Source organism: Pseudomonas paraversuta, assembly GCF_904067025.1.
Taxonomy (GTDB): Bacteria; Pseudomonadota; Gammaproteobacteria; order Pseudomonadales; family Pseudomonadaceae; genus Aquipseudomonas; species Aquipseudomonas paraversuta.
Window position 1 is genome coordinate 4,113,413 of sequence record NZ_CAJFDA010000001.1, and the last position, 46,588, is coordinate 4,160,000.

Below are 46,588 nucleotides of genomic sequence, written 5' to 3' on the forward strand. Positions count from 1 at the left end.
GCCCAGGGCATCGATCAACAACAGACGCCCTACCAGCGGCTCACCAAAGCCGGCCAGCAGTTTCAGGGCTTCGAGGGCCTGCAGACTGCCGACCAAGCCTACCAGCGGGCCTATGACTCCGGCTTCACTGCAGGTCAGTTCGTCTTCGCTGCCATGACCATACAAACAGTGGTAGCAAGGGCTCGCCGGCTGGCGGGAGTCAAACACCGACAACTGCCCCTCAAGGCGAATTGCCGCACCACTGACCAGTGGTTTGCGTTCCACGAAGCAGGCCGCGTTCACGGCTTCGCGGGTGCCGAAGTTGTCGCAGCAATCGAGTACCAGATCAACCTGCGACACGGCATCTGCCAACGTGTCGGCATCCAGTGCCGAACGGTGGGCAACAAGCTTGATTTGCGGGTTTATCGCGGCCAGACGCTGCATGGCCGAATCGACTTTGCTCTGGCCGATGCTGGCGCTGTCATGAATGATCTGGCGTTGCAGGTTGGTCAGGTCGACGCTGTCAAAATCGGCCAGGTGCAGCTCGCCAACCCCGGCAGCCGCCAGATAGAGCGCCACTGGCGAACCCAGCCCGCCCACACCGACGATCAGTACACGGCTGTTTTTCAGCTTGAGCTGACCTTCGATATCGACCTGTTGCAGCAGGATCTGTCGGCTGTAGCGCAACAGTTCCTCATCGCTCAGCACGGCAGGCGACCCAGGGTGATGCGTTCGTGGGTGCCCAGGTCCTTGCGGCTTTCGACCTGTGCAAAACCTGCACCCGATAACAGCTGGCGAACAGCGTCGGCCTGATCGTACCCGTGCTCGAGCATCAACCAGCCCCCTGGATTCAGGTGTTGTGGCGCGGCCTGGATAATTTCGCGAATGTCGTCCAGACCATCGACACCGGCGACCAATGCGCTTTCAGGCTCGAAACGCACATCGCCCTGGGCCAGGTGCACGTCGCCCGCGGCAATATAAGGCGGGTTGCTGATAATCATGTCGAAGCGCTGATCAGCCAACGCACTGAACCAGTGGCTGGTCAGTACATGGACGTTTTCAAGCTGTAGGCGCTGACGGTTACGCTCGGCCAGGGCTACGGCTTCAAGTACCCGATCGACCGCAGTGACGTGCCACGCAGGGCGTTCACTGGCCAGGGCCAGGGCAATTGCACCGCTGCCGGTACCTAAATCCAGAACCCTGGCGGGGCTGGCGGGTAGCAGATCCAGCGCAGTTTCGACCAGCAGTTCGGTATCAGGACGGGGAATAAGCGTGTGGGGCGCAACTTCAAGGTCCAGCTTCCAGAAGCCCTGCTGACCCAGAATGTAGGCAACAGGCTCACCGGCACGACGACGCAGCAGGTAGCCGGAAAAGGTCAAAGCCGATTCGCTGCTGACAATTTTTTCGGGCCATGTGTGCAGGTAACTGCGCGACTTGCCCAGGGCTGCGGCCAGTAACAGTTCCGCATCCAGGCGCGCCGTTGGCGAGTCTGGCAGTTCTGCGGCACGCAACAAGCTGGCAATAATGGTCATTTACTCACCCAGGGCCGTCAGTTGGTCAGCCTGAAATTCCGCTAATAACGGCTCAATAACGGCATCAACACCGCCAGCCAGTACATCATCCAGGGAATACAGGGTCAGATTGACACGGTGGTCGGTGACCCGCCCTTGTGCAAAATTGTAAGTCCGGATGCGCTCGGAGCGATCCCCCGAGCCCACCAGGGATTTTCGTTCGCTGGCAATCGCATTGGCAGCGGCGCTGGTTTGCTGGTCATTCAATTTAGCCGAAAGCCAGGACATCGCCCGCGCCCGGTTTTTATGCTGGGAACGCTCTTCCTGACACTCCACCACGATGCCCGATGGCAAGTGCGTGATGCGAATGGCCGAGTCGGTCTTGTTAACGTGCTGACCACCCGCGCCCGAAGAGCGATAGGTATCGACGCGCAAGTCGGACGGGTTGATCTCGATCGCTTCTTGCTCGTCCGGCTCCGGCAGTACCGCCACGGTGCACGCAGAAGTATGAATCCGCCCCTGGGATTCGGTCGCCGGTACCCGCTGTACGCGGTGTACCCCCGACTCGAACTTCAGCTTGCCGTAAACATTCTCGCCTTCAACCCGGGCAATGACTTCTTTGTAGCCGCCATGCTCGCCGCTGTTTTCCGACAGAATTTCCAGCTTCCAGCCACGACGCTCAGCGTAACGCGAGTACATGCGGAACAGGTCACCGGCAAAAATGGCCGCTTCATCGCCGCCGGTTCCGGCGCGAATCTCAAGGAATACGTTGCGCCCGTCGTTCGGGTCTTTTGGCAACAGCATGCGTTGCAGGTCTTGTTCCAGCTCGAGCAGCCGTTCTTTGGCTTCGCGGACTTCTTCAACCGCCATTTCGCGCATGTCCGGATCGTTATCCTTGAGCAACGCCTGGGCGCCCTCAAGGTCGGCCTGTACCTTGAGCCACTGCCCGTAGGTTGCAACAATGGGCTCTACTTCCGCGTATTCCTTGGAATAGGCACGGAATTTGGTCTGATCAGAGATGACTTCGCCATCGCCAAGCAACGCGGTCAGTTCTTCAAAACGGTCCTGGAGGATGTCCAGCTTATTCAGCAGTGACGCTTTCATTACTATTTTTTATCCGCAGAGCTATCCGATGAGCCCTCACCGAGGGCAAAAAGTTCTTGGGCCATGGCCAGCGCATCGAGGCGGCCTTCGGCGGAAAGCTTTTTCAGCTGCACGCTGGGTGCGTGCAGCAATTTATTGGTCAGGCCGCGTGCCAGTTGTACCAGCACGTCTTCGGGATTGCTGCCGTTGGCGAGCATCCGCTGGGCCTTTTGCAGTTCTTCATCACGCAGGCGCTCGCTTTGCTGGCGATAGGCTTTGAGCACATCCACTGCCGCCAGCTCACGCAAACGCACCATGAAGTCTTCAGCACCAATGCTGACCAGCGCTTCCGCTGCCTGGGCTGCGCCCTGGCGACTCTTGAGGTTTTCCGCGACCACTTCGTGCAAGTCATCGACGGTGTAGAGGTAAACGTCGTCCAACTCGCCGACTTCTGGCTCGATATCCCGGGGGACGGCGATATCCACCATGAAAATGGGTTTGTGCTTGCGCAGTTTCAAAGCGCTTTCCACCGCGCCTTTGCCCAGAATCGGCAATTGGCTGGCGGTGGAGCTGATCACGATATCGCTGTGCACCAGCTCCTGGGGAATGTCCGACAGCAACACCGCGTGCGCACCGAACTGTTCGGCCAGAGTACTGGCACGCTCCAGTGTACGGTTGGCCACGACTATGCGTTTTACCCCCAGCTCATGCAGGTGACGGGCGACCAGGGTAATGGTCTCGCCGGCGCCGATCAGCAGGGCCTGACTGCGCTGCAGGTCGCTGAAAATCTGCTTGGCCAGGCTCACGGCGGCAAACGCCACCGAAACCGGGTTTTCACCGATGGCGGTGTCAGTGCGCACTTGCTTGGCCGAGTTGAAGGTCGCTTGAAACAGCCGCCCCAACAAAGGCCCGACCGTGCCCGCCTCACGCGCCACGGCATAGGCCGATTTCATCTGGCCGAGAATTTGTGGCTCGCCCAACACCAGCGAGTCCAAGCCTGAAGCCACACGCATCATGTGACGAACGGCAGCATCGTCTTCATGGACATAGGCACAGGCACGTAATTCTTCGAGGCTCAGATGGTGATAGTCGGCCAGCCACTTCAGCACCGAGTCTGCCGAAAGGTGGTCCTGTTCTATATATAGCTCGCTGCGATTGCAGGTGGAGAGGATCGCAGCTTCGCGGCTGTCGGTGTGTCGGCAGAGTTGCTGCAAGGCCTCAACCAACTGCTCTGGAGTAAAAGCCACGCGCTCGCGGACGTCTACTGAAGCAGTCTTGTGGTTAATACCGAGTGCGAGGAAGGCCATTCAAGATCGCTGATGATGACGAGAAGCCGACAATTGTCCTACTTCGCCAGATTCAGAACAACCATTGCTGACTATTGTCTCTATAGTTAAGTTCTCTTGAAGCCCAATTATCAAACATCCATTGACCCAGATATTCGATAGTCGCACCTGTTAGGGTTTGCCCTGTCGCATGTGTCATGATGCCCGGACCGCAGGTAAGTCGCCCTTCTCCTATATGAATAGATCCTCCGCGTTGCTCCTCTCTCTCGTCCTTCTCAGTGGCTGCCAGGCTTTGGCCCCCACGTCACCGGATGATTCATCGCCGGCTGAAGAGGCTACTTCCACTCCGGAAAAACCCACGGTTTATGGCTCGTTCAGCGAAGAAACGCTGTACAGCCTGCTGAGCGCGGAGCTGGCCGGCCAACGTAATCGTCTGGATATCGCTCTCGACAACTACGTCACCCAGGCGATCAATACGCAAGATCCCGGCATTGCCGAGCGCGCCTTGCGAATTGCCGAGTACCTGGGCGCCGATCAGGCCGCTCTCGATACATCGCTGATCTGGGCTAAAAACGCGCCGGACGATCTTGAGGCACAACGTGCGGCTGCCATTCAGCTGGCGCGCAACGGTCGTTATGACGACGCCATGGTGTACATGGAGAAAGTCCTGCAGGCCAAAGGCGACACTCACTTCGACTTTTTGGCCCTGTCGGCTTCAGAAACAGATGCCGATACCCGTGCCGGCCTGCAGAAAAGCTTTGATCGCCTGCTGGTCAAGCACCCGGACAACGGCCAGCTGATTTTCGGCAAGGCCTTGCTGATGCAACAGGACGGTGACACTGAAGGCGCCCTCAAGTTGCTGGAAAAGAATCCGCCCCAGGATGGCGAAGTCGCCCCGGTGTTGCTGCGGGCCCGTTTGCTGCAAAGCCTCAATCGCGGTGATGAAGCCCTGCCGCTGCTGAAAAAAAGCATTCGCCAGTACCCCGATGACAAACGTTTGGGGCTGACATACGCGCGCACCCTGATTGAACAGAACCGCATGGCCGAGGCCAAAACGCAGTTCGCCAGCCTTGCAGAGCAGTACCCTGAAGACGATGAGCTGCGCTTCTCGCTGGCGCTGATTTCCCTCGAAGGTAAAAACTGGGATGAAGCCCAGGGCTATCTGGAAGAATTGATCGAGCGCGACAGTCATGTCGACTCTGCGCACTTGAACCTGGGTCGCATTGCCGAAGAGCGCAATGACCCACAGGGCGCTCTCGCCGAATATGCCCTGGTAGGTCCCGGCAATGACTATTTGCCCGCGCAACTGCGTCAGGCCGATATTCTTGTCAGCCACGGCCGCGCAGATGAAGCCTCGAAAAAACTGGCCGCCGCCCGCGATGCGCAGCCGGACTACGCCATCCAGCTGTACTTGATAGAAGCAGAGACCCTGGCCGCGAACAATCAGACCGATCGGGCCTGGAATGTCCTGCAGCAGGCACTCAAACAGTATCCCGATGATCTGAACCTGCTGTATTCACGCGCCATGCTGGCCGAGAAGCGCAACGATCTGCAACAGATGGAGCGCGATCTGCGCGCAATCATCCAGCGCGAACCCGACAATGCCATGGCATTGAACGCGCTGGGTTATACCCTTTCAGATCGAACCACCCGCTATGCCGAAGCCAAAGTGCTGATCCAGCAAGCTTACGACTTGAACCCGGACGACCCGGCCGTGCTCGATAGCCTGGGCTGGGTCAATTTCCGCCTGGGTAATCTGGATGAGGCGGAACGTTTGCTGCGCCAGGCCCTCGAACGCTTCCCGGACCAGGAAGTGGCTGCGCATCTGGGCGAAGTTCTGTGGGCCAATGGCAAACAGCGCGAGGCCAAGCAGATCTGGAGCAAGTTCCTTAAAGAAAATCCTGAAAGCCCAATCCTGCGCAAGACCGTGTTGCGCCTGACCGGATCGGAGAGTCTTTAAATCATGTTATTTCGTCATCTGCGTCACCTGATTGTCTTTGGCCTGATTGCCCTCCTCGCCGGCTGCGCGGGTTTTGGCGCCCGTGAATCGGTTGAGGGCCACGGCAGCCCGGCCCTGTGGTCAGAACATAAACAGCAACTGACCCAACTCGACGGCTGGCAAATCAACGGCAAGGTCGGAATTCGCGCACCAAAGGATTCAGGCAGCGCCACGCTGTTCTGGCTGCAACGTCAGGACTATTACGATATTCGCCTGTCGGGCCCGCTGGGCCGGGGCGCTGCCCGCCTGACCGGTCGTCCCGGAAAGGTCAGCCTGGAAGTCGCCAATCAGGGCCGCTATGAAGCGACTTCGCCCGAAGAATTGCTGGGCGAACAGTTGGGCTGGAGCCTGCCGGTATCACATCTGGTGTGGTGGGTGCGCGGCTTGCCAGCACCGGACAGCAAAAGTCGCGTGACCCTGAATGCCGATAGCCGCCTGGCGAATCTGGAGCAGGATGGCTGGAAAATCGAATATTTAAGCTACGTCGAACAGAACGGCTTCTGGCTGCCCGAGCGGGTCAAGCTGCATGGCCCGGATCTGGACGTCACCCTAGTGGTTAAAGATTGGCAACCCCGTCAGTTAGGTCAATGACATGCAAAAAGATGCTCTGGTTTTGCCCTCCCCGGCGAAACTGAATTTGATGCTGCACATTCTCGGCCGTCGCGAAGATGGCTATCACGAACTGCAAACGCTGTTTCAATTCCTCGACTACGGCGATGAAATGACGTTTTCAGTACGTGATGATGGCGTTATCTGCCTGCACACCGATTTTCCCGGAGTCCCGCACGATGCAAACCTGATCGTGAAGGCGGCAAAAAAACTTCAGGAACAATCCGGCTGCTCCCTGGGAATAGACATCCGGATCAAAAAAGTCTTGCCCATGGGCGGCGGCATCGGAGGCGGCAGTTCGAATGCGGCAACCACGTTGCTGGGACTCAATCATCTTTGGCAACTGAACTGGAGCCTCGATCGACTTGCAGCACTGGGCCTGAGCCTGGGGGCTGACGTCCCGGTTTTCGTACGCGGCCACGCCGCTTTCGCTGAAGGTGTTGGCGAAATTCTTACACCAGTTGATCCGGAAGAACCCTGGTATTTAGTACTTGTCCCGCAAGTATCTGTAAGTACTGCAGAAATATTTTCAGATCCTTTGTTGACACGTGACTCTTTGCCCATTAAAGTGCGCCCCGTTCCCAAGGGAAACAGCCGAAACGACTGCGAAGCAGTAGTTAAGGAGCGTTATCCAGAAGTACGTAACGCTTTGAATTTGTTAGGTAAATATACCGAAGCAAAATTAACTGGAACTGGAAGTTGTATATTTGGGGCCTTCCCAAACGAAGCAGATGCTGATAAAGTGCTGCACCTTCTGACAGACACCCTTACAGGGTTTGTAGCAAAAGGAAGCAACGTTTCGATGTTGCATCGCAAGCTACAAGATCTGGCAAAGGAAACGGGTACACGGTACTCGTAGCAACAGATACAGGGGCGTCGCCAAGCGGTAAGGCAGCAGGTTTTGATCCTGCCATGCGTTGGTTCGAATCCAGCCGCCCCTGCCATTTCTTATACTCATCCAGGTTACCCTCAGCCTTCAGGTACTGCGCGTGTCCAAGATGATGGTCTTTACGGGGAACGCTAACCCCGATCTGGCTCGGCGTGTCGTACGTCAGCTGCATATCCCACTCGGTGACATCTCTGTCGGAAAATTTTCTGACGGCGAAATTACCGCTGAGATTAATGAAAATGTCCGCGGTAAAGACGTTTTCATCATTCAGCCGACTTGTGCTCCGACCAACGATAACCTGATGGAACTCGTCGTGATGGCTGATGCCTTCCGCCGCTCCTCAGCTACTCGTATTACTGCTGTTATTCCTTACTTTGGTTATGCCCGTCAGGATCGCCGTCCGCGTTCCGCACGTGTGGCTATCAGCGCAAAAGTTGTCGCTGACATGCTTACCGTAGTCGGCATCGATCGTGTTCTCACGGTTGATTTGCATGCTGACCAGATTCAGGGTTTCTTCGATATTCCTGTAGATAACATCTATGGCTCCCCAGTTCTGGTGGATGACATCGAAGATCAGCGCTTTGAAAACCTTATGATTGTGTCCCCGGATATCGGCGGCGTCGTGCGTGCACGTGCTGTTGCCAAATCCCTGGGCGTCGATCTGGGTATCATCGACAAACGCCGTGAGAAAGCCAATCACTCGGAAGTGATGCATATCATTGGTGATGTCGAAGGGCGTACCTGTATTTTGGTTGATGACATGGTCGATACCGCCGGCACTCTGTGCCATGCGGCTAAAGCCTTGAAAGAGCATGGCGCTTCCAAAGTGTTCGCCTACTGCACACACCCTGTGCTGTCGGGTCGGGCAATTGAGAATATCGAAAATTCCATGCTGGATGAGCTGGTGGTGACTAACACCATTCCGCTGTCCGCTGCCGCACAAGCCTGTACGCGTATCCGTCAACTGGATATCGCACCGGTTGTGGCTGAAGCGGTTCGCCGCATCAGCAACGAAGAATCGATCAGTGCGATGTTCCGATAAGGGCCCTGCCCTTCTCTGACATCCCGCTGACGAAAAGCGCCCCGCCCCAGCAGCCTGTTGGGGCGGGGCTTTTTTGCCCATACCGTCCATAGCGCTGGTCGCAAACGCTAGGCCGGATGTGGTTATTTTGGAGATACAACATGAACGATTTTACTCTGAATGCTGAAGTGCGTTCCGACCTGGGGAAAGGTGCGAGCCGCCGCCTGCGTCGTCTCGCAAGCCTGGTTCCAGCTGTAGTTTACGGTGGCGAAAAAGCCCCTGAATCCATCAGCATGCTGGCTAAAGAAGTTGCCAAACTGCTCGAAAACGAAGCTGCTTACAGCCACGTTATCGAACTGACCGTTGGCGGCGTCAAGCAAAACGTAATCATCAAAGCTCTGCAGCGTCACCCGGCTAAAGGCCACGTGATGCACGCTGACTTCGTACGCGTTATTGCTGGTCAGAAGCTGACTGCAATCGTACCGGTTCACTTCATCGGTGAAGCTGCTCCGATCAAGAAAGGCGGCGAGATCTCGCACGTTGTTGCTGAAATCGAAGTTAGCTGCCTGCCAAAAGACCTGCCTGAATTCATCGAAGTTGACCTGGCTAACGCCGAAGTCGGCTCGATCATTCACCTGTCTGACATCACCGCCCCTAAAGGCGTTGAGTTCGTAGCTCTGGCTCACGGTAACGACCTGGCAGTAGCCAACGTTCACGCGCCACGCGTTGCACCAGAAGCAGACGCAGAGTAATTCATTACTCTGTCGTTGGAGTTATGAGAAACATCGCGAGCTAACACGCAGCGAGTAAAGCGGACAAGATCGCGAAGTTTACTCATGTAAACCCGCTTTTTTGTCCGCTTTCGCCGCTAACTGTCAGTGGCGATGTTATCCACAACTCCATAGAAGGGCCCTTGTCGTGACCGCCATAAAACTGATCGTTGGCCTGGGAAATCCAGGCACCGAATACGAACAGACCCGGCATAACGCAGGGGCCCTTTTTGTTGAGCGTCTCGCGTCGGCAAACGGGGTCAACCTCGTTGCGGACCGCAAGTATTTTGGCCTGACCGGGCGTTTCAGCCACCAGGGTCAGGATGTTCGTCTGTTGATTCCCACCACCTATATGAACCGAAGCGGCCAGGCCGTTGCGGCGCTTGCCGGTTTCTACCGCATTGCGCCTGAATCCATATTGGTGGCCCACGACGAACTCGATCTCCCACCCGGCGTTGCCAAGCTCAAACTGGGCGGCGGCCATGGAGGTCATAACGGACTGCGCGACATCATTGCGCAACTGGGAAACAACAATAATTTCTACCGTCTGCGGCTCGGCATTGGCCACCCAGGCGTCGCCAGCATGGTGTCCAATTTTGTTCTGGGTCGAGCGCCTCGCGCCGAACAGGAAAAACTGGACGCCAGCATCGATTTTGCCCTCGGCGTGCTGCCGGATATCCTCGCCGGGGAATGGAACCGTGCGATGAAAAACCTGCACAGCCAGAAGGCCTGACTCTTTATCCGAGGGGAAACACCATGGGATTTAACTGCGGCATCGTCGGCTTGCCTAACGTCGGCAAGTCCACCCTGTTCAACGCCCTGACCAAGTCTGGTATTGCGGCCGAGAACTTCCCCTTCTGCACGATCGAACCGAACACCGGTATCGTGCCGATGCCCGACCCACGCCTGGAGGCACTGGCTGCCATCGTCAAACCCCAGCGCGTACTGCCCACCACCATGGAGTTCGTTGATATCGCAGGCCTGGTGGCCGGCGCGTCGAAAGGCGAAGGGCTGGGCAACAAGTTTTTGGCCAACATCCGTGAAACCGATGCCATCGCTCACGTGGTCCGCTGTTTTGAAGACGAAAACGTGATCCACGTTTCCAACAGCGTTGACCCCAAGCGCGACATCGAAATCATCGACCTTGAGCTGATCTTCGCCGACCTCGACAGCTGCGAAAAGCAACTGCAGAAAGTCGCGCGCAACGCCAAAGGCGGTGACAAGGACGCAGTCGCTCAAAAAGCCCTGCTGGAGCAGCTGATTGCCCACTTCACCCTGGGCAAGCCGGCACGCAGCCTGATCAAGAACATGGACGCCGATGAGAAACAAATCATCAAAGGCTTCCACCTTCTGACCACCAAGCCGGTGATGTACATCGCCAACGTGGCTGAAGACGGCTTCGAAAACAACCCGTTGCTCGACGTAGTGCTGGCCATTGCCGAAGAAGAAGGCGCGATCGTGGTTCCGGTCTGCAACAAGATCGAAGCCGAGATTGCCGAGCTCGATGACGGCGAAGAAAAGGACATGTTCCTTGAAGCCCTGGGTCTTGAAGAGCCAGGCCTGAACCGCGTGATCCGTGCCGGTTACGAAATGCTTAACCTGCAAACCTACTTCACTGCCGGTGTACAGGAAGTACGCGCCTGGACCGTGAAAGTGGGCGCTACCGCTCCGCAGGCTGCCGGCGTGATCCATACCGACTTCGAAAAAGGCTTTATCCGTGCCGAAGTCATCGCCTACGACGACTTCATCAAGTTCAACGGTGAAGCCGGTGCGAAAGAAGCCGGTAAATGGCGTCTGGAAGGCAAGGAATACATCGTTAAAGACGGCGACGTATTGCACTTCCGCTTCAACGTGTAAAACACCACACGTATAAAAAAACCGCGCCCAGGCGCGGTTTTTTTTGGTCCCGGGTTTGTTCAGGCGCCCTCCCGCACTCTGCCGGGCAGTAAGGGTCTATGGTTAATGCCATCCTTCACCAAGATCGGGAGCATCGATGATCCCCAGTGCCAAATCCCTCAGTAACTATGCAGACTCCATTGCAGACAAAGTCAAAACACGTTGGGCCTCAGGTTGGCGCGACGCTCTGGCATCGGCCATCGCGGCTGCTCTGGCCTGGATTCTCGCCAAATATTTCTTTGGCCATGTACACCCGGTGTTTGCCGCCATCAGCGCCGTCGTCTGCCTGGCCCCCGGCCTGCCCAGCCATGGCAAGCAAGCCTTGGGTTTGATGCTGGGGGTAGCCACCGGGATTATCGTGGGCGAGGCCGCCTTGTGGCTGCCGGACTCCTACCCCTTGCTGCGAATCGGCTTTGCCACGTTCTTTGCTATCGCCATTGCAGCCCTTTACGGCCAGGGCCCCGTGGTGCCGATTCAAGCCGGGGTCTCTGCAGTATTGATGCTGGCCGTCGGCCCTGAAAGCGCAGGCTTTGTGCGCATGCTGGATGTGGTGGTCGGGGCGTCCGTGGGCTTGATCTTCAGCCAGATATTGCTTACGCCCAACCCCATCGGAATCATTGATAGCTCGGCAAAAGACCTGCTGGAAAAACTCGCCTCGGGCTTCAGCAAAAGTCTTCAGGCCCTCGAAGCAAAGGACGCGGCCAAGGCTCAAAGTGCGGTGCAGATCTTCTCTCGCGCTCACGACAGCCTGATTGCCCTGGAAAACGGTATCAGCATGGCTCGCAACACCGCGCGCTGGACGCTGCGCGGGCGCTTTGTATCCCGTGAGGTAAAGGACATTGCCGGGCGTTACGAACGTCACGCCGTGCGCCTGTACGCCAGCTCCCTGCTGTTCGCCGAAGCCTTTGCCGATGCCTTGCGCAAGGAGCAAGGGCCACCACCGGCCTCGCTGCATGAACGGCTGAGCAACGTCGCCGCAGGATGTGCATCCATCGCCAGGGATGATGAGCGGCCAGAGTTGGTGGCGGTGTCCAAAGATCAGCTGGCAGATGCGGTTTCCGCACCGTGGCAACTGTGCTTACAGCACATGAGCACCGTTGAAAGTGCCCTGCTGACGTTTGGCTTTACCACGCAAACAGACGAAAAAAGGGTCATCGAAAATACTCGATGACCCCTGGCTGCCGCTGATCAAACTTTTTTGGTTCGTGGCAACAGGATCGCCAGCACTCCGAACAACGGCAGGTATGAACACAGCGTGTAAACGTATTCGATGCCGTGAATGTCAGCCAGATGGCCGAGCAATGCAGCACCAATGCCGCCAAAGCCGAACATCAGGCCGAAGAAGATGCCGGCGATCATCCCCACGTTGCCCGGCACCAGTTCCTGCGCGTACACCACAATGGCTGAAAACGCCGAAGCCAGAATAAAGCCGATAATGACGCTCAGGACGCTGGTCCAGAACAGGTCGGCATAGGGCAGCAGCAAGGTGAACGGCGCCACACCCAGAATCGAGAACCAGATCACCGCCTTGCGGCCGATCTTGTCACCAATGGGGCCGCCAAAGAACGTACCCGCCGCAACCGCTCCGAGAAACAGGAACAAATACATCTGCGAGTTGGCAATCGATACGCCGAACTTTTCAATCAGGAAGAAGGTGTAATAGCTGGTCAGGCTCGCCATGTAGAAGTACTTGGAGAACACCAGCAGCCCCAATACCACCAGCGCACCGATGACACGCTGCTTTGACAGGCCGTGGGTGGCCTTCTGACCGGCTTTGAGCTTGAACAGGTTCAAGTGATTGCGGTACCAGCGACTGATGACGTACAGCAGCCCTACAGCGAACAGCGCAAACAGGCCGAACCAGGCCACATTGCCCTGACCAAAAGGAATGATGATCGCCGCCGCCAGCAGCGGACCGAAGGCAGAGCCGGCATTACCGCCGACCTGAAAAGTCGATTGCGCCAGACCATAACGCCCACCTGATGCCAGTCGCGCTACCCGGGAAGCTTCGGGGTGGAAGGTTGACGAACCGACACCCACCAAAGCCGCTGCGACCAGGATCAGCGGAAAACTGCCAACCTGGGACAGCATCAAAATCCCGATCAGGGTGCACACCATGCCCGCGGGCAACAGCAGCGGATTGGGATGACGGTCGGTGTAATAACCGACCCAGGGCTGCAACAGCGAAGCGGTGAGCTGGAACGTCAGGGTAATCAGACCGATCTGGGTAAATGTCAGGTCATATTTGGCCTTGAGCATCGGGTAGATCGACGGCAGTACCGCCTGGATCAGGTCATTGATCAGATGCGCCAGCGCCACGGCACCGATGATGCGCATGACTAAGGGGCTGGATTGCGGGACAGAGGGGGACTCGGTTGTTTTTGTTTGAGCGTTGCTAAGGGACATTTTAGTTTCCGGACAACAGGTGAATGTGCACTTGCAGGTGCGTCAATGTGCCATTTTTTTACAGAAGATTTCCATTCCAGGCATGAAATCCTTAAGCAATTGATAGCACAGAGAAAAATTTCAGATATTTGCTTGACACATGTCCAGTACGAGGGAATAATGCGCGCCATTGGCTACATAGCTCAGTTGGTTAGAGCATAGCATTCATAATGCTGGGGTCCGGGGTTCAAGTCCCTGTGTAGCCACCAAACACCGGTTCAGGCTCATCGCAAGATGAAATCGAACCAACAAGAAGCCCGCCTAGTGCGGGCTTTCTTGTGTCTGGGGTATTGGTTTTGCCCTCGCTCTTGCAAACCGGAAAACGCCACGCCTGCTCCCCTTTCGGCACAATCATCAACAGCACTGAAGTGGCTGGCCTGAAATTCCAGCATCAAGCCTCAGGCAAGACTTTGCCCGGGTTCATCAGGCCGAGCGGGTCCAGTGCCTGTTTGATCAGGCGCATGACACCGACTGCCGCTCCGTGCTCCAGGTCCATGTACTTGATCTTCCCCGAACCAATGCCGTGTTCACCGGTGCACGTACCCTCCAATGCAATGGCGCGCTCCACCACACGCTCATTGAGCGCTTCGGCCTCGGCCATTTCTGCCTCGTTATCCGGATCGACCACCAGCCCCAGGTGGAAGTTGCCATCCCCCACATGCCCCACCACTCCGACGAAAAAAGAGACCCTGGCGACATCTTCGGCGGTTTCGGTAATGCATCGGGTCAGCGCCGAAATCGGTACACACACGTCAGTACTCCAGATCCGGGCATTTGGCCGCATGGACTGCATCGCATAGTGCACATTGTGCCGGGCACGCCACAGGCTATTGCGCGCATCGGCATCCGCTGCTGCCTCAAACCCCAGCGCACCATTGCTTTGGACAATCTCGCGAGTCAGCTCTACCTGCTCCGCCACACTGGCCGGGGTGCCGGCGAACTCGAAAAACAGGGTCGGCGTTTCGGCCAGCGCCATCTTCGAAAAGCGATTGACCGCCTGCACCGTGCGCGCATCCAGCAGCTCAACGCGCGACACCGGGATGCCGTACTGAATGATGGAGACCACCGAACTCACCGCCGCCGCGATCGTGGGGAAGGTACAGACGGCCGCTGACGTCGTTTCCGGAATGCCGTAAAGCCGCAGAGTGACTTCGGTGATGATCCCCAGCGTGCCTTCCGAACCGACAAACAAGCGGGTGAGGTCGTAGCCTGCTGCCGACTTGCGCGCGCGGCCACCGGTCTTTATCACCTGGCCATCGGCGAGTACTACGGTGAGGTTCAATACGTTCTCGCGCATGGTGCCGTAGCGCACGGCATTGGTCCCTGATGCGCGGGTTGCCGCCATGCCGCCCAGGGTGCTTTCGCCTCCGGGGTCGACCGGAAAGAACAGCCCGGTGGTGCGCAGTTCGGCATTGAGCTGCATGCGCGTGACGCCCGCTTCGACGGTCACATCCAGATCATCAGGACGCACGGTAATGATCCGCTGCATGCGGCTCAGGTCTATGCAAACCCCGCCCCGGGTGGCGCCCACATGCCCTTCCAGTGAAGTACCGCCACCAAAGGCGATGATCGGCACCCGCTGCGCGGCACAAAGCTTGACGATGGCTGCGACCTCGGCTGTGGACTCGGCATAGCACACCGCGTCCGGCGGCAAGGTCGGGTGGTAAGACTCACCACGGCCGTGCTGCTCGCACTCGGCACGGCTGGTGCTTAAACGCTCACCGAGCAGCTCGCGCAAGGCATCGAACAAGGTGGGCAAAGAAGATGACTGAAGCGCTTGGGAAGTGGCCATTGAAACGTCCATATTATTGTTGGGGGACGAATCTAAGGTACAACAACTAGTATACAAGTTTAAAGCTGATGTTCCGTTATCATGATGCCCCACACAGCCTTGAGCCATGGCTCGGCGAACAAAACCTGCGTAGATCCGATGAGCAAATCCGTAGAAAAGTCCCTCGCCATGCGTCTGGCCAATGAGATCCGTGAAGCCATTGTCTCGGCGCGTTTCGACCTGGGCGAGGCGCTGTCCGAAGAAAGTCTGGCCGCCGCCTTCGAGGTCAGCCGCACGCCGGTTCGCGAAGCCCTGGCGCTGTTGCAGACCGAGGGCCTGGTGAACGTGGTGGCCAAATCCGGCAGCTACGTGTTCAGCCCGACCGAAGACGACATAGTCGAGCTCTGCGAGCACCGTGTGACCCTGGAGGTCGAAGCCTCGCGTCGCGCGCTTGAGCGTAACCCCGAGGCCACCCTGCAGGCACTGCGCGATGCCCTGGCACAGATGATCATGGCGCTGGAGCAGGATGACAGGCTGGCCTACGGCGCTGCCGACACCGAGTTCCACTTGAGTTTTTTCAAGTTCAGCGCCAACCGTTATCTGGTGGACGCCTACGAACGCAACCTGGGACGTGTCGCGGCCTTGCGCACGCATCTGGCCCGGCGCGCCCGGCATGAGCCGGACCGTTCGTTCAACGATCACCGGCAGATGATCGAGCTCGCCGAGGCGGGCAAGCATGGCGCGCTGGCGACCCTGCTCAGCCGCCATATCCTGCGAACCCGCGAGAGTTACATTGCAACCCTGCGCGAGCGCCAGGAGCTGGCGGGCCCTAACAGTGACCGGGTGGAAAGAATCCGTCGCAAGCTGCGTTTGTAGCGAGCGGGCCGAACCCGCTCTCAGCCTGCATCGCTAACCTTCAGGGTACAGCTCCCCTTCAACCATCCTCGCCACCACGCCGTGCAGGCGGTTAAGCAATGCCTTGATCGCCACTGCTGACTCAGGGTTCAAGGACTCACGCAGCAAGGCGATTTCACACTCATTGCATGCCGCCGCCAGATTGACCGCGCAGACCGTGGCAAATGAACCATTGATTCGATGCACATAACTGACCAGCGTCGCGCTATCGCCTTGCTGCAGCGCCAGCCCGGCCTGGGTCAGGTCCTCCTGCAGGGTGCTGATAAACAGGCGATGCATGGCCGGCGAAAGCGTAATCCAGCCTTCAAGGTCGTCTGCGGGTTCAGCCCTGGCGGCGGATTCCAGCACGGGCGCAGGGGCCTGCGTTGTCTGCGGGCAATAAGCGCACAGGGTCTGGCGCAAGGTGCTCAGGCTCAAGGGTTTGACCAGCCATGCATTCATCCCGACTTCCAGACAGTGTTCACCCTCCTCACGCATGGCATTGGCGGTCACACCGATAATCGGTACAGCCGGATCAAGCTCACGCAAGCGCCGGGTCAACTGATAACCGTCGAGCCTGGGCATGTTCACATCGGTGATCACCAGATCGAACGAGCCTTCGCTCCAGCGCACCAAGGCTTGCTCGCCATCCTCTGCCAATGTCACTCGAACACCCAGGGCTTCAAGCTGCTCCTTGAGGATTTCGCGGTTGACCGGATTGTCCTCGGCCACCAACACATTCAACTCCAGACTTGCCTGCGGCTGCGGCACAGTGGCGCTCAACTGCGGTGCAATTCCCTGCGCCACCTGCATCAAGGTTCTGGCAATCGCCCGGATGTCATACGCATTGACCTCCCACCCCCGAGCCGTCCTTTGCGCCTGGCTGCGGCCCGACACAGTCGCAATGACGCGCTCACCCGCAGCTTGTTGCGATTGCGTGGAACCCGTGACGATATCCAGCAGGATCGCATCCCGGTCTTCAGCTTCCGAGACCGGCAATAACTGCGCCCGCGCGCCCCAGGCACACAACCAGTCAACCAGGCTCTGGCCGATATCCTTGAGCGGCGCACGGACATGGATATTCACATTGCGCAGATCAATGTCTGCACTGTTGACCAGCGCGCCGGCAATGACGGGCAAGGACATCTGTAATGAGAAGCTGCTGCCAAGTCCCGGCTCACTGACCACCCGCAAGTTGGCGCCCATCATTTCACTCAACCGCGAGCAGATGGACAAACCCAGCCCTGCCCCGCCTGCCCGCTCGCTGCCACCGACCTGGGAAAAAGGCTTGAACAGGCGGGTCAGTTGCTGCTCGCTGATACCGATACCGGTATCAGAAACCTGCCACTGCAGCGACACATGGTCCGGTTCAATGGCGGTCACTTTGAGCCTGAGAACAACCCGGCCTGAATCGGTGAACTTGATCGCGTTACTCAGCAAGTTATTAATGATTTGCCGGATACGCACTGCATCCCCGCATACCAGTGGCGGCAAGTTTGCGTCCGCACAGGCGAACAGCTTCAAGCCTTTATTGCTCGCTGCCGCCGAGTAACTGCGCACGCAATCTTCAAGTAAATCCAGTGGGCAAAAGGCTTGGGCTTGTACCGCCATTTGCCCCGACTCGATCTTGGATACATCCAGTACATCGCTGATCAACTGAAACAGAACGGCGGATGAACGTTGAATGGTTTTCAGGTACTCGTGCTGGCGCTCATTAAGAGGCGTGAGCTCCAGTAGCTCCAGATTGCCCAGCACCCCGTACAGAGGGGTGCGGATTTCATGGCTCATGGTGGCCAGAAACAGGGTCTTGGCCTTGCTGGCTTCATCGGCCGCGAGCCTTGCCTGCTCCATCAGATTGGCGTCATCCACATGCCGGGTGATGTCATTGAAACCGCACAGCACCACATCCCTGCCCTTGTAGCGGGCGAATGCGAAACAGGCCTGCAGATAACGCCCGGCCACTTCAAGCTGGACCTCACCCGGCTCGCGTTCGGCATAATCACGCTTCAACAAGGCAATCAGTTCAGGTGTGCCCTGCCACTGCTGCGCGCGCTGGTTCTCCAGCAATATGACGCCGGTTGCACGCTCTACCACGCACAGGCCAACGGGCGCGTTATCGAGCATGACCCGATTGAACTCTTCACTTTCAGCCAGGGACTGGCTGGAGCGCTGAGCAGGCTCGATGATCCGCACCCGATACCAGCGGTTGACGCGCCAGCCAATCAGGACGAACAACCCAAACAGGCCCGCCGCGCCCATCAAGGGCCATTTCGCATAGCCAAAGAAGTTCTGATACGTGATGGCATACAGGCCGATCCAGGGGTCGGCCCCGCCTGAGGTCAATTTGAAGCGCAGACCGTCACGGGTAAAACTCAGCCCGGGCGCCAGCTCTTCGACATTCCGAGCATCACCCAACAACACGTCGCCAGCAGGGGAGATCAGGGTCAGGCGACTGTTGGTGGGGCGCATCAACAAGCGTTCAAGGTCACTCACATCGCTGACATCAAGCAAGGCGCTGAGAATCACCGAACTCCCCTCGTTAGCCGCCTGCATAAAGCGCTGGGGAAGATTGACCTTGATAGCGCCCACTATGTATTTGCGCTTCTGAATGAGCTCGAGCGGAGCTTTCATCCACAACACTTGATCACTGTTGAGCGCCTGACGCCGGGGCAAAAACGCGTCGTACAAACGCTTGGTCACTGCAAAGAAATTATCCTTGAACAACAGCGGGTACTGGCGGGTGCCATCAATACCGGGGACGGCAATGGAAAACTGGGCGGTGGGTGAAAAGACAAACACTTGCGGTGCCGAATAATAAGAATCGGACCAGTAAGCCGTGAACAGATCGGTCAACTGTACGCCAAACGAATAAACCCCCTGCATATCATCCAGGCTGAACGTGTCGCGCTGACTGACGGTAAACGGCAGGGACTTGGCCGTGTCCCGGTTTTGAAATAAAACTTCGTTGTCCTGACGCATCAATTCAATGTGCGAGCGCGGCTTGTTGTCCATCGAAAAGTTGCCACTGGCGTGGTCATAACTTTCAGCGCCAATGCGTAAAAAGTCTTCGTGTTCATGAATACTTTCAATCAACCGTGCGAAGTGGAATTCGGTCTTTTCGCGTTCCTCCATCAACAAACGGTTAACGGCCCAATAACTCATGCCCACCAGCAACAGGGCAAGTCCGGTCAGCAGGAGCAACAGCTTGTTCAGTCGCAATGAACTCAATGCCAGTGCACCGAGACGTACCTTTGCTTGCTTCATTATTCAGCGCCGTCATTCAGCTGGATGGAGCCTGGCAAGCCCACTAGCTGCCAAGGTATCTACGCACTTTGAGAGTTACAAAAAACAGCACTTTGCCCGCCCTGGACCACGCTTGAAACGACGAACAGGAATCGTCTGATGGGGCTATTCCACGTTCAGCTGCATCCTGTGCAACACCTGCTGCGGCACGCCGCTGTCAGGCTGACACTTAAAATGAATATCACACTTCATCTGTTTGTAAAGGACGTCTCCCATGTTTCAAAAAATAGGCAAATACACGGCACTTTGTGGTTCTTCGATGCTGATCGTCATGGCAGCGGCGACTGCTCAAGCGGCTGACGGCCAGGTTGAATTCACCGGCGTCATCAACGACAACCCATGCACCATCAACAGCGAAAGCGTGAAGAAATCCGTTGATATGGGCCAGGTTCGTATCGCTGACTTCGCCAGCACTGTTGGCTCTACAGCCGGCGCCACTCCGTTCTCCATCTCTCTGGAGAACTGCAGCGGCCCAACCCTGAAAAACGCCTCCATCAAGTTCAGCGGCCAACAAGCCGTTACTGATGCAACCGTACTGGGCATGACCGGTGAGAACCAGATCACTGGCGTCGGCATTCAGATCAACGATGCACGCACCGGCTCCAAACTGGCACTGAACACCGCCAGCTCTGATTACGTACTGCGCCCTCAAGGCAACACCTTCGATTTCACCGCTTCCTATGTACGTCTGGCGGCAGACACTGAAGAAGTGAGCGGTATCGGTACCGGTAAAGTTAACGCCCTGGCCAGCTTCGACGTTACTTACAAGTAATTCATGTTTTTAAACGAAAGAGCTCGCGTTCAATCGCGAGCTCGGTCGTTAGGTTAAACAGAGGACACCCTTCATGCGTTTAAAAATTGCAGCCTTGTTGACACTGGCAGCGGTCTTTTGGCTGCCCCAGATTCAAGCAGGCGTCAATGTCGGCTCTACGCGGGTTATTTATCAAAGCAAAGACAAGGAAGCCAATCTTTCACTCTCAAACTCCGGTGACGACGGCGTACCGTATCTGGTGCAATCCTGGGTCAGCACATTCGACAAACCGGATGAGAGCGCAGATGAATTCATCATCACCCCGCCATTGTTTCGCCTGGATGCCAATAGCCAGAATATTTTGCGGGTGATTGCGACCAACGCGCAAAACTTGCCCACCGATAAAGAAAGCCTGTTTTTTCTCAACGTAAAAGCCATCCCGGCCCTGAGTGAAGAACAACGCAATCAAAACGTGCTGCAAATTGCACTCAAGACCACAATCAAACTGTTCTACCGCCCTGCCGACTTGAAAGGCACGTTGGTACAAGCCGTTGAAGGGCTTCAATGGCGAGCGGATGGCGGCCACTTAAGTGTGCATAACCCGTCGGGCTATAACGTGGTAGTCAGTGAACTGCTGATTAACAACAACGCCAGCACAGGCCTGCCCGAAGTCATAAAACCCGGTAGTTCCATTACTACAAAAATACCGTTTAAAAACAGCGACACCCTCGAATTCAGCTACATCAACGAATACGGCAGCACGGTCAAGACAACGCCTGTTATTGCTCGCTGAATACTGAACTACACGCCGACTGGAAGAACTCTCTCATGCTGCGATTGCGCATGTGCGCCTTCGCGCGCCGAATAAACTACTGGGGCCTTCTGTCAATCAGTGCGATCAGTCTCACAACGACTGCCGTTCGCGCAGACTACAGCTTCGATTCTTCCTTTCTGGAAATTGGTGGCGGCAACAGTTCGGCCGAAGTAGCCGAGCAAGTAAAAGCCATGAGCCAAAGCCAACTTCCGGGTATTTATCGTGTCGACCTGTCACTGAGCAATCGTTATCTCGAACAGCGCGACTTGCAGTTTGTCCGCGAAACGCCGAGCCAGACATCGACCCCTTCAGGCTTGTTTCCCTGCTTCAGCCTTCAGGCCCTGACTGATTTTGGCGTTGACCCCGAGCGCCTGAAAAACACTGAGATCAGTGCTGACAACTGTGTGTACTTCCAGGGCGACCTGACCGGTATCACCTATGACTACGACTTCAATAAACAGCAGCTTGACCTGCAAGTGCCCCAGGCTTATATCGGCAGCATTCCATTCGCTACCCGCCGTAAAAGCTGGAGCGATGGCGAGCAAGTCGCTTTTGCCAACTATAACTTTTCGGGCAGCCACTACGAGAGCCAGTACGGCAATCGTCAGTCCCAGTTCGGCAGTGTGCACAGCGGTTTCAATAGCGGGGCCTGGCGCTTTCGCAACTTCTCGACCTGGCAGAAGAGTACCAATGTCGATGGCAACTGGAAGTCCGTGGACACCTATGTGCAGCGGGACCTGGGCAACCTGATGGCGATTGCCACTGTCGGTGAAAGCTCAACCGACAGCGATCTGTTTGACACGATTTCCTACCGCGGTGTGGGCATTGCTTCTGACCTGGACATGCTGCCGGATGACTCGCGCAACTTCGCGCCTGTAGTTCGTGGCGTGGCCAATGGCCGCTCGCTGGTGACGTTGCGCCAGCGCGGCTATGTGATCAGCGAACAGTGGGTGCCGTCCGGCCCGTTTGCGCTCAAGGATCTGTACTCGACCTCGGGCAACGGTGATATCGAAGTCACGGTTGAAGGCCCCAATGGCGAGCGACAGGTGTATGTCCAGTCGTTCTCGTCCGTGCCCTACATGTTGCGCGAAGGTCAACAAAGCTACGCCGTGACCGCCGGCCAGTATCGCCCTGCAGACGGTGCATTGAACCCACAAAAGCCGGGCTTTGTACAAGGCACCTACCGCCGGGGGCTGACTGACGGTACCACCCTGTTCGGTGGCACCATCGTCAGTGAACAGTACCACTCCGTGCTGGCAGGCTTTGCCCACGACTTTTCGGGTTTCGGCGCCATTTCGCTGGACGTGACCCATGCCATCAGCGACGACATGGGCCCGGACTCCAAGACCCTGTCGGGGCAGTCTTTTCGTTTTCGTTATTCCAAGTCCATCGATCTGACCGACACCAGCTTCAGCCTGATTGGCTACCGCTACTCCACCAGCGGTTATTACAGCTTTAACGAGGCGATCAATGCGCGCGCCAACAACTCCCTCGAACCCTATGTGGACGAGACGCTGACCGAAAGTGCGATGTATACCCCGTACTTGAGCGGCCATATGAAAAGCAGCTTTACCGCCAACGTATCGCAGCAATTCGGCTCCTATGGCGGCATGTACGCCAACCTGACCAAAACCGATTACTGGAACCTGGCCAAGAGCAATACCTCGGTGCAACTGGGCTACAGCTTCAGTGTCGGGCGCGCGTCCTACAACCTGGGCCTGGCGCAGAACAGCGGCGTCGGTGATGACATTCGCAGCGTATCGTTGAGCGTGAGCATTCCCTTGGGCGATCCGGGCAGCAGCAGCCGTCTGGGCCTGAGCAACAGTCAGGATTCGGGCGGCAATGCCAGCCGCAACGCCACCTTCAGCGGCTCGTATTTCCCCAACGACACCCTGTCTTACAACCTGGGCATCAATCAGCAAGTCAGTGACGACGAGCGCTTGCTCGGCGGTTCGGTTGCCGCCCGTTACAACGCGGCCAATGCCATCTGGCACGGGTCTTACAACAAGGACCAGAACACCCGCCAGACGGACTATGGCGTGGAGGGTGCGATCGTCGCCACCGGTGACACCCTGATGTTCACCCAGCCTTTGGGCGAGACCAACATCATCGTGGCCACGCCCGGTGCCGGGGACGTCGGTGTGCTGACCAAAAGCGGGGTCAAAACCAACAGCAGCGGTTACACAATTATTTCTTCTGCCCAGCCCTACCGCAAAAACAAGGTAGCGCTCGATACCGACTCGTTATCGGACAACACCGACGTCGAGCAACTGGTGCAGGAAGTGACCCCCAATCGTGGCGCTTTTGTACTGGCCAACTTCGAGACCCGCAACGGTCGCCGCCTGTTGATCAGCCTCAGCGCCAAAGATGGCAAGCCGGCACCCTTTGCTGCCGAGGCTCAGGTTTATGGACTGGACGGCACCTTATTGAGCAACGCCATGGTGGCAGACAAGGGCCGGGTATTTCTGACTGGCGTACCCGAAAAGTCGCGACTGGTGATCAATGTCAGCGGCCGGCAGTGGTGCGCCACAGATCTGGACCTGAACAATTACACGCTGTCAGACACGGGCATCGGCCAACTGCAGATCAGTTGCGATACCCCGTCGGCCGCCCATGCAGACACTCAAGGTACTCCCGATGCATAACTCAACAAACCTGCTGCCCGGCTCGCGCCGGATTAAACGCTGCTTGCTGCTGCTTGGCTTGCTGTTGGGCCTTGGTTGCCAACAGGCCTTTGCACTGATTGAAAACAACCTGGCCTGTACCCCGACAGGCACCACAGGTGTGGTGAATCTGGGCGACCTGGCCCCGGGGCAGTATTTCGAAACAAGAATGACCGGCAGTTGCCGAGTGACGCGCAATTTCCCTTATGGCTCATCGTTGCAACACACCCAGGTCTGGACCGGCACAATAGACACCGGTTGGCCCATCTATGCGTGGTCGGATGCTGGAGGAGTAGTACCCGAACAGCCTTGGGGCGTCGCATCAACCACTTGCATGTCCCCCAACGGCAATGTCTGCCAGAGGTTGCCCGTCGGCACCATCGTTCCCTATAGCGTGCTGTATTACATGCCCTACGGTGTAAAGAACCCTGGTAACTACTCGATTACCTTTAACCTGACGAGTACCTCAATCAAAGGCTATGAAGGTTATGTCGACAAGATTCAAACCCTGACCCTTAAATTCAGGATTATCAATCCAGCCTGCACCATGAGTTCAAACAGTGCGCTGAACTTGCCGTTTGGTACTTTGAATTCAAATGACTTCGCGACTTCGCAGCAACTGGCAAATGTCACGCTGAACTGCACCCGCGGCACCCAGGCAACCGCCACGCTGGTGCCCACGCAAAGCGCTGTGAGTGGCAGCCCCGGGGTTTCGGCGACCACCCTGGCCGGCCTGTCGATGGCCGCCACCTGGGCCGATAACAACTCTGCCGTGACCTTCAACAGTCCGCGTACGCTCAACCTGACTACAGGCGCCAATACCATTCGCCTGGGTTTCCGGCCGCGCCTGAATACCAGTGTTTCACCCACTGGAAGTTTCACCAGCCAATACACCCTAAACATCAACTATCTCTGAATGACCACAGGAACCGATCATGAACTTGCGCTTATCAATCGCTGCAGCCCTTCTCACTGGTCTGGCGTGCACCTCTTCGTATGCAGACGACACCGTCACCATCAACGTCAGTGGCACCCTGACCAAAGCCCCCTGCTCCCTGACCAGCAGCAAAACCTTGACCGCCAACTTTGGCAGCATTCGCACCGACCAGATAAGCAGCGCCAGCAGCGTGGATATTCCGGTCACTCTGAACTGCCCGGCCAACTCGGCACTGAACGTCAGCATCAAGGCTTCGGGCGTCTATTCAGGCTCCACCACTTATGCGACTACCAGCAAGACCAACCTTGTGTATATGTTGTCGTGGAAAAGTGACAACTCCGTGGCCAACGTCACCGGCACCAAACGCAACCTGACCAATCAAAGCGGCACCGTAAACCTTGGCTTGACCGCCAAGCTGATTGCTATCGCCGCACAGACCGAGGGTAGTTTCACCGGTTCGTCGGTCATTACCCTCGAGTACCTGTGAGATGTTCATGCAGGCCAGAGGCAGCATGATTGCAGCACTGCTGGCGAGCGTAACGCTGTGCAGCAGCACAGCGTATGGCGACGAGGAGGCCAGCCGGCTCGATATTACCGGCACCCTGATAAAACCGCCCTGCACGGCAAGTTTCCCGACGTCGCAGAGTGTCGATATCCCCAAGGCGAGCCTGAGTGTGCTGAGCGCAGACAGTTCTGAATGGACTGATGTGGACTTGAACTTTCAATGCCTCAAAGGCAGCCAGGTGCTGCTGCGCTTTAGCGCGGGCAATGGTTCGTTTGACAGCAACACGCTGCGCACCACCCTTGACCGAGTGGGGTTGAAAACCCGCCTGAGTGATGTCAGCAGCAGCGTCAACACGGTGGATTTGACCCTGGGTGAACAGCATGCCTTCGCAGTTGAAGACACACTGTTAAAGCTCAAGCTCTCGGTGCGGCCAGTCAGGATCGGCAATCAAATGCCCGCAGTCGGCAGCTACAGTTCAACGCTGTTGATGGAAATGATCTACCAGTAAACCCGCTCGGTCAGGTGAACAGATTGGCTTTGAGGCACAGGATCAGCAACGCCTGATCATTGTCGACATCAAGCTTGCGCATTGCCGAGATCTTCAGGGTGCTGATCGTTTTAATACTGCGGTTCAGGCTCTGCGCAACTTCCCCGACCGCCATGCCAGAAGCAAACAGTCGCAGGACCTCGAATTCCTTGACGGTTAATTGACTGAGCCTTTGCGCAACATCATCCAGCGCCTCACTCGACGTACCCTCAGGCATGTCTTGCTGGTAATGCCCCTCCCGATAGAACGCATCCAGTGCGACCAGAATCTGCTCCAGCCCCGAGCTCTTGGATATGACCCCGCTGATGCCCAAGTCATACAACCAGGTCAAAACCTGCGGATTGGAAATCACTGTCAGCACTATGATCCGCGGCTCGGGAAAGTGCCGGCGCAGGTATTCCACCAGACGCGAGCCATCGCCGTAATGTTCATCACCCGGCATGTTGTAGTCCGTGATAATCACGTCAGGACGCAGTAGCGAAATCTTTTCGATTAATCCGGACGGACTCAGCGCCTCGCCCACCACTTTGAAACGCGGGTCGCGCTCGATGATTTCACGCACCCCCATCAACACAATCGGGTGATCATCGGCCAACAAGACTTTCATTTGCGCCATGGCTTACCTAACTCCAACTTTCTGTGTAGTCGCATGCCCCTATGGGACTGTGATCTGTCGGGTTCTTTCGTGCCATTCGCAGCCCCGTGCCCGGGCAACGACTACAGGTTCCACGGGTCAGCCTTTATGCAGTAAGTGAGTAAAGCATGGTCATTCAGCACTTCCAGCTTATGCATCGCAGACACTTTATGTGTGCTGACTGTTTTGACACTTCGATTTAACTGACGGGCGATGTCCCCCACGCTGTTGCCGGCCACAAACAGCTGCAACACTTCAACTTCGCGGGGTGACAGTGTGGAGAAACGCTCATCAATGACCTTGAGGTTGGTGATTACCGACGTGGCCGGAGCCGCCGCCCCGGCATAGGGCCGACCCTTGGCCAGAGCATTCAGCGCTTTACCTATTTCTTGATAGATATGATTTTTTGCAATCACTCCCGCCACGCCCATTTCCAGCAAGCGAGAAATAATCAGCGGATTACTCTCCATGGTCAGCACCAGGATTTTCACCCCCGGAAAATGTTCAATAAGGTACTCGATCAGCTGCAGCCCATCACCAAAGGTCTCATCACCGGGCATGTTGAAGTCGGTAATCAACAAGGCAGGTTGATGCACTACCAGCTGCTCTACCAGTTGCGACGAATTCAGGGCTTCGCCGACAAGATTGAAACACTTGTCCCGTTGAATCACTTCCCGAAGCCCCACCAGGACCACCGGGTGATCGTCGGCAATCACAACCTTTAACTCGCGCATTGCCTGACTCCATATTGATGACGCAACTAAAGCGGGAATGCCCTGCAGGGGCTAGTTGCAGGTTGGCCAGGAGCTGTCTTCGAGCAACAGGGTTTCGAAATCTGTGCATGAGACGGCGCCGCAGATCAGGAATCCCTGGGCCTGATCACACTCAATGCTACGCAAGAATGCAAGTTCTGCCTGTGTCTCGACCCCTTCAGCAACCACCGTCAGGCCCAGCTTTCGGCTCAGCTCCACGAGACTGCGCAGGGCCGAGGCCAGATTTTCATTTTCAACACAGCCATGCACCAGCGAACGGTCGATCTTGAGTTCGCTGAAGGGGGTTGAGACCAGGTTGAAATAGGAACTGAAACCCTTGCCGAAGTCATCCTGGGCCAGGCCAAAACCCATCATGCGCAAGCGACAGGCGCCAGCATAGTAGTTACTGAGCTCTTCTGTGGTTGAGCTTTCCATCAGCTCAAACACGATGCTGCGCGGCTCGCCGCCATCGGCCATCACATAATCGCGCAAGCGGTCGGCCAGATCGTGGTTGTCCAGCAAGTGAGTAGGCAAATTGATGGAAACCGGGATATCCCAGCCCTGCTCGCGCCACTTTCTTTGTGCCTGCAATGTTTGCTCGAGCATCAGCCACAGCAGTCGCTCCTCCAGCCCCTGGTTGATCAAGAGCGCAAGAAAGTCCTTGGGCAATAACAGCCCGACTTCGGGGTGAGCCCAACGGACCAGCGCTTCAGCGCTGAGAATATTGCCGTCGCGCAGAGACTTCTTGGGCTGGAACCACGCCTGGATCTGGCCGTTGCCCATGGCCGTTTCGATACTTTGCGGATCGACCTGTATACCCTGCGCAGGGTCCATGGCGCCGTTGAGCCGGAAGATCGCCATACGCTCTTTCAAACGCATGACGGCATTGATTTCCACCGGCTTGGAAATCAGGCCGACCACTGTAATACCCAGGTTTTTCGCCGCCAGGCCCGCACTGATCAACATTCGCCGCGACGAGGCACTCATCAGCGCCAGCGCCGGTGTTTTTTTCAGGGCCGCAATCCTCTGGATCAATTGCACGCCATCCATGCCCGGCATCAGCAAATCGCTGAGCAGCAGGTCATAGTCATTACGGGCCAGGCATTGCAGGGCACCCGCGCCGTCCCAAACGGTGTCAACTGCAAAGCCCCCCACTTCGCTGAATACATTCAGTAAATACTCATGCTGAAAGGGATGATCCTCGACGACCAGTACACGATAGGGCTTCACTGGATCCTCCTTTAAAGTGCTGAAGACAGTTGTATAGGGTGTGCAATGTGAAAGGCTTGATCAGGCAGTGATTCATCCCGGCGTTCAGGCAACGCTCGGAGTCGTCGGGCATGGCCTTGGCCGTTGCTCCGATGATTGGCTCAGTAATATTCATGGCCCGTAACCGGGTGGCCAGCTCATAACCGTTCATTCTTGGCATGTTGACGTCGGTCAAAATCAGATCGAATGTCCCGTGCTGCCAGAGCTCGAGCGCCTCCAGACCATCACTGGCCAATGTCACTGTGCAGCCCAGCTCCTGGAGCTGGTCACGCAAAATCAGCTGATTGATGACGTTGTCTTCCGCAACCAGGATTCGTAATCCGAGATTGAGCTCTGCCCTGGCGGCTCCCGTTTTTAAATGACTGTCTGTGCGCATGCCCTGCGCCTCGCACAGGGCGCGGTATACGTCCTGCAAGCTGTTGAGGTCGGCGTGCCAGCAAGGATTGGCAGTCGAGAGTGGCTGCGAACTGTGACTGGCGGCCACCACCAGCGGCCCCGTCCAATCGGGCTCCAACAATTGCCGGGCACAGCCCGGGTGCAGTTCCAGCAACACCCCATCGTCACAGGCATCGCCCTGCTTCGGGGCTCCCAGATGAGCCCGTGCGCCCCAGCGTCGTAACCAGGCGCAATAACATTCAGCCAGCTCGCGCAGGGGCGAAACCACATACACAACACTGGAAGACAATTCGCCCATGGGGCTCAGGCGCGAAGGGGCCTTGACCTGTACCAAGGGCAAATGCAGGGTAAAGCTGCTGCCCAGGCCCGGCTCGCTGACCAACCGCATGGTGCCGTTCATCAAGTGCATGAGACGCTTGCAGATAGAAAGCCCAAGACCCGTACCCGCGACCACGTGCTTGGCAGACTCCACTTGATAAAAGGGCTCGAACAAGTGGGCCTGTTCTTCATGGGCGATCCCTTTACCGGTATCCGAAACCTGCCAGTGCAACATGACCCGCTCATCATCGCGGCTGTCCATTTTCAGGCGCAGCACGACTTTTCCGTAGTCGGTGAATTTCAGGGCGTTGTTGAGCAGGTTGTTGAGGATCTGGCGGATACGGGTGACATCCCCGCTGAGCCACTCGGGCACCGTCGAATCAATCAGGGCAAACAGCTGCAGGCCCTTGGCCTGAGCAGCACCGCTGTATCCCTGAATCACCTCCTCTATCAATTCCATCGGGCTGAAGGTGTTGAGCTCAAGCTGTAGTTGGCCCGCCTCGATACGCGACACATCCAGTACGTCGCAAATCAGCTGCAACAGATTGCCGGAAGAGCGTTCGATGGCTTTTAAATAGTTGTTTTGCTGATCGTCGAGATCGGTGCGCGCCAGCAATTCAAGGGTGCCTAAAACACCATACAAAGGCGTACGGATTTCATGGCTCATGGTGGCCAGAAACAAGGTTTTGGCCTCATTGGCCCGATCCGCCAGCTGCCGGGCACGCTCCAGCGTCACTTCTATCTGTTTGCGCGCACTTATGTCGCTGAACGCACAAATCAGCACGTCTTCACTCTTGTAACGGGTCGGTGCAAACGCGAGGTAAAGAAGACGACCATCTTCCATCTCGATTTCATCGCTGTTGCTCAGGTCGGACTCGTCGAAAGCGCGATGAATCCAGCCATGGCACAACTTGCCACGCTCACTGCTACGGCCCAGCCACTGTTGCGAAAGCGAGTTTTCCAGCACCACCGTGCCGTCCGTGCGGCGAATGACGCACAAGGCGACCGGCGCGACCTGCAAGGCAGCTCGACTGAAGGCCTCACTTTCAACCAGCGCCTGGATACGGTTTTCACCCGGAGTAATCAGGCGCCGGTCGATGCGCACGATCAAAAAGCGCAGCCCGATGCAGACGGCAATGAACAGCAGCACACAAACCGCCAAAGGCCAGCCCAATACTGGCAGCAACGATTTAATGTCCACGGCATAGACGATTTGCCAGCCTGAATAACCCAGTTTTTTGCGGATCGCCAGGCTGTCGGGCAACCACCCTGAACCAATAAAGCCAAACGAGTTTCTGGCTTCCAGGGCGTGTAATGAATCCACCAGGGTGGACTGCGCGGCATTGGTGAAAATGATCTGCCCCTGACCGTCCAGCAACATGAAATCGCCCGCGCTATCACTGCGTAAAGCCTCGATCAGGTCCGGGACCTCAACTTCAATGCCCAACCAGCCGGAAGACAGGTTGCGGCTATCAAGGCGTGCGAATAAATAGAACGGGGAGTCCAGGACCTTGTTGTCGGTCAGCCAGAGGTCATCATCAAAGGAATACGCCCTGTCGCCCTCCTCGGCCAGACGTTGCAGGACCACCCGGGGCAAGAGGGGGTCCAGACCGGGGGATGCGTCAAACAGACGTACCACCTGGGGTTGATCGGCTGGCGGGACGTACAGCAGATTGACTTTGCTCTCGTACAGATAGTCCATCATGCGTCGGGTCAGCCACAGGCTCCAATGGCCCGCTTCACTGCCCAGACTGATTTTTATCTCTTCCAGCGGATCGACACTGTCAGGCGTTTGAGACAGTGCGGTGTCCGGCACCGTTGCCAGGACCAGACTTTTGAGCAAGGTCTGGCGGCTGACGAAAAAATCCTGAGCGTTGAACACTGCCTCGTTCATGACGCTGCGGCGCTGGGACACTTCTTCGTTGAAGACTGCCCGCAGGTAAACGAACGAGCTCGCGAAAACCGCAACTAACAGGCCGCAGGCAAAAAGATGGAGAAGTTTTCGGGCGGCTTGGGGAGTGGATTTCATGCCCCAAGCCTGAGGCCGGGGCATGATAAAAATAATCAGACAATTCCTGAAAGCACTCCCCCCGTAGCAGCTGACGAGGAACCAGGCTGCGTCCGGCGAGGCCTACAAGAAATGCGCTACAGGGTTAAGCTGGGCGAACCGCGCTCAAATCCATACGCCCGTCTTTCAGCGGCGGGCACCAGTAATAGCCGCCGCTCAATGGCCGGCTATAACGGTAGAGGCCGTCAACGATGCCGTCTTCAAGACCGCTCATACGTCGCAACTGAACTTCGAAGGCATTCAGGGTGCGACTGAAGGAGACAAACATCAGCCCGGACTTGCCGTTTTCAGTCCACGGCATGGAACGGCGCACGGTAAAGGCTTCAGGCGAGAAGCTCTCCTGGGCGGTGCGTTTGACGTGGGCCGAAGCCGGTGCATCTTCAAGCTCTTCGTTGTCGCTCAGGCGACGGCCGATGATGTTGTCCTGCTCGGCCTGGGGCAGCGCGGCAAAACCGTTCAGATCATGCTGCCACTGCTGCACCGCGACAAAACAGCCACCGTCCAGGCCCGGGCCGGCATTGGCCACGATGGCCGCTTCTACCGCCGCTTCGTCCACCGGGTTTTCGGTACCGTCTTCATAACCGGTCAGGTCACGGTCGGAGCCGTAGCGGAAGCCTTCGGTTACTTGCAGCACGTTGAACGCAGACGCCAGCGCGGTCTCGATCTTCTGACTGCGATGCAGCAGTTCGCCGCGGTCATCACCCAGCAACCACAGCCACAGTGCGTGCTGGGTCGACGGGTTTTCAACCATGGCATTGAGTGCCGGGAACACCCGCAAACCTTGAACTTTCGCGCCCAGGGCCATTACCAGAGGCGACCCGAAGCCTGCCACTACACTTTTGCCATCCACCCACTGCGACAGAACGTCGAGCGCTGCCGGCAGTGCTTCTACGGACTTGAGGGCAAAAAACATGTAGCGCCCCTGGGAGGGTACGGGTTTGGCGAGGATGCCAGGCTGGTAAAGACTCATAGAAACTCCTTCAGGAAAGCCGGGAGTTTACCCCTGCGGCAGCGCCTTTTCGCAGATCGGGGGGTTATTTTTGTTAAGGGCTACCCTAGGTGTGCATAGCAATGCTGCTCGCTGGCGATACCCGGGTCGAAGAACACCTCGCCCTTTGTCAATTAAACGGAATTTTTTGATGACCAGAGACTCACTTAGAAACCACAGGGAGGTTTTTTTGAATCATGAATTCGGCAAAGCTTTACGTTATTGAATACACACTGCACGGGGCCCCTAAATCTTTCATCATCCGCCTGGCGCGCATGGATAACGCCGTTGCGTGGCATTGGGCCGGGTGTGATGCGGGGGTGGTACGTATCGGCCGGCCAGGTCGTGAAAACGAGAACAAATCCAGCCGTCTGGAAGTGGAAAAACACGGTGTTGCGGATGTGAAGTGGCGAGCCACCTGAGTCGGCTCTTCGCCAGAGGACTCGCGCAGTGCAGAACTGCGCGAGGTTTGGCTGATTACCCCTTGTCACCACAATGGCAGCCGCTGGAGGTGGCGCACGCCTGGCCTTTGGGGTGATGGTCAGCACAGGCCTGGCAGCAGTAGTGCTTGCCATCGCGCTCAATGCCATTGGCGCCTACCTTGCAATTACAGTTCGGACAGTCACATGTGTGCTCTTTCATCTTGAACTCCAAGTTGTCTGGTCGTCACAAAGCGACAGGCTTGCCGCTTATAGTCAGTGACTGTAGACCCCGAGCGTTGGTTCACCCTTTATCCCATCGGAAATACCTGCGAATTGATTTATTGTGCACGCCAGGCTGAAACCGGCCCTTCAATAATCATAAGAACACTGAGGTATTTTCCATGGCCGCTGAGATTGCAGACAGCCGCTCTGCCCGCTTTGCCCTGCGCTGCTCGAACTGGGCCGAGCGCTGGTTCCCCGACTCCTGGGTATTTGCCGCCGTTGCCGTGATCACGGTGGCGCTGGCCACAATGGCGATGGGTGCCAAACCCACCGACGCCGCCGTGGCATTCGGCGACGGGTTCTGGAGCCTGATCCCGTTCACCATGCAAATGGCCTTCGTCGTGATTGGCGGCTATGTGGTCGCCAGTTCACCGCCCGCCGTGAAACTCATCGACAAGCTGGCAAAGGTCCCGAAAAACGGGCGCCAGGCAGTGTGCTGGGTGGCCCTGATTTCAATGGTTGCATCCTTGCTCAACTGGGGCCTGTCGCTGGTGTTTGGCGGGCTGCTGGTACGTGCACTGGCCCGGCGTACCAACTTGCGCATGGATTATCGCGCCGCCGGTGCCGCCGCCTACCTGGGGCTGGGTGCAGTCTGGGCTCTGGGCCTGTCGTCATCTGCCGCGCAACTACAGGCCAACCCGGCCAGTCTGCCGCCGTCGATCCTGTCGATTACCGGGGTCATCCCGTTCACTGAAACCATCTTTTTGTGGCAGTCCGGCGTATTGCTGGCGGCGCTGGTGGTGGTCTCGCTGATCGTTGCCTACGCAACGGCTCCGGGCCCGGACTCGGCACGTGATGCCGCCGCCTGCGGAATTGACCCGACCTTCAGCACACCCAAATTGCCCCCGCGTACCCGGCCCGGCGAATGGCTGGAGTACAGCCCGCTGCTGACCATTTTGCTGGTACTGCTGGCTGGCGGCTGGCTGTTTCATGAGTTTTCGACCAAACCGGCGATTAGCGCCATTTCGGGGCTCAACACCTATAACTTCCTGTTCCTGATGCTCGGCGCGCTGCTGCACTGGCGCCCCCGCAGCTTTCTCGATGCGGTAGCCCGCGCAGTGCCCACCACCACTGGCGTGATGATCCAGTTCCCGCTGTATGGCTCGATTGCCGCGCTGATGACGGTGGTCAAAGGCACTGACGGACAAACCCTGGCCCATCACATTTCGTCCTTCTTCGTGCAGATCGCCTCCCATGACACCTATGCCCTGTTGATGGGGGTGTATTCGGCGATATTGGGCTTTTTCATTCCGTCAGGCGGCGGCAAATGGATTATCGAAGCGCCCTATGTGATGCAGGTGGCCAATGATCTGGGATACCACCTGGGCTGGGCCGTACAGATTTACAACGCGGCCGAAGCCTTGCCGAACCTGATCAACCCGTTCTATATGCTGCCGCTACTGGGCGTGCTGGGATTGAAAGCACGGGACCTGATTGGTTTTTCATTCGTGCAACTGCTGGTGCATACGCCCCTGGTGCTGTTTCTGCTGTGGGCGTTGGGGACCACGCTGACCTACGTGCCGCCAGTGATGCCGTAACAGCGAAACACTTGCTCGCGATGGCAACCCCGGCGTTCAGGGCTGCCATCGCGAGCAAGTTTGCGGCTACAGGTTGCGGGGGCGTTTCACACCGCCCCCGCCGGGCGCAAGCGGTATTGCGGCGGCAACTGGTCCAACCCGCTGATGGTGGTGTTCAGGCTTTTCCAGCGGCCGTCCTTGATGCCGTAAATGCAGCCGTGGACCGAGAGCTTCTGCCCGCGATGCCAGGCGTTCTGCACAATGTTGGTGTGACCCACGTTGGCCACTTGCTGGATCACATTGAGCTCGCACAAACGGTCGACGCGCTCTTCCTCGGTCGGCAACAGCGCCAGCATTTCGCGGTTCTCGTAATACAGGTCGCGTATCGAACGCAGCCAGCCGTCGATCAGACCCAGCTGCTGGTCCTTCATCGAAGCCCGCACCCCGCCACAGCCATAGTGGCCGGTGACCAGAATGTGTTTGACCTTCAATACATCCACTGCGTACTGGATGACCGACAGACAGTTGAGGTCGGTGTGCAGCACCACATTGGCCACATTGCGGTGTACGAACAAGTCGCCAGGCAGCATGCCGACGATTTCGTTGGCCGGTACCCGCGCATCCGAACAACCAATCCATAGGTATTCCGGCGTTTGCTGGCGGGCCAGTTTGGCAAAGAATTCGGGATCTTCCTGCTTGATCGCATCTGCCCAGCGTTCGTTGTTATCAATCAGGTCTTGTAGTTCGTTCATGCTGTGAAGCCTCAAGAGTTGATGCGCTGCTTTGACAGCCAACCGCTGGTCGGGGTCACGTGGAATCTTCAGGATCGTCTAGAGTCCACCGTAACAGGACTCACATTATGAGGAATTACCATGACTGATTCACGTCGTCCGTTTGGAGCAGAAGAACCCGAGGACATCGACGATATGGAAGACCGCATGGGCTCGGTTGAACCGCTGGACTTTGACGACCCGCAGGATACCCGCGAGTCGCTGGATGATCTGGTGACCGATGAAGAGTACAAGCGCCATATTGGTGACAATCGCCCGCGCAACCGGGAAATCAGCGGAGCGGCACTGCCGGGCAATGGCTCGGACCCGGATGATCTGGATGCGCAGATGCTGATACCCGAGGACGGAGCACGGGATGCCTACGAGGCAATGGAAGAACGGGGTGGCGCAGCAGACTGGGATCTGAGCGTGGTCAAGGAAAGTGAAATCGGTGCAGGCCACGGCCTGGACGAAGCGGAGCTGGCAGATATAGATCCGGTGGGGCGTAAACCTGAATGACTTGATCGCTGGCAAACCAGCTCCCACCCCACCTGCAGGAGCGAGCTGTATGTTGTTAAAAGCTCGCTGGCAAGCCAGCTCCTACCAAGCCAGCTCCTACCAAGCCGGCTCCTACCAAGCCAGCTCCTGCCAAGCCAGCTCCTGCAGGGTGGCGGTGCGGTTCAGTCGACCAGGGTGCAGGCCATCACGACTGCATCTTCACGTCCGCCAACCGCCGGATAGTAGTCACGGCGGCGGCCGATTTCGTTAAAGCCATAACGCTCATACAACTTGAACGCAGCCGTGTTGCTGTCGCGCAGCTCCAGGAAACACTCCCGGGCCTTGTTGGCATAGGCAATGGACATCAGGTGCTCGAGCAACTTGAGTCCCAGGCCACGGCCCTGGCTTTCCGGCTTGACGGTGATGTTCAGCAAATGTGCTTCATCGAGGATGATTTGCACCACCCCGTGGCCCACTTGCTGCTCGCCTTCAAACATCAGCCAGATCTGGTATTTCCCCAGACCGTCGAGAAAAATACCGCGGGTCCAGGGGTGGCTGAAGGCGGCGTATTCAATTTTCAATACGGCTTCAAGGTCCGCCTCGGTCATCGGACGAAAGGTTACAGCGTCACTCATCGTTTTGTTTCCAGCGCGCCATCAGCCGGCGCATGGCTTGCCACACATGCGCTTTGCGTTGTGGCTCATCCATTAAGAGTTCCAGACCCGGCAGCGCCCATGCGCAGCCCAGCCCTTCAATTTCAAGTTCAGTGTTAAACGCTTGCGCGTCTGCCTCACCGGCAAAACGCACCGCTGGCAGCCCCACCAGCCACAAGCAGGCACACTCGGCCTCTTCGAGACGGGCCATGACAAAGCCCTGCACGAATTCCTGCGCGGCTTCCGGCCCCTGGTCGACATTGCCCCGGCGCAACAACGGCCAGCGCACGGGCTCGCCAATGATTTGCGGGCTGTCGGGCAGACCGGCAGCGCGCAACATGTCCTTTAACAATAAATACGCCGGATCACGGCTCTGGAACGCGCTGCCTGTGGGTAACTCCACCAGCACCAGACAACGCCCGGCCCGCAGCAACTGCAAGGCAAAGCGCGGCGGCGGCAGTTGCACCACCTTGGGCGTGACCGGTACCGGTTCGGCTTCAACCACGGGCTTGCTGGCCGCACGCACAGAGATCGAAGGCCGGGGCACTTCGATCTTTGGCCGCTCTGCAGGCGCGCTCGCAGCCGCCACTGCCTTGACCGCAGGCCGCGTAATCACGGGCTCTGCGGGCGGCTCGGGGAGCACCAGCAGCTCGGGCCGCGAAGGCGCGGCAAATGGCAATTCGGTGCGCGGTAACCAGCTGACCACCTGCATGGCAGTCATATACGCGCGGCGGCGGGACTCGTTCAACAAGGGGCGGCCATCTGTGGATAACTAAAGATGGGCAATTCTACCGCCCTTCTGCCCTTCCCGCCCCCCGTTGATGAAAAACGGATGCTCGGCGGGTTGCGCCTCTGATCGTCAAGTGATGACTCGACGGCACGTTGCAGTACAATCGCGAACTTTCATTGCCAATTGACCGGCCCTCCCATGATCGAACCCAAGCGCGTATTACGTGCCCTTGCCGAGCACTGGGCACTCCTTGAGCCTTTGTGTGAACACTTCGACCAAGGCACGTTGAGCCTCAGCGAACTACGTCTGCAATTGGCTATCCATCAAGTGGATAGCACGCCACAGGACATCACCAACGTCCTCGACAGCTGGATCCGGCTGGATATTCTGGTGCCGGTCGCCAAAAGCCCGAACCGCTTTGAGTTAAATGCACAGATCCTCGATTTTCTGGCGTACCTGAGGCGCGAGCACCGCCTTGGCCTGTGCCTGGAGATCGAAGCCTATCTGCGTCATCTGGAGCGTCTGGCGGGGTACATCCAGGATGCGTTCGACATTCGTGACGGTCATGATCTGGCGCGCCAGCTGCGCTTGCTCGATATGCGCGTTCGCGATGTGCTGAAAAAACTCGCCAATGATGAACAGGCCCTGGTCGCGGTAGCCGAGCGGGCCAAGACCAGCGACCGGCAGATCCCGCTGCGCCAGCGTTATGCCGAGGTTCTGGCAACGTGGGACGAATACGTCGAGCCCATGATCCAGCTGGTCAACGCCGACGGTGCTTTCGAGCAAGGCGTGCGCAAGGTTGAAAACGTATTGCTGCGCATGCTCAGCGAGCAACAGCGACTCGGCCATCTGGTGGACGACGACATGTTGCTGCGCACCCATGCGCGGATCCTTGAGATGCAAACCAGCGCCCAGCTGACTTTGCGCCATGCCCGCGAGCTGTTGCTGCCGCTGCGTGAAGAAGCGCGCCGGCACAATGCCGTGACCCGTGGCGCCGCACTGGCGCTGGCAGCCATCCGCCGCAAAGGGCTGGACGCCGTGCCGCAAGCCTCGATGCCGATGTTCACGCGCCCGCAAAGTACCTTTTTGGGCAGCGCCAGTCAGGTGGAGGCCTACGTGTATGCGCTGGCCCGCTTCGAAGCAAAACCGGCACGTTTCCCCAAGGCGCATAAAACCCACCGGGGCGAAACACCCAAAGCGCCGCGTACGGTCAAGGAAATGCTCGATCGTTGCAGCGACGCGCTGCCAATGCCGGACTTGATGAACTGGCTGCTGGCACAGGAGCCAGACGGTGACACCGACGAGTTGCTGTACTGGTTCTCCCGCCTGTCACGGGAAAAACGCTTCGTGCGCGAACGCCTGGAGCGCCGCGATTATCACACCCACGAACATCTGGTCAGCCTGCGTTCCTTCGCCCTGCTTTCTCGCAACGAAGACGCAACCGAGACTACAGCGAGCCCTCTCCATGCATCTTGATCTGTCAGAACTGTCCCAACTTGCGCCGATCTTTCGCGAGTTGTTCAAGGGTTACCACGTCAGCCGTCGTGACCCGGAGCTGTACGCGCAACTGTCAAACTTTCAGGATCAGTACCGCGCCCTGTTCAAGGCACTGGGCTTTGAGCTGGTGTGTGATACCCGCGGCTTTTATTACTTCGTGCCCGACACCGCCACCGCGCAAGTGAACAAGACCGCACAACGCCTGGCACTGTTCACCTTTATCATCGTCGAGCATCTGGCCGATCAGGGTCGCGACCCGATTGCCGTACTCGATGGTGGCAGCCTGGGCCGCGATGAACTGCCTGCGCTGCTGGAGAAATACCGTGATCTGTTTGTACAGGCGGAGGTCACTTCCCACGAAGAGCTGGAAGAAAAGATCATGCGCCGCATGACCCAGCTCGGATTCGCCAGCGAAGAACCCGGGATCTACCGTTTTCTGCCGCCGATGCACCGCTTCCTGGATGTTTGCCTGTCGGTTCAGCAAGACCGCGATCTGGCCGCCAGCCTGCACAGCATTCTGCCGCTGCCCACGCCGGTGTTGATCGACGATGACGCTGAGCCCGAGGAAGAGGACGAAGAAGCCGCACTGGCACGCGCCATTGCCGCCGAGCAACAGGAGATGGATGCATGAGCCAGGAACGCTACGGAATACGCCGTTTTGCCTTGTTGAATACCGCCGGTTACAGCCTGGGCCTTTTCCCGCTTGAGCACCCACTGTCGGTGTACGGTGCCAACAACCTCGGCAAATCAGCTTCGATCAATGCCTTGCAGTTCCCGATTCTGGCGCGCATGTCAGACATGAGCTTCGGCAAGTACAGCCTTGAACAGTCGCGCCGCTTCTACTTTGCGTCCGACACCAGCTACATCCTCGTCGAAGTCTCACTGCCCCATGGCCCCCATGTAATCGGCGTGGTCGGACGTGGCCCGGGTGGCGGCTTCGGTCACCAGTTCTTTGCCTACGCAGGCAAACTGGACCTGGCCCATTATCAGAAAGACGACACCTGCCTGCGGCAGAAGGAGCTGTTCACCAACCTTGAGCGCAATGGTCTCAAGGCCTATGAGCTCAAGCCCGACGAACTGCGCCGTCTGCTGGTGGGCGGGCACACCTCGATTCCGCTGGACCTGACGCTGATCCCGCTGCGTTCCACCAGCGAGCAGAGCATGAAGACGTTCCGCGCCCTGTTTATCAACCTGCTGCACATGCGCGAAATCACTGCGGCCAAGCTCAAGCAACTGTTCCTCGATGCCTTTGAGCACAGCCTGCGTTCGGGCAGCGTCGATTACATTGCCGCCTGTGAAGAAGCCTTCCGCGACGTACGCCGCATGGAGCAGGACTACAATGCGCTGGTGGGCGCCGGGCCTCTGGTGGAAGCGCTGGCCGCCGGTGTTCGCCAGCGTGATCTGCTGCGCGGCAAGCTGCATCGCCTGTCACCGCTCCTGGATTCTCTGCTCGGCACCTGGCAAGACTACGCCGGGGCACGCAAGGAAGAGTTGCTGATTCAATCCGAGCACTACCGCAACGAACAGGATTCGCTGCAAAACGATCAGCGCAGCAGCACCCAGGAACTGATGCGCCTGGAGCGGGAAATCAGCGGTATACAGCGCTGGCTTGGTGAGCTGTCAGTGCTCAAGCACCGCTTTGCCCTGGTTGACGATGTGAAAGTGCTGGAGCAGCAGCTGCTGGCCGCCAAGGATGCCCATGATGAGTTGGCCGGGGCCCTGTCCCAGTCGCGTCAATTCAGCGCCGAGGATCTGGATGAGCGCCTGCGGGATCTGGAAAAACGCCTGAAGTCGGTCAAGCAGCAGCTCGACCACGCCGACAACAACAGCTACGCCCGTCTGCGCGAAGAGTTTTCGCAACAGGATGTAGAGCGCCTGATGCGCCTGTTCAACAGCGCCCTGTTCAGCCTGCCGCTGGGTGAGCACGGCATTGCCCTGGATGACAGCGATGCCTGGGTCAAATCCCTGGAACTGATCCTCGCCGGCTTCAAAGGTGAGCGCTTTGAGGCGCCAGGGCTTAGCATCGATCTTGGCCATATCGAGCCGCCGGCCCTGCAGGCACTGGCGGACCGCGCGGCATTGCGCGAGCACAAAGAGCGTCTGGAAAAAGAACTCAAACAACTGAAAACCCAGCAGGCCGTGACCTCTGACCGGGCGGCGAGCAAGAGCGAAGCTGAGTCACTGTATCAACAGGTGCTGGACGCACAAAAGGCGCTGGAAGACTTCCGCCGCAGTCAGACGTTGAGTGCCGAGGAAGGCGAAAAGCTTGAGCAACTGGCCCAGGCCGAAGGTGCGCAAGACGAACTGAAACGCTCCAGCGATGCGTTCACCGAACGGGTGCAACAACTGTCGGCCAAGCTGCAGCTGGTGGGCCGCCAGATCGGTGACATGGAAGCCAAGCAGCGCACCCTGGATGACAGCCTGCGCCGTCGTCAGTTACTGCCTGCCGACCTGCCGTTCGGCACGCCGTTCATGGACCCGGTCGACGACTCGATGGACAACCTGTTGCCGCTGCTCAATGACTATCAGGACAGCTGGCAAAGTCTGCTGCGCAGCGACGGGCAGATCGAAGCCTTATATGCCCAGGTGCGGTTGAAGGGAGTGGCCAAGTTCGACAGCGAAGACGACATGGAGCGCCGCCTGCAACTGCTGATCAACGCTTATGCCCACCGCACCGAAGAAGCCCTGACCCTGGGCAAGGCCCGTCGTGCAGCCGTGACTGACATCGCCCGCACCCTGCGCAATATTCGCAGTGACTACGACAGCCTTGAACACCAGCTGGCGTTGTTCAACCGCGAGATCAACAAGCGTCAGGTCTCCAACCTGCAAAGCTTCCGTATCGTGCTGGCACCGAACAAGGAAGCGCTCAAGCATATCGATCAGATTATCCACAGCGCCGGTCAGTACGAAGAAGGCGAAACCCTGTCGGTGTTCGACCTCAGCCAGAGCGCCGAGCAGGACAACAAGAACGAAGAGGCCAAGGAGTATCTGGCGCGACTGGTAGCGGCAAACCATAACCAGTTGGGGCTCAAGGATTTGTTTGAGCTGGCGTTCGAGATCACCAAGGTCAATGGCCAGCCGGTGATCCATACCGATATCGACGGTGCTGCGTCCAACGGTACGACCATGACCATCAAGGCGCTGACCAACATGTATCTGTTGCTGCACTTGATGGACCGCGATCAGGCCGGGCGCATTCGACTGCCGTACTACCTCGACGAAGCGGCCGACATCGACGAGAAGAACCAGACCGCGCTGCTGGAAACCAGTCTGCAGCTGGGGTTTGTGCCTATCCTGGCCAGTGTCAAGCCGCAGGTCTGTGCCCACGTAGCCATCGACCTTGAAGGCGGCAGCGGCCCGAACGGGATTTACATCGACGAGGATGACTGGAAGTACATTCGTCGCCATGACGAAGTGCAACCGGTCGCTGGCGTACCGGTTCAACAGCCGGAGCTGGATGAGGTCTGAGACCTGAAATGCGCTGCAAACCAAAAGACCGCGATCATTGATCGCGGTCTTTTGGTAAGCGGGTGCAGCTGAAGGCTATTTAGCCAACGGGATTTTCGGTGCCCATTGCAGCCACTCTTCCTCGAACTTGTCGAACAAGGGGAAGGTTTGCTCCGGGCGGGCCTGATTACCCATCTTGCCGTCATCCGGGGTAGCGAATGCGATACCGCCCTGGACCAGGGTCTCCAGGGACTCGGTACGGATTGTGGCGCCTTTGAACAGACCAAAATCGACACCAAAGCCGCTGCTGTTCCAGAAGCGGCTGCCAGTGCGAACCAATGGCGCGTAACGCGGCTCGATCAGGATATGCACCAGTACACGGTCAGCGGTATTGCCCAGCTCGTATCCAGTGACCTTGCCCACCGTAACTTCACGGTAGGTCACGGGTACCCCTTCCTTGAGCGAACCACGGCGTGCCGCACTCAACACCAGGCTTAACCCGGCTTGCGAGACGGCAGCCTCCGGGGCTTGATCCAGAGCGACAAAGCTGGTCTGCGGCCCCAGTTGCCGGGCAGCAGGCTGCACTTCTATGTACTGACCGGTGACCAGGGTTTCCAGGTTGGCGGTTTTCATCAATCCAAGCTCGGGTTTGACGACCCAGAATTGACTGCCCACCCGTGCTATCCGCCCCGGCACTTCGGTGATACGGGCCTGGAGCATGACCGACTGCAGGTCGTCACTGAGGTCGATGCTTTCGATCTTGCCTACATCCAGACCTTTGAAACGAATCGGCGTACCGCTGCGCAGCCCGTCGGCACGTGCCACTTTGATTGTTACAGCGACACCTTGCTGCATCGCCGCGTCGCGGTCGGTATACAGGCGGAAACGAGGGATGCGTTTTTGCAGGGGCGCCGTGGCTTCCGGTGTTTCGAATGCAATCCCGCCGGCCATCAGGCTTTGCAGGGACTCACTCTTGACCTGAATCCCCCCGGTCAATCCGCCAGTGAGCGTGATGCCGCTGGCATTCCAGAAACGGGTCGAGGCGTTCACCAGGTTTTCGTATTCTTTCTCGATGTGGACACCAATGACCAACTGCTTCTTGGTTCGGGAGAACTGATAGCTCTGGACCGATCCAACCTTGACCTGCTTGTAGAGAATCGGGCTACCGACATCCAGTGATCCCAGATTATCGGTGAAGAGCACCATGTGCAGACCCGGTGAGCGCAGATCCAGCGGTGGTGCTTTGGGCCGCGCAATGAATTCGCGTTCCGGTGTGCTGCCTTTGTCTCCCGGGCGAATGGCGATGTAGTTGCCTTTCACCAGAGCTTCCAGCCCCGTAATCCCGGCCAGCGAAATAGAAGGTTTTACCACCCAGAACTGGGTGCCCTGCACCAGGTAATCTTCCGCCAGCGGATCAAGGGCCAGTTCGGCACTGGCACTGGTGAGGTCCGGGTCAACTTTCAAGGCCTTGAGGCTACCGACCTGAATACCTTTGTACATGACCGGTGTACGGCCTGCCTGCAGGCCTTCGAAGTCACTGAGTTTGACTTTGACCTTGATCCCCGCCTGCGCGGCATCAAAGTCCTCATACAGCCGGAACGGCAGATTTGTGTCTGTTGGCGGGCTGTCTTTACGGTTCTCCGGCGTCGCGAAGGCTATGCCTCCGGCAACAATGCTGGCCAGAGACTCACTGCGCACTTTCACCCCTGAAAGGTTGGCGTCGATACTGATGCCGCTGGCGTTCCAGAAACGTGTGTGTTTGCGCACCAGGTTGGCGTAAGTCGGCTCGATAAAGACTTTGATCTCGACCGTACTTTGATCTTCAGAGAGCACGTAGCTTTTGATCTGACCAACCTGAATCTGTTTGTAAAACACCGGACTGCCCCGGTTCAACGAGCCCAGGCGGTCTGCCTTGAGCGTCAGGTGCAGTCCTGGCTTGGCGTCAGACAGAGGCGGCTCTTGTGACAAGGCTTTGAATTTGCGCGTTGACTCGCCATCTGCCGGGCTGACGGCGATGTAATTGCCGGATACCAGTGTTTCCAGGCCGGTAATACCCGCCAGAGAGACGCTGGGTTTGACCAGCCAGAATCGGGTGTTGGTTCTCAGGTACTGCTCGACGTCTTTATCCATCTCGACTGTGGCAATGACACCGTTGCTCGGGCCAGCTTCGTCCAGAGCCAGGGTTTTGACCTTGCCCACGGGCATGCCTTTGTAGACCACTTCAGTCTTGTTGGCGACGATGCCTTCGCCACTTTCGAAACGCACCTGAATGTCGATTCCGGTCTGGGTATAGGCACGCCATCCCAGCCAGCCACCGATGATCAGGGCAATGAGCGGGAGAATCCAGATCGCCGACCAGTTGGAAGCCGGGCGGGTTTTAGCGGTAGGCAAGTCACTCATGGTCGTCGTCCGACTCCGTGTTATCCCAAATCAGTCGGGGATCAAAAGTTACAGCGGCTAGCATTGTTAATACCACCACACTGGCAAAAGCCACCGCACCAAGATTGGCCTCGATGCTGGCTATACGTCCAAAATTCACCACCGCCACCAGAATGGCGATGACAAAAATATCCAGCATTGACCAGCGGCCAATGAATTCGATAAAGCGGTACATGATGATCCGTTGCCGGGCTGACAGCGGCTGACGGCGTTGCACTGAAAACAACAGCAAGGCGATGCCGACGAGCTTGAAGGTTGGCACCAGAATACTGGCCACAAATACCACGGCCGCAATCGGGATCATGCCGTGCTGCACCAGCTCAATGACACCCGCCATGATGGTACTCGGGGAACCCTGGCCCAAAGAGTTGACGGTCATGATGGGCAGCAGGTTGGCCGGAATGTAGAGAATGGCCGAGGTTAACAGCAATGCCCAGGTACGCATAAGGCTGTCGGGACGACGCGCATGTACCAGAGCGCCACATCGGGTACAGCTTTGCTCGTCGGTCTCGGGGTCTTGTCTGTTCAGCTCGTGACACTCGCCACAGATCAAGATACCTGCATCAATCGCCCGCATGGACATCCTCCCCGGATAATGCCTGCCAGATCTGGTGCGGCGACATCACAACTTCCAGCCAGACCTGTACCAGCAATAAGCTGACAAAACAGGTTAAACCAAGACCGAGGCTCAACTCTGCAAGGTCGGACAATTTCACAATCGCCACCAGTACTCCCATCAGGTACACCTCAAGCATGCCCCAATCACGTAAGTGGTGATAAATACGGTAAATGAGCAGCCCGTAGCTACGGCCTATGTTCCAGCGAATGCTGAGTAACACGACGAGCTGGCATAGCAGCTTGAGCAGCGGAATCCCCATGCTGCACAGGAAGACTACAACGGCGATCCCCTGCATGCCGGTATTGAACAGGCCAAGCACACCGCTCCAGACCGTGTCTTGCGACGCCTGGCCCAATAGATTGAGTTGCATGATGGGCAAAAAGTTCGCGGGCACGTAGAGCAGCAAAGCGGCGATCACCAGCGCGAGGCTGCGTTCGACGACTTTGTGCCGATGAGCATAGAGCTCATACCCACAGCGCGGACATTGGGCTTTTTCGCCGAGAGCGAGATGTGGCCTGCGCATCAACAGATCGCACTCGTGGCAGGCCACTAACTCGTCCAGCGGTAGATCTGACACCCTTTGGGGGTCAACCGGATCTGGCATATAGGGAGTCTCGGGCTCAGAAAATGACTGCGCCTATTCTAGTGCGCGGACTACAAAATAACTGTGCATATTTGTAGGACTTGAGCTGCAGGTGAATCTGGGCACGCAGTGCCCGAGTTGCAGCTTGTTGCGGCCAGGCATGTTGCAACTTTTCTCGGCACAAAAACAAACCCCCTGTCTGCGTGAGCAGACAGGGGGTTTGGAATTTAATCTTGACGATGACCTACTCTCACATGGGGAAACCCCACACTACCATCGGCGATGCATCGTTTCACTTCTGAGTTCGGGATGGGATCAGGTGGTTCCAATGCTCTATGGTCGTCAAGAAATTCGGTAGCCAGCGCGTTTACCTTGCGGTTAACGTTCCAGCGAATGGGTATGTAATAGATTTGTGTGTTATGCAAACTTTCGGTTTGTATCGTCTTCACACACCGCAACTTGTCTGTTCTTGTCACCAAGAACACAAATTGCTTGGGTGTTATATGGTCAAGCCTCACGGGCAATTAGTATTGGTTAGCTCAACGCCTCACAGCGCTTACACACCCAACCTATCAACGTCGTAGTCTTCGACGGCCCTTTAGGGAACTCAAGGTTCCAGTGAGATCTCATCTTGAGGCAAGTTTCCCGCTTAGATGCTTTCAGCGGTTATCTTTCCCGAACATAGCTACCCGGCAATGCCACTGGCGTGACAACCGGAACACCAGAGGTTCGTCCACTCCGGTCCTCTCGTACTAGGAGCAGCCCCTCTCAAATCTCAAACGTCCACGGCAGATAGGGACCGAACTGTCTCACGACGTTCTAAACCCAGCTCGCGTACCACTTTAAATGGCGAACAGCCATACCCTTGGGACCGGCTTCAGCCCCAGGATGTGATGAGCCGACATCGAGGTGCCAAACACCGCCGTCGATATGAACTCTTGGGCGGTATCAGCCTGTTATCCCCGGAGTACCTTTTATCCGTTGAGCGATGGCCCTTCCATACAGAACCACCGGATCACTAAGACCTACTTTC

The 46,588-nt window shown here is 57.4% G+C and carries 40 protein-coding genes, 2 tRNA genes and 2 rRNA genes (2 of these 44 cut by a window edge); 23 read left to right on the forward strand and 21 right to left on the reverse strand.

The features are described from left to right. The 4 genes in view from JQ848_RS18765 to hemA are tightly spaced (at most 2 nt apart) and all read right to left on the reverse strand, a layout consistent with a single transcriptional unit that may run on beyond the window. A protein-coding gene (locus JQ848_RS18765) for a molybdopterin-synthase adenylyltransferase MoeB (RefSeq protein ID WP_202211018.1) crosses the window boundary here: on the reverse strand, positions 1–687 show its 5' portion. The gene continues 69 nt to the left of window position 1, outside the view; only the first 687 of its 756 coding nucleotides appear in the window; its start codon is at positions 685–687; its stop codon lies off the left edge, out of view. Continuing rightward, the gene (gene prmC, locus JQ848_RS18770) at positions 681–1,511 is read right to left on the reverse strand and encodes a peptide chain release factor N(5)-glutamine methyltransferase (RefSeq protein ID WP_202211019.1); all 831 of its coding nucleotides are present in this window, start codon (positions 1,509–1,511) and stop codon (positions 681–683) included. The genes JQ848_RS18765 and prmC overlap by 7 nt, the downstream gene beginning before the upstream one ends. After that, positions 1,512–2,594, reverse strand: a complete 1,083-nt coding sequence (gene prfA, locus JQ848_RS18775) for a peptide chain release factor 1 (RefSeq protein WP_003439803.1) — start codon at positions 2,592–2,594, stop codon at positions 1,512–1,514. A gap of 2 nt (positions 2,595–2,596) precedes the next feature. Next, entirely contained in the window at positions 2,597–3,880 is a 1,284-nt protein-coding gene (hemA, locus tag JQ848_RS18780) for a glutamyl-tRNA reductase (protein ID WP_003439801.1), read from the reverse strand. A 214-nt stretch (positions 3,881–4,094) separates the two neighbouring features. On the opposite strand from hemA, the gene JQ848_RS18785 reads away from it, so the two are divergent. The 9 genes from JQ848_RS18785 (at position 4,095) to JQ848_RS18825 (ending at position 12,214) form a co-directional block, all read left to right on the forward strand. Beyond that, on the forward strand, positions 4,095–5,819 hold the full coding sequence (locus tag JQ848_RS18785) for a tetratricopeptide repeat protein (protein WP_127196070.1): 1,725 nt from the start codon (positions 4,095–4,097) through the stop codon (positions 5,817–5,819). Positions 5,820–5,822: 3 nt separating this feature from the next. After that, positions 5,823–6,449 (forward strand): lipoprotein insertase outer membrane protein LolB, encoded by a 627-nt coding sequence (gene lolB / locus JQ848_RS18790; RefSeq protein ID WP_010657323.1) that lies wholly within the window; start codon positions 5,823–5,825, stop codon positions 6,447–6,449. 1 nt (position 6,450) lies between these two features. Continuing rightward, positions 6,451–7,326 carry a 4-(cytidine 5'-diphospho)-2-C-methyl-D-erythritol kinase gene (gene ispE / locus JQ848_RS18795; protein ID WP_202211020.1) on the forward strand — a complete coding sequence of 292 codons (876 nt, stop codon included), beginning with the start codon at positions 6,451–6,453 and terminating at the stop codon, positions 7,324–7,326. A 10-nt stretch (positions 7,327–7,336) separates the two neighbouring features. Further along, positions 7,337–7,411 (forward strand) — tRNA-Gln (locus tag JQ848_RS18800). Positions 7,412–7,456: 45 nt separating this feature from the next. Beyond that, positions 7,457–8,398, forward strand: coding sequence for a ribose-phosphate pyrophosphokinase (locus JQ848_RS18805; protein ID WP_003439794.1), 942 nt, complete (start codon positions 7,457–7,459; stop codon positions 8,396–8,398). A 140-nt stretch (positions 8,399–8,538) separates the two neighbouring features. Further along, on the forward strand, positions 8,539–9,129 hold the full coding sequence (locus JQ848_RS18810) for a 50S ribosomal protein L25/general stress protein Ctc (protein WP_003439792.1): 591 nt from the start codon (positions 8,539–8,541) through the stop codon (positions 9,127–9,129). 166 nt (positions 9,130–9,295) lie between these two features. Next, on the forward strand, positions 9,296–9,880 hold the full coding sequence (gene pth / locus JQ848_RS18815; RefSeq protein WP_003439790.1) for an aminoacyl-tRNA hydrolase: 585 nt from the start codon (positions 9,296–9,298) through the stop codon (positions 9,878–9,880). 23 nt (positions 9,881–9,903) lie between these two features. Further along, positions 9,904–11,004: a redox-regulated ATPase YchF gene (ychF, locus tag JQ848_RS18820; RefSeq protein WP_003439789.1), complete on the forward strand. Its 1,101-nt coding sequence runs from the start codon at positions 9,904–9,906 to the stop codon at positions 11,002–11,004. A gap of 136 nt (positions 11,005–11,140) precedes the next feature. Beyond that, on the forward strand, positions 11,141–12,214 hold the full coding sequence (locus JQ848_RS18825; RefSeq protein ID WP_003439782.1) for an FUSC family protein: 1,074 nt from the start codon (positions 11,141–11,143) through the stop codon (positions 12,212–12,214). A gap of 17 nt (positions 12,215–12,231) precedes the next feature. On the opposite strand, the gene JQ848_RS18830 is transcribed toward JQ848_RS18825, so the two are convergent. Continuing rightward, entirely contained in the window at positions 12,232–13,449 is a 1,218-nt protein-coding gene (locus JQ848_RS18830) for an MFS transporter (protein ID WP_029612974.1), read from the reverse strand. Positions 13,450–13,620: 171 nt separating this feature from the next. On the opposite strand from JQ848_RS18830, the gene JQ848_RS18835 reads away from it, so the two are divergent. Beyond that, positions 13,621–13,697, forward strand: a tRNA-Met gene (locus tag JQ848_RS18835). Positions 13,698–13,879: 182 nt separating this feature from the next. On the opposite strand, the gene JQ848_RS18840 is transcribed toward JQ848_RS18835, so the two are convergent. Then, positions 13,880–15,280, reverse strand: a complete 1,401-nt coding sequence (locus tag JQ848_RS18840) for an FAD-binding oxidoreductase (protein ID WP_202211021.1) — start codon at positions 15,278–15,280, stop codon at positions 13,880–13,882. Between the two features lie 81 nt (positions 15,281–15,361). On the opposite strand from JQ848_RS18840, the gene JQ848_RS18845 reads away from it, so the two are divergent. After that, on the forward strand, positions 15,362–16,135 hold the full coding sequence (locus JQ848_RS18845; RefSeq protein WP_100917177.1) for a GntR family transcriptional regulator: 774 nt from the start codon (positions 15,362–15,364) through the stop codon (positions 16,133–16,135). A 33-nt stretch (positions 16,136–16,168) separates the two neighbouring features. Here JQ848_RS18845 and JQ848_RS18850 read toward each other — a convergent pair whose 3' ends face one another. Beyond that, a complete protein-coding gene (locus JQ848_RS18850) occupies positions 16,169–19,417 on the reverse strand; it encodes a hybrid sensor histidine kinase/response regulator (protein ID WP_202211022.1) in 3,249 nt (1,082 codons plus the stop codon). A 253-nt stretch (positions 19,418–19,670) separates the two neighbouring features. On the opposite strand from JQ848_RS18850, the gene JQ848_RS18855 reads away from it, so the two are divergent. From JQ848_RS18855 to JQ848_RS18880, 6 genes are all read left to right on the forward strand, one after another. Next, a complete protein-coding gene (locus tag JQ848_RS18855) occupies positions 19,671–20,228 on the forward strand; it encodes a fimbrial protein (protein ID WP_010657328.1) in 558 nt (185 codons plus the stop codon). A gap of 73 nt (positions 20,229–20,301) precedes the next feature. Beyond that, a complete protein-coding gene (locus tag JQ848_RS18860; RefSeq protein WP_003439763.1) occupies positions 20,302–21,000 on the forward strand; it encodes a fimbrial biogenesis chaperone in 699 nt (232 codons plus the stop codon). Positions 21,001–21,035: 35 nt separating this feature from the next. Next, on the forward strand, positions 21,036–23,666 hold the full coding sequence (locus JQ848_RS18865) for a fimbria/pilus outer membrane usher protein (protein ID WP_161717908.1): 2,631 nt from the start codon (positions 21,036–21,038) through the stop codon (positions 23,664–23,666). Next, positions 23,659–24,600 (forward strand): fimbrial protein, encoded by a 942-nt coding sequence (locus tag JQ848_RS18870; protein WP_003439761.1) that lies wholly within the window; start codon positions 23,659–23,661, stop codon positions 24,598–24,600. The genes JQ848_RS18865 and JQ848_RS18870 overlap by 8 nt, the downstream gene beginning before the upstream one ends. Before the next feature lie 19 nt (positions 24,601–24,619). Continuing rightward, positions 24,620–25,108 carry a fimbrial protein gene (locus JQ848_RS18875; RefSeq protein ID WP_202211023.1) on the forward strand — a complete coding sequence of 163 codons (489 nt, stop codon included), beginning with the start codon at positions 24,620–24,622 and terminating at the stop codon, positions 25,106–25,108. 25 nt (positions 25,109–25,133) lie between these two features. Then, positions 25,134–25,634: a fimbrial protein gene (locus JQ848_RS18880; RefSeq protein ID WP_235972490.1), complete on the forward strand. Its 501-nt coding sequence runs from the start codon at positions 25,134–25,136 to the stop codon at positions 25,632–25,634. A gap of 10 nt (positions 25,635–25,644) precedes the next feature. On the opposite strand, the gene JQ848_RS18885 is transcribed toward JQ848_RS18880, so the two are convergent. From JQ848_RS18885 to JQ848_RS18905, 5 genes are all read right to left on the reverse strand, one after another. Further along, complete coding sequence (locus JQ848_RS18885) at positions 25,645–26,289, reverse strand: response regulator (RefSeq protein WP_202211024.1); 645 nt, start codon at positions 26,287–26,289, stop codon at positions 25,645–25,647. 101 nt (positions 26,290–26,390) lie between these two features. Further along, positions 26,391–27,041 carry a response regulator gene (locus JQ848_RS18890; RefSeq protein ID WP_010657330.1) on the reverse strand — a complete coding sequence of 217 codons (651 nt, stop codon included), beginning with the start codon at positions 27,039–27,041 and terminating at the stop codon, positions 26,391–26,393. A gap of 51 nt (positions 27,042–27,092) precedes the next feature. Next, positions 27,093–28,289 (reverse strand): response regulator cyclic di-GMP phosphodiesterase PvrR, encoded by a 1,197-nt coding sequence (gene pvrR, locus JQ848_RS18895; protein ID WP_003439754.1) that lies wholly within the window; start codon positions 28,287–28,289, stop codon positions 27,093–27,095. Beyond that, positions 28,240–31,071, reverse strand: coding sequence for an ATP-binding protein (locus JQ848_RS18900; RefSeq protein ID WP_202211025.1), 2,832 nt, complete (start codon positions 31,069–31,071; stop codon positions 28,240–28,242). The genes pvrR and JQ848_RS18900 overlap by 50 nt, the downstream gene beginning before the upstream one ends. Positions 31,072–31,195: 124 nt before the next feature. Further along, positions 31,196–32,080 (reverse strand): Dyp-type peroxidase, encoded by an 885-nt coding sequence (locus tag JQ848_RS18905; protein ID WP_161717904.1) that lies wholly within the window; start codon positions 32,078–32,080, stop codon positions 31,196–31,198. A 215-nt stretch (positions 32,081–32,295) separates the two neighbouring features. Here JQ848_RS18905 and JQ848_RS18910 point away from each other — a divergent pair, with 215 nt between their 5' ends. Continuing rightward, positions 32,296–32,520, forward strand: a complete 225-nt coding sequence (locus JQ848_RS18910) for a DUF6555 family protein (RefSeq protein ID WP_003439751.1) — start codon at positions 32,296–32,298, stop codon at positions 32,518–32,520. Positions 32,521–32,575: 55 nt separating this feature from the next. Here JQ848_RS18910 and JQ848_RS18915 read toward each other — a convergent pair whose 3' ends face one another. Beyond that, a complete protein-coding gene (locus JQ848_RS18915) occupies positions 32,576–32,740 on the reverse strand; it encodes a metallothionein (RefSeq protein WP_081481326.1) in 165 nt (54 codons plus the stop codon). Positions 32,741–32,921: 181 nt separating this feature from the next. On the opposite strand from JQ848_RS18915, the gene JQ848_RS18920 reads away from it, so the two are divergent. Further along, a complete protein-coding gene (locus JQ848_RS18920) occupies positions 32,922–34,340 on the forward strand; it encodes a short-chain fatty acid transporter (protein ID WP_003439750.1) in 1,419 nt (472 codons plus the stop codon). A gap of 86 nt (positions 34,341–34,426) precedes the next feature. Here JQ848_RS18920 and can read toward each other — a convergent pair whose 3' ends face one another. After that, positions 34,427–35,071 (reverse strand): carbonate dehydratase, encoded by a 645-nt coding sequence (gene can / locus JQ848_RS18925; RefSeq protein WP_003439749.1) that lies wholly within the window; start codon positions 35,069–35,071, stop codon positions 34,427–34,429. Positions 35,072–35,191: 120 nt separating this feature from the next. Here can and JQ848_RS18930 point away from each other — a divergent pair, with 120 nt between their 5' ends. Beyond that, entirely contained in the window at positions 35,192–35,608 is a 417-nt protein-coding gene (locus tag JQ848_RS18930) for a hypothetical protein (protein ID WP_003439748.1), read from the forward strand. Between the two features lie 161 nt (positions 35,609–35,769). Here the strand turns inward: JQ848_RS18930 and rimI are convergent, their stop codons facing one another. Together rimI and JQ848_RS18940 are read right to left on the reverse strand one after the other, a co-directional pair. Further along, positions 35,770–36,222 (reverse strand): ribosomal protein S18-alanine N-acetyltransferase, encoded by a 453-nt coding sequence (gene rimI / locus JQ848_RS18935; protein WP_003439747.1) that lies wholly within the window; start codon positions 36,220–36,222, stop codon positions 35,770–35,772. After that, positions 36,215–36,991 (reverse strand): energy transducer TonB, encoded by a 777-nt coding sequence (locus tag JQ848_RS18940; protein ID WP_202211026.1) that lies wholly within the window; start codon positions 36,989–36,991, stop codon positions 36,215–36,217. The genes rimI and JQ848_RS18940 overlap by 8 nt, the downstream gene beginning before the upstream one ends. Before the next feature lie 177 nt (positions 36,992–37,168). Here JQ848_RS18940 and mksB point away from each other — a divergent pair, with 177 nt between their 5' ends. From mksB to mksF, 3 genes are read left to right on the forward strand one after another with little or no spacing between them, the layout of a single operon-like run. Further along, positions 37,169–38,446 (forward strand): Mks condensin complex protein MksB, encoded by a 1,278-nt coding sequence (gene mksB / locus JQ848_RS18945; protein ID WP_161717902.1) that lies wholly within the window; start codon positions 37,169–37,171, stop codon positions 38,444–38,446. After that, positions 38,436–39,098, forward strand: a complete 663-nt coding sequence (gene mksE / locus JQ848_RS18950; RefSeq protein ID WP_127196083.1) for an Mks condensin complex protein MksE — start codon at positions 38,436–38,438, stop codon at positions 39,096–39,098. The genes mksB and mksE overlap by 11 nt, the downstream gene beginning before the upstream one ends. Continuing rightward, complete coding sequence (gene mksF / locus JQ848_RS18955) at positions 39,095–41,935, forward strand: Mks condensin complex protein MksF (protein WP_160628426.1); 2,841 nt, start codon at positions 39,095–39,097, stop codon at positions 41,933–41,935. Before mksE ends, mksF begins: the two co-directional genes overlap by 4 nt. Positions 41,936–42,010: 75 nt before the next feature. On the opposite strand, the gene JQ848_RS18960 is transcribed toward mksF, so the two are convergent. The 5 genes from JQ848_RS18960 to JQ848_RS18980 all read right to left on the reverse strand — a co-directional run. After that, positions 42,011–44,314 carry a PqiB family protein gene (locus JQ848_RS18960; protein ID WP_003439740.1) on the reverse strand — a complete coding sequence of 768 codons (2,304 nt, stop codon included), beginning with the start codon at positions 44,312–44,314 and terminating at the stop codon, positions 42,011–42,013. After that, complete coding sequence (locus JQ848_RS18965) at positions 44,307–44,930, reverse strand: paraquat-inducible protein A (protein WP_003439738.1); 624 nt, start codon at positions 44,928–44,930, stop codon at positions 44,307–44,309. The genes JQ848_RS18960 and JQ848_RS18965 overlap by 8 nt, the downstream gene beginning before the upstream one ends. After that, complete coding sequence (locus JQ848_RS18970; protein ID WP_003439736.1) at positions 44,917–45,576, reverse strand: paraquat-inducible protein A; 660 nt, start codon at positions 45,574–45,576, stop codon at positions 44,917–44,919. The genes JQ848_RS18965 and JQ848_RS18970 overlap by 14 nt, the downstream gene beginning before the upstream one ends. Positions 45,577–45,786: 210 nt before the next feature. After that, a 5S ribosomal RNA gene (gene rrf, locus JQ848_RS18975) occupies positions 45,787–45,902 on the reverse strand. Positions 45,903–46,058: 156 nt separating this feature from the next. Further along, a 23S ribosomal RNA gene (locus JQ848_RS18980) occupies positions 46,059–46,588 on the reverse strand; it runs 2,364 nt beyond the window's last position.

Bases quoted from the DNA above. Each gene is read 5' to 3' on its own strand.
- prmC (WP_202211019.1), bottom strand. From the start codon at position 1,511: ATGACCATTATTGCCAGCTTGTTGCGTGCCGCAGAACTGCCAGACTCG.
- prfA (WP_003439803.1), bottom strand. From the start codon at position 2,594: ATGAAAGCGTCACTGCTGAATAAGCTGGACATCCTCCAGGACCGTTTT.
- hemA (WP_003439801.1), bottom strand. From the start codon at position 3,880: ATGGCCTTCCTCGCACTCGGTATTAACCACAAGACTGCTTCAGTAGAC.
- JQ848_RS18785 (WP_127196070.1), top strand. From the start codon at position 4,095: ATGAATAGATCCTCCGCGTTGCTCCTCTCTCTCGTCCTTCTCAGTGGC.
- lolB (WP_010657323.1), top strand. From the start codon at position 5,823: ATGTTATTTCGTCATCTGCGTCACCTGATTGTCTTTGGCCTGATTGCC.
- ispE (WP_202211020.1), top strand. From the start codon at position 6,451: ATGCAAAAAGATGCTCTGGTTTTGCCCTCCCCGGCGAAACTGAATTTG.
- JQ848_RS18810 (WP_003439792.1), top strand. From the start codon at position 8,539: ATGAACGATTTTACTCTGAATGCTGAAGTGCGTTCCGACCTGGGGAAA.
- ychF (WP_003439789.1), top strand. From the start codon at position 9,904: ATGGGATTTAACTGCGGCATCGTCGGCTTGCCTAACGTCGGCAAGTCC.
- JQ848_RS18825 (WP_003439782.1), top strand. From the start codon at position 11,141: ATGATCCCCAGTGCCAAATCCCTCAGTAACTATGCAGACTCCATTGCA.
- JQ848_RS18830 (WP_029612974.1), bottom strand. From the start codon at position 13,449: ATGTCCCTTAGCAACGCTCAAACAAAAACAACCGAGTCCCCCTCTGTC.
- JQ848_RS18840 (WP_202211021.1), bottom strand. From the start codon at position 15,280: ATGGCCACTTCCCAAGCGCTTCAGTCATCTTCTTTGCCCACCTTGTTC.
- JQ848_RS18845 (WP_100917177.1), top strand. From the start codon at position 15,362: ATGATGCCCCACACAGCCTTGAGCCATGGCTCGGCGAACAAAACCTGC.
- JQ848_RS18850 (WP_202211022.1), bottom strand. From the start codon at position 19,417: ATGAAGCAAGCAAAGGTACGTCTCGGTGCACTGGCATTGAGTTCATTG.
- JQ848_RS18855 (WP_010657328.1), top strand. From the start codon at position 19,671: ATGTTTCAAAAAATAGGCAAATACACGGCACTTTGTGGTTCTTCGATG.
- JQ848_RS18860 (WP_003439763.1), top strand. From the start codon at position 20,302: ATGCGTTTAAAAATTGCAGCCTTGTTGACACTGGCAGCGGTCTTTTGG.
- JQ848_RS18865 (WP_161717908.1), top strand. From the start codon at position 21,036: ATGCTGCGATTGCGCATGTGCGCCTTCGCGCGCCGAATAAACTACTGG.
- JQ848_RS18870 (WP_003439761.1), top strand. From the start codon at position 23,659: ATGCATAACTCAACAAACCTGCTGCCCGGCTCGCGCCGGATTAAACGC.
- JQ848_RS18875 (WP_202211023.1), top strand. From the start codon at position 24,620: ATGAACTTGCGCTTATCAATCGCTGCAGCCCTTCTCACTGGTCTGGCG.
- JQ848_RS18880 (WP_235972490.1), top strand. From the start codon at position 25,134: ATGATTGCAGCACTGCTGGCGAGCGTAACGCTGTGCAGCAGCACAGCG.
- JQ848_RS18885 (WP_202211024.1), bottom strand. From the start codon at position 26,289: ATGGCGCAAATGAAAGTCTTGTTGGCCGATGATCACCCGATTGTGTTG.
- JQ848_RS18890 (WP_010657330.1), bottom strand. From the start codon at position 27,041: ATGCGCGAGTTAAAGGTTGTGATTGCCGACGATCACCCGGTGGTCCTG.
- JQ848_RS18900 (WP_202211025.1), bottom strand. From the start codon at position 31,071: ATGAAATCCACTCCCCAAGCCGCCCGAAAACTTCTCCATCTTTTTGCC.
- JQ848_RS18905 (WP_161717904.1), bottom strand. From the start codon at position 32,080: ATGAGTCTTTACCAGCCTGGCATCCTCGCCAAACCCGTACCCTCCCAG.
- JQ848_RS18910 (WP_003439751.1), top strand. From the start codon at position 32,296: ATGAATTCGGCAAAGCTTTACGTTATTGAATACACACTGCACGGGGCC.
- JQ848_RS18915 (WP_081481326.1), bottom strand. From the start codon at position 32,740: ATGAAAGAGCACACATGTGACTGTCCGAACTGTAATTGCAAGGTAGGC.
- JQ848_RS18920 (WP_003439750.1), top strand. From the start codon at position 32,922: ATGGCCGCTGAGATTGCAGACAGCCGCTCTGCCCGCTTTGCCCTGCGC.
- can (WP_003439749.1), bottom strand. From the start codon at position 35,071: ATGAACGAACTACAAGACCTGATTGATAACAACGAACGCTGGGCAGAT.
- JQ848_RS18930 (WP_003439748.1), top strand. From the start codon at position 35,192: ATGACTGATTCACGTCGTCCGTTTGGAGCAGAAGAACCCGAGGACATC.
- rimI (WP_003439747.1), bottom strand. From the start codon at position 36,222: ATGAGTGACGCTGTAACCTTTCGTCCGATGACCGAGGCGGACCTTGAA.
- mksB (WP_161717902.1), top strand. From the start codon at position 37,169: ATGATCGAACCCAAGCGCGTATTACGTGCCCTTGCCGAGCACTGGGCA.
- mksE (WP_127196083.1), top strand. From the start codon at position 38,436: ATGCATCTTGATCTGTCAGAACTGTCCCAACTTGCGCCGATCTTTCGC.
- mksF (WP_160628426.1), top strand. From the start codon at position 39,095: ATGAGCCAGGAACGCTACGGAATACGCCGTTTTGCCTTGTTGAATACC.
- JQ848_RS18960 (WP_003439740.1), bottom strand. From the start codon at position 44,314: ATGAGTGACTTGCCTACCGCTAAAACCCGCCCGGCTTCCAACTGGTCG.
- JQ848_RS18965 (WP_003439738.1), bottom strand. From the start codon at position 44,930: ATGCGGGCGATTGATGCAGGTATCTTGATCTGTGGCGAGTGTCACGAG.
- JQ848_RS18970 (WP_003439736.1), bottom strand. From the start codon at position 45,576: ATGCCAGATCCGGTTGACCCCCAAAGGGTGTCAGATCTACCGCTGGAC.